Source organism: Jannaschia sp. S6380 (assembly GCF_023015695.1).
In the GTDB taxonomy this organism is placed as follows: domain Bacteria; phylum Pseudomonadota; class Alphaproteobacteria; order Rhodobacterales; family Rhodobacteraceae; genus Jannaschia.
This window is the reverse complement of sequence record NZ_JALKAS010000002.1, coordinates 1-56579: the sequence shown is the minus strand read 5'-3', so window position 1 is coordinate 56579 and position 56579 is coordinate 1. Positions and strand designations below refer to the sequence as shown.

General features: G+C 69.1%; 51 protein-coding genes (1 of these 51 running past the window's edge). 19 read left to right on the top strand and 32 right to left on the bottom strand.

Annotated features, from left to right (window positions below):
• From MWU52_RS13285 to cysQ, 5 genes are all read right to left on the bottom strand, one after another.
• Nucleotides 1-394, bottom strand: the 5' end (the start) of a protein-coding gene (locus MWU52_RS13285) for a beta-1,6-N-acetylglucosaminyltransferase (RefSeq protein WP_348645521.1). It extends 1301 nt beyond the left edge of the window; the window shows 394 of its 1695 coding nt (coding positions 1-394); the start codon lies at nt 392-394; its stop codon lies beyond the left edge, outside the window.
• A complete protein-coding gene (locus tag MWU52_RS13280; RefSeq protein WP_246953032.1) occupies nt 391-1401 on the bottom strand; it encodes a glycosyltransferase family 2 protein in 1011 nt (336 codons plus the stop codon). The genes MWU52_RS13285 and MWU52_RS13280 overlap by 4 nt, the downstream gene beginning before the upstream one ends.
• Nucleotides 1402-1535: 134 nt before the next feature.
• Nucleotides 1536-2540 (bottom strand): glycosyltransferase family 2 protein, encoded by a 1005-nt coding sequence (locus tag MWU52_RS13275; protein ID WP_246953030.1) that lies wholly within the window; start codon nt 2538-2540, stop codon nt 1536-1538.
• Nucleotides 2541-2563: 23 nt separating this feature from the next.
• Nucleotides 2564-3454, bottom strand: a complete 891-nt coding sequence (gene galU / locus MWU52_RS13270; RefSeq protein ID WP_246953028.1) for a UTP--glucose-1-phosphate uridylyltransferase GalU — start codon at nt 3452-3454, stop codon at nt 2564-2566.
• A gap of 33 nt (nt 3455-3487) precedes the next feature.
• Entirely contained in the window at nt 3488-4285 is a 798-nt protein-coding gene (gene cysQ / locus MWU52_RS13265) for a 3'(2'),5'-bisphosphate nucleotidase CysQ (protein WP_246953026.1), read from the bottom strand.
• An 84-nt stretch (nt 4286-4369) separates the two neighbouring features.
• Between cysQ and MWU52_RS13260 the strand changes: the two genes are divergently transcribed.
• Together MWU52_RS13260 and MWU52_RS13255 are read left to right on the top strand one after the other, a co-directional pair.
• Nucleotides 4370-5191 (top strand): ABC transporter permease, encoded by an 822-nt coding sequence (locus MWU52_RS13260; protein ID WP_246953024.1) that lies wholly within the window; start codon nt 4370-4372, stop codon nt 5189-5191.
• Nucleotides 5173-5784, top strand: coding sequence for an SH3 domain-containing protein (locus tag MWU52_RS13255; protein WP_246953022.1), 612 nt, complete (start codon nt 5173-5175; stop codon nt 5782-5784). Before MWU52_RS13260 ends, MWU52_RS13255 begins: the two co-directional genes overlap by 19 nt.
• 11 nt (nt 5785-5795) lie before the next feature.
• Here MWU52_RS13255 and MWU52_RS13250 read toward each other — a convergent pair whose 3' ends face one another.
• The 14 genes from MWU52_RS13250 to MWU52_RS13185 all read right to left on the bottom strand — a co-directional run bounded on the left by MWU52_RS13250 (nt 5796) and on the right by MWU52_RS13185 (nt 20789).
• Entirely contained in the window at nt 5796-7013 is a 1218-nt protein-coding gene (locus MWU52_RS13250) for an acyl-CoA dehydrogenase (protein WP_246953020.1), read from the bottom strand.
• 2 nt (nt 7014-7015) lie between these two features.
• Nucleotides 7016-8527 carry an AMP-binding protein gene (locus MWU52_RS13245; protein WP_246953019.1) on the bottom strand — a complete coding sequence of 504 codons (1512 nt, stop codon included), beginning with the start codon at nt 8525-8527 and terminating at the stop codon, nt 7016-7018.
• A complete protein-coding gene (locus MWU52_RS13240) occupies nt 8524-9534 on the bottom strand; it encodes a nitronate monooxygenase (protein WP_246953017.1) in 1011 nt (336 codons plus the stop codon). Before MWU52_RS13240 ends, MWU52_RS13245 begins: the two co-directional genes overlap by 4 nt.
• Nucleotides 9531-10307 (bottom strand): enoyl-CoA hydratase family protein, encoded by a 777-nt coding sequence (locus MWU52_RS13235; protein WP_246953015.1) that lies wholly within the window; start codon nt 10305-10307, stop codon nt 9531-9533. The genes MWU52_RS13240 and MWU52_RS13235 overlap by 4 nt, the downstream gene beginning before the upstream one ends.
• Nucleotides 10304-10720, bottom strand: a complete 417-nt coding sequence (locus MWU52_RS13230; RefSeq protein ID WP_246953013.1) for a PaaI family thioesterase — start codon at nt 10718-10720, stop codon at nt 10304-10306. Before MWU52_RS13230 ends, MWU52_RS13235 begins: the two co-directional genes overlap by 4 nt.
• Nucleotide 10721: 1 nt before the next feature.
• Complete coding sequence (locus MWU52_RS13225) at nt 10722-11807, bottom strand: acyl-CoA dehydrogenase (RefSeq protein ID WP_246953011.1); 1086 nt, start codon at nt 11805-11807, stop codon at nt 10722-10724.
• 1 nt (nt 11808) lies between these two features.
• Nucleotides 11809-13002 (bottom strand): acyl-CoA dehydrogenase family protein, encoded by a 1194-nt coding sequence (locus MWU52_RS13220; RefSeq protein ID WP_246953009.1) that lies wholly within the window; start codon nt 13000-13002, stop codon nt 11809-11811.
• 12 nt (nt 13003-13014) lie between these two features.
• Entirely contained in the window at nt 13015-14190 is a 1176-nt protein-coding gene (locus MWU52_RS13215) for an acetyl-CoA C-acyltransferase (protein ID WP_246953007.1), read from the bottom strand.
• A complete protein-coding gene (locus MWU52_RS13210; RefSeq protein WP_246953005.1) occupies nt 14187-16253 on the bottom strand; it encodes a 3-hydroxyacyl-CoA dehydrogenase NAD-binding domain-containing protein in 2067 nt (688 codons plus the stop codon). The genes MWU52_RS13215 and MWU52_RS13210 overlap by 4 nt, the downstream gene beginning before the upstream one ends.
• A gap of 11 nt (nt 16254-16264) precedes the next feature.
• A complete protein-coding gene (locus tag MWU52_RS13205; RefSeq protein WP_246954577.1) occupies nt 16265-17074 on the bottom strand; it encodes an IclR family transcriptional regulator in 810 nt (269 codons plus the stop codon).
• Entirely contained in the window at nt 17074-18411 is a 1338-nt protein-coding gene (locus MWU52_RS13200) for a TRAP transporter large permease (RefSeq protein WP_246953003.1), read from the bottom strand. Before MWU52_RS13200 ends, MWU52_RS13205 begins: the two co-directional genes overlap by 1 nt.
• The gene (locus MWU52_RS13195; protein ID WP_246953001.1) at nt 18411-18938 is read right to left on the bottom strand and encodes a TRAP transporter small permease; all 528 of its coding nucleotides are present in this window, start codon (nt 18936-18938) and stop codon (nt 18411-18413) included. The genes MWU52_RS13200 and MWU52_RS13195 overlap by 1 nt, the downstream gene beginning before the upstream one ends.
• 54 nt (nt 18939-18992) lie before the next feature.
• Nucleotides 18993-20030 (bottom strand): C4-dicarboxylate TRAP transporter substrate-binding protein, encoded by a 1038-nt coding sequence (locus tag MWU52_RS13190; RefSeq protein ID WP_246953000.1) that lies wholly within the window; start codon nt 20028-20030, stop codon nt 18993-18995.
• A gap of 108 nt (nt 20031-20138) precedes the next feature.
• Nucleotides 20139-20789, bottom strand: coding sequence for a GntR family transcriptional regulator (locus MWU52_RS13185; protein ID WP_348645520.1), 651 nt, complete (start codon nt 20787-20789; stop codon nt 20139-20141).
• 117 nt (nt 20790-20906) lie between these two features.
• On the opposite strand from MWU52_RS13185, the gene dctP reads away from it, so the two are divergent.
• The 5 genes from dctP to MWU52_RS13160 are packed head-to-tail and all read left to right on the top strand — an operon-like array spanning nt 20907 to nt 26557.
• Entirely contained in the window at nt 20907-21890 is a 984-nt protein-coding gene (gene dctP, locus MWU52_RS13180; protein WP_246952996.1) for a TRAP transporter substrate-binding protein DctP, read from the top strand.
• A gap of 55 nt (nt 21891-21945) precedes the next feature.
• Complete coding sequence (locus MWU52_RS13175) at nt 21946-22506, top strand: TRAP transporter small permease (protein WP_246952995.1); 561 nt, start codon at nt 21946-21948, stop codon at nt 22504-22506.
• Entirely contained in the window at nt 22507-23823 is a 1317-nt protein-coding gene (locus MWU52_RS13170; protein WP_246952993.1) for a TRAP transporter large permease, read from the top strand.
• On the top strand, nt 23787-25052 hold the full coding sequence (locus MWU52_RS13165) for a malonyl-CoA decarboxylase (RefSeq protein WP_281494131.1): 1266 nt from the start codon (nt 23787-23789) through the stop codon (nt 25050-25052). The genes MWU52_RS13170 and MWU52_RS13165 overlap by 37 nt, the downstream gene beginning before the upstream one ends.
• Nucleotides 25049-26557 carry a malonyl-CoA synthase gene (locus MWU52_RS13160; protein WP_246952991.1) on the top strand — a complete coding sequence of 503 codons (1509 nt, stop codon included), beginning with the start codon at nt 25049-25051 and terminating at the stop codon, nt 26555-26557. The genes MWU52_RS13165 and MWU52_RS13160 overlap by 4 nt, the downstream gene beginning before the upstream one ends.
• Here the strand turns inward: MWU52_RS13160 and MWU52_RS13155 are convergent.
• From MWU52_RS13155 to MWU52_RS13140, 4 genes are read right to left on the bottom strand one after another with little or no spacing between them, the layout of a single operon-like run.
• Complete coding sequence (locus MWU52_RS13155; RefSeq protein ID WP_246952988.1) at nt 26554-27732, bottom strand: glycosyltransferase; 1179 nt, start codon at nt 27730-27732, stop codon at nt 26554-26556. The genes MWU52_RS13160 and MWU52_RS13155 overlap by 4 nt on opposite strands.
• Nucleotides 27729-28760, bottom strand: coding sequence for a galactosyltransferase-related protein (locus MWU52_RS13150; RefSeq protein WP_246952986.1), 1032 nt, complete (start codon nt 28758-28760; stop codon nt 27729-27731). Before MWU52_RS13150 ends, MWU52_RS13155 begins: the two co-directional genes overlap by 4 nt.
• Nucleotides 28757-29929: a glycosyltransferase gene (locus MWU52_RS13145; protein WP_246952985.1), complete on the bottom strand. Its 1173-nt coding sequence runs from the start codon at nt 29927-29929 to the stop codon at nt 28757-28759. Before MWU52_RS13145 ends, MWU52_RS13150 begins: the two co-directional genes overlap by 4 nt.
• Nucleotides 29926-32013, bottom strand: coding sequence for an HAD-IIB family hydrolase (locus MWU52_RS13140; protein ID WP_246952983.1), 2088 nt, complete (start codon nt 32011-32013; stop codon nt 29926-29928). The genes MWU52_RS13145 and MWU52_RS13140 overlap by 4 nt, the downstream gene beginning before the upstream one ends.
• Nucleotides 32014-32166: 153 nt before the next feature.
• Between MWU52_RS13140 and MWU52_RS13135 the strand changes: the two genes are divergently transcribed.
• The 3 genes from MWU52_RS13135 (at nt 32167) to MWU52_RS13125 (ending at nt 34691) form a co-directional block, all read left to right on the top strand.
• Complete coding sequence (locus tag MWU52_RS13135; protein ID WP_246952981.1) at nt 32167-32961, top strand: sulfotransferase; 795 nt, start codon at nt 32167-32169, stop codon at nt 32959-32961.
• A gap of 93 nt (nt 32962-33054) precedes the next feature.
• A complete protein-coding gene (locus MWU52_RS13130; RefSeq protein ID WP_246952980.1) occupies nt 33055-33894 on the top strand; it encodes a PIG-L family deacetylase in 840 nt (279 codons plus the stop codon).
• A complete protein-coding gene (locus MWU52_RS13125; RefSeq protein ID WP_246952977.1) occupies nt 33891-34691 on the top strand; it encodes a formyltransferase family protein in 801 nt (266 codons plus the stop codon). The genes MWU52_RS13130 and MWU52_RS13125 overlap by 4 nt, the downstream gene beginning before the upstream one ends.
• On the opposite strand, the gene MWU52_RS13120 is transcribed toward MWU52_RS13125, so the two are convergent.
• On the bottom strand, nt 34681-35646 hold the full coding sequence (locus MWU52_RS13120; RefSeq protein WP_246952976.1) for a sulfotransferase: 966 nt from the start codon (nt 35644-35646) through the stop codon (nt 34681-34683). The genes MWU52_RS13125 and MWU52_RS13120 overlap by 11 nt on opposite strands.
• 244 nt (nt 35647-35890) lie before the next feature.
• Here MWU52_RS13120 and MWU52_RS13115 point away from each other — a divergent pair, with 244 nt between their 5' ends.
• Complete coding sequence (locus MWU52_RS13115; RefSeq protein WP_246952974.1) at nt 35891-36793, top strand: sulfotransferase domain-containing protein; 903 nt, start codon at nt 35891-35893, stop codon at nt 36791-36793.
• The gene (locus MWU52_RS13110) at nt 36772-37941 is read left to right on the top strand and encodes a glycosyltransferase (protein WP_246952972.1); all 1170 of its coding nucleotides are present in this window, start codon (nt 36772-36774) and stop codon (nt 37939-37941) included. Before MWU52_RS13115 ends, MWU52_RS13110 begins: the two co-directional genes overlap by 22 nt.
• Here the strand turns inward: MWU52_RS13110 and MWU52_RS13105 are convergent.
• Nucleotides 37934-39490 (bottom strand): hypothetical protein, encoded by a 1557-nt coding sequence (locus tag MWU52_RS13105; RefSeq protein ID WP_246952970.1) that lies wholly within the window; start codon nt 39488-39490, stop codon nt 37934-37936. The two genes, MWU52_RS13110 and MWU52_RS13105, sit on opposite strands and share 8 nt — an antisense overlap.
• 83 nt (nt 39491-39573) lie before the next feature.
• On the opposite strand from MWU52_RS13105, the gene MWU52_RS13100 reads away from it, so the two are divergent.
• Nucleotides 39574-40515 carry a hypothetical protein gene (locus tag MWU52_RS13100; protein WP_246952969.1) on the top strand — a complete coding sequence of 314 codons (942 nt, stop codon included), beginning with the start codon at nt 39574-39576 and terminating at the stop codon, nt 40513-40515.
• Here MWU52_RS13100 and MWU52_RS13095 read toward each other — a convergent pair.
• The 5 genes from MWU52_RS13095 to MWU52_RS13075 form a co-directional block, all read right to left on the bottom strand.
• Nucleotides 40472-41215, bottom strand: coding sequence for an acyltransferase (locus MWU52_RS13095; RefSeq protein WP_246952967.1), 744 nt, complete (start codon nt 41213-41215; stop codon nt 40472-40474). The genes MWU52_RS13100 and MWU52_RS13095 overlap by 44 nt on opposite strands.
• A gap of 20 nt (nt 41216-41235) precedes the next feature.
• Nucleotides 41236-43233, bottom strand: a complete 1998-nt coding sequence (locus MWU52_RS13090) for an acyltransferase family protein (RefSeq protein WP_246952965.1) — start codon at nt 43231-43233, stop codon at nt 41236-41238.
• 57 nt (nt 43234-43290) lie between these two features.
• On the bottom strand, nt 43291-44220 hold the full coding sequence (locus tag MWU52_RS13085) for a lysylphosphatidylglycerol synthase transmembrane domain-containing protein (RefSeq protein ID WP_246952963.1): 930 nt from the start codon (nt 44218-44220) through the stop codon (nt 43291-43293).
• Nucleotides 44221-44661: 441 nt separating this feature from the next.
• The gene (locus tag MWU52_RS13080; protein WP_246952960.1) at nt 44662-45411 is read right to left on the bottom strand and encodes a sugar transferase; all 750 of its coding nucleotides are present in this window, start codon (nt 45409-45411) and stop codon (nt 44662-44664) included.
• A 194-nt stretch (nt 45412-45605) separates the two neighbouring features.
• Complete coding sequence (locus tag MWU52_RS13075; RefSeq protein ID WP_246952959.1) at nt 45606-46553, bottom strand: glycosyltransferase family 2 protein; 948 nt, start codon at nt 46551-46553, stop codon at nt 45606-45608.
• A 35-nt stretch (nt 46554-46588) separates the two neighbouring features.
• Between MWU52_RS13075 and MWU52_RS13070 the strand changes: the two genes are divergently transcribed.
• The 4 genes from MWU52_RS13070 to MWU52_RS13055 are packed head-to-tail and all read left to right on the top strand — an operon-like array spanning nt 46589 to nt 50429.
• Nucleotides 46589-47416 carry a family 16 glycosylhydrolase gene (locus MWU52_RS13070; RefSeq protein WP_246952956.1) on the top strand — a complete coding sequence of 276 codons (828 nt, stop codon included), beginning with the start codon at nt 46589-46591 and terminating at the stop codon, nt 47414-47416.
• A complete protein-coding gene (locus MWU52_RS13065; RefSeq protein ID WP_246952954.1) occupies nt 47413-48369 on the top strand; it encodes a glycosyltransferase family 2 protein in 957 nt (318 codons plus the stop codon). Before MWU52_RS13070 ends, MWU52_RS13065 begins: the two co-directional genes overlap by 4 nt.
• Complete coding sequence (locus MWU52_RS13060; protein ID WP_246952952.1) at nt 48366-49514, top strand: glycosyltransferase family 1 protein; 1149 nt, start codon at nt 48366-48368, stop codon at nt 49512-49514. The genes MWU52_RS13065 and MWU52_RS13060 overlap by 4 nt, the downstream gene beginning before the upstream one ends.
• 18 nt (nt 49515-49532) lie before the next feature.
• Nucleotides 49533-50429, top strand: coding sequence for a sulfotransferase (locus MWU52_RS13055; RefSeq protein ID WP_246952949.1), 897 nt, complete (start codon nt 49533-49535; stop codon nt 50427-50429).
• Here the strand turns inward: MWU52_RS13055 and MWU52_RS13050 are convergent.
• A complete protein-coding gene (locus tag MWU52_RS13050; RefSeq protein ID WP_246952948.1) occupies nt 50420-51580 on the bottom strand; it encodes a glycosyltransferase family 4 protein in 1161 nt (386 codons plus the stop codon). The two genes, MWU52_RS13055 and MWU52_RS13050, sit on opposite strands and share 10 nt — an antisense overlap.
• Nucleotides 51577-52365 carry a class I SAM-dependent methyltransferase gene (locus MWU52_RS13045; RefSeq protein WP_246952946.1) on the bottom strand — a complete coding sequence of 263 codons (789 nt, stop codon included), beginning with the start codon at nt 52363-52365 and terminating at the stop codon, nt 51577-51579. Before MWU52_RS13045 ends, MWU52_RS13050 begins: the two co-directional genes overlap by 4 nt.
• Before the next feature lie 251 nt (nt 52366-52616).
• Here MWU52_RS13045 and MWU52_RS13040 point away from each other — a divergent pair, with 251 nt between their 5' ends.
• Nucleotides 52617-54029: an oligosaccharide flippase family protein gene (locus MWU52_RS13040; protein ID WP_246952944.1), complete on the top strand. Its 1413-nt coding sequence runs from the start codon at nt 52617-52619 to the stop codon at nt 54027-54029.
• A gap of 178 nt (nt 54030-54207) precedes the next feature.
• Nucleotides 54208-56579: family 16 glycosylhydrolase (locus MWU52_RS13035; protein WP_246952941.1), on the top strand; the 2372-nt coding region annotated here is incomplete at its 3' end.

Here is a 56579-nt window from a genome sequence, read left to right as displayed (position 1 = left end):
TCCAGGTCACGTGATCCGTCGTCACGCTTTCGATGAAATCCGTCTCGGGGTGGGCATCCAGGTAGGCGCGCAGCTCTGCCACCGGCCGCAGCGGCAGGCAGGACCCGGAGGCGAGGAACACGTGCCGTACCTGCGGAAACTGCTTGAGAAGCCGCGTGGCGGCCTTCTGCGTCGCCCGCACCAGCGACCAGGTGCCCCATTCGACGCGGATCCGCCCGCAAAACCGGATCATCGGCTCGCCCTCGAACCGCTGGCGGAAGGCGCGGAACTTCCGCGTGCGCACCTTGCCGTCGACATGGATCACCACCGGGCAACCGTTCGCCGCGAAGTAGCGGGCGACCTGTTCGGCGCGGTCGAAGCCCGTATGGACCAGCATGACGAAGCCGAGCGTCACGCCCAGTTCCCCTTGGAGATCAGTCCCAGGATCTCGAGCTGGCGCCAGTTGATGTAGCGTTCGGACCACTTGCACCAGAGGTTGGCGTCTCGTTCCAATCCCTCGGCATAGACCTTGTATTCGTCGCCCGCGCGGAAATGCTCGGCCCTTTTCGACTCCTCCACGGCGCGGTCCACGAAGAGGCTCAGGAACTTGGCATGCATCAGGACGCCGGTCGTCTTCTCGCCCCCCGACGCGTCATAGGTCAGGTTCAGCCCACGCGGCAGGAGCGCATGGGTGGAGCTGACATAGACGAAATCGCGATGCCACTTGACCAGCGGCACCTTGTTCAGGGCCGGTGCCCGCCACGGGTCGTCGGCGAAGAAGGTGCGCGCGCGGACGCCGCCCTGGATCCAGAGGTTGCCGTAGAGCGAGTTCCTTTCATGGACGTAGTTGCCGCTGTCGAACCAGGTCGCGATCTCGAACGGGTCCTGCCCCTCGGTATAGGGTTGGGCGCCGATCGGTCCCTTTGGATACATGTCGAGGAGCATCGCCCCGAAGCTGCGGATCGAGGATGCGTCGAGCCAGTCGGTCAGCGCGCGCAGGGGGCGCGTGTCGCAGAACGGATAGACCAGGAACTCGTCGACATCGACGGTCAGGCACCAGTGCCGGTGAGCATGCTGGCGCTGCAACCAGTTCAGCCAGTCGACGCCGTAGGACGCGGCGGAATAGCTGGCCCGCGTGGTCCAGACCGATACGTCCTCCTGGGCCATGAGGTATTCGAGCGATCCGTCCTCGCTGCCGTTGTCGACAACAAAGAAATGGTCGACGCCGAGGCGGCGGTAGTAGTCGAGAAAGTAGGGGATCCGCGGCCGCTCGTTGCGCATCGTGGTGAAGGACAGGATGGCGTCGCGTCGGATCCGGCCCGTCCGGTCGCGAACGACGGTCAGTTGCCGCCGCCGCCGCAGGGCCCGGATACGCCAGTACCGGCGGCGCAGGCGCATCCTGTAGGACGAGATCAGGCCCATGTCGTCGTTCCGTCCCTTCCTGCGCCGGCGCCGATAGACCGTGCCTGCGCGACTTCACCAGCATTTGTCCCATCGAAGCAACGGACGGGCGTCGCCAGAGTTTCACCTGATTCCATTTCGCAACTGTTGAAGGCTCAGTCCCATCCACCTCGCGACAGCAGGCCCAGGCCCTCCAACTGCCGCCAGCCCTGATAGCGTGTCGACGCCTCGCACCACAGGACAGGCGCCTCGGTCAGAGCCTCGTAATACGCCTCATAGAGGTCGGAATTCTCGAAATGTTCCCGTCTGCGCTTCTCCTCGGCGGACTTCTGCACGATCTGCGGCAGGAACTTCGTGTGCAGCAGGACGCCGGTCGGCGCCTCGCCCCCCTCGTCGGCATAGACGTGGTTCAGCCGCCGCGGCAGCAGCGCATGCGTCGATGTGACATAGGCATATCGACGGTTCCACCGCACCAGCGGCACCTTCGACAGGGTCGGCGCCCGGCGCGGGTCGGCCGCGAAGAAGCATCGCGCGCGCACCCCGCCCTGCAGCCAGAGGTTCTGGAGCCTGGGCTGCCGGACCATGACGTAGTTGCCGGCATCGAACCAGGGCAGGACCGTCCGCGGGTCGGCGTCCGGCGCGGCATCCGGTCGGTCCAGCGCACCGCGCGGATACATGTCCAGCATCATGGCGCCCATCGACGCCCGACCCGTAAGGTCCAGCCAGTCGGTCAGCGCGCGCAGGTCGCGCCGGTCGTGATGGGCATAGACCAGCAACTCGTCCGCATCGACCGTCAGGCACCAGTGCCCGTGCCCGTGCCGCGCCAGCAGACGCGTGATCCAGTCCATGCCGAACCGCGCGGCCTTGTAGCTGCGACGCGTCGTCCAGACCGACACGTCGCGCTGTTCGGACAGGCAGGTGTCGGTCCCATCGTCGCTACCGTTGTCCACGATCAGAAAGTGATCGACGCCCAGCCGGCGGTAGTGGTCCAGAAAGCCGGGCAGCCGCCCCATCTCGTTGCGCATGGTGGCAAAGGCGAGGATGTCGCCCGTCTCGATCGCCCCGGTCCGGTCGGTCCGGGCCATCAGCTGGCGGCGCTTGACGAAGGCGCGCGCCAGCAGACGGCGCCGTCGCCAACGCAGCGCGTAGGCCGTCCGCACGGCCACCGCCCCGGTCATCGCCGTCAGGACTGACCCTGGCTGAGGTTCAGCTCGGCGATGAAGGCGGCCAGTTCGTCCCGCAGATCCGGGCGCGCCAGGCCGAAGGCCACCGTGGCTTGCAGGAACCCGGCCTTGGACCCGCAATCGTAGCGCTGCCCCTCGAAACGATATCCGTGTACGCCCTCGCCGCCGTCGATCTCGCCGGCGATGGCGTCCGTCAGCTGGATCTCGCCGCCCGCACCGGCATCCAGCCCGTTGAGGTTCTGCATCACCCGTGGGCTGAGGATGTAGCGCCCGATCACGGCCAGGTTCGACGGCGCGTCCTCGGCGGCGGGCTTCTCGACCATGGCCCGGACCTTCATCGTCTGCTTGCCGGCATCCTCGACGTCCAGGATCCCGTAGGAGGAGGTCTTCTCGGGCGCTACCTCCATCGCGGCGACCATGCTGCCTCCGGTTTCGGCATAGGCTTCGACCATCTGCTGCAAGCAGGGCGTGTCGGCGGCGATGACGTCGTCGGGCAGGATCACGGCGAAGGGTTCGTCATGGACGAGCCGCCGCGCGCAGGCGACCGCATGGCCCAGGCCCCGGGCGCGGGCCTGGCGGACATAGGCGATCTGCCCGCTCTCCATGTTGGTCCGGCGCAACGCCTCGAGCAGTTCGGGCTTATTCTTGCGCTCCAGCTCGGCCTCGAGGATCGGGCTGTCGTCGAAATAATCGCTCAGCGCCGATTTCCCGCGCGAGGTGATGAAGACGAACTCCTCGATCCCGGCGGCGCGGGCCTCGTCGATCGCGTATTGGATCAACGGCCGGTCCACCAGGGTCATGATCTCCTTGGGGACGGACTTGGTCGCCGGCAGGAATCGGGTGCCCAGCCCGGCGACGGGGAAGATGGCCTTGGTAACCTTGCGTGTCATCGTGAAAAAATCCTCTCGGGGCCGGTGCGCGGATCAGCCCGCCTTGAGCGTCACGCCCGGCGCATGGGCGATGAAAAAGGGGTTCTCGAAGCCGGGCTTGCCATAGGCCAGCGGCGTGTGATCGTCGAAGCGGACGACGCGCCCGCCCGCTCCGGACAGGACGGCGTGACCCGCCGCGGTGTCCCATTCCATCGTGCGCCCGAGCCGCGGATACAAGTCCGCCTCCCCGGTCGCGACGAGGCAGAACTTGAGCGACGAACCGGCCGATTTCATGTCCCGAACCGCGTATCGGCCGATATATTCGTCCGTCGCCGCGTCGCGATGCGACTTCGATGCAACAACCATCAGCGCGGAATCGTCCGGTTTCGTGACATGGATGGGTGTGCAGCGCCCCGGGGCGTCCATGTCGAAGGGTCCCGTCTCCTCGACCGAAGCGCCGTCGGCCCGGGTCCAGAACAGCCGCGCCTTGGCGGGCGCATAGACGACGCCGCGGATCGGCACGCCCCCTTCGATCCAGGCGATATTGACGGTGAAGTCGCCGCGGCGCTGCACGAACTCCTTGGTGCCGTCCAGCGGATCGACGATGAAGAAATCTGACACGGTCTGACCATGCGTCTGCGCCTGCTCCTCCGTCACGAGGGCCGCGTCGGGATAGGCCGCGCGCAACCCGGCCGAGATCACCGCATCCGCGGCCTCGTCCGCCAGGGTGACCGGGCTTTCGTCGGATTTCGACCGGACCCCCATGTCGTCCGAGCCGTAGATCTCCATGATCCGGTCCCCGGCCTCCAGCGCCAGGCGGCGCAGGGTCATCATCATTTCGTCGAAATCCATCGCTACGTCCGCTCCTCCGGGCCCTTCGTACCGGGGCACGCTTATGATATCGTCCCGTCCCGGGGCAAGCTGCGAAGGAACGCCATGTTCAGGATCGAACGCCGCGACACGGCCATGACCCGGGCCTTCACGCTGGGCGAGCTGATATTCCACGCGACGGTGCGCAACACGCGCAAGGGATACGGCAGCGGCCTGATGGCCCTGATGATGAACGTGCTGCAATCGGTGATCTTCATCGCCGCCTTCGTCATCATGTTCACCGTGCTCGGCCTGCGCGGCAACGCGATCCGCGGGGATTTCGTCCTCTACATCATGACCGGCATCTTCCTGTTCATGACCCACATCAAGGCCATGGGCGCGGTGGTGGGCTCCGAGGGGCCGACCTCGCCGATGATGAAGCACGCGCCGATGAACACCGCCATCGCGATCACGGCGGCGGCGCTGTCGTCGCTCTACCTGCAGACGCTGTCGATGTTCCTGATCCTGTTCGGCGTGCATGTCGCCTGGCACCCGATCGAGATCTTCGATCCGGCCGGGGCCGCGATGATGTTCCTGCTGGCCTGGTTCGTGGGTGTGGCGATCGGCATGGTCCTGCTGGCGGTCAAGCCGTGGTTCCCGAACCTCGTGACCGTCGTGAACTCCGTCTATGCGCGGGTCAACATGATCGCCTCGGGCAAGATGTTCGTCGCCAACACGCTGCCCTCGACGCTCCTTCCGTTCTTCGACTGGAACCCGCTCTTCCATGCGATCGACCAGGCGCGCGGCTATACCTTCATCAACTACAACCCGCATTACACCGACTGGCACTATCCGCTGATCGTCGGGACCGTGCTGCTGGTGATCGGATTGATGGGCGAGTTCTACACCCGCCGCCGGACGTCGCTGTCGTGGTTCGCCGCGCGCTGAGCCTGATCCTGCTGTCGCTCGCGGCGGGTGCGCCCGTGCAGGCGACGCAGGATGCCTGGCCCGCCCTGCATGACGTGGCGGGCGTGGCGGCGGACGACGTCCTCAACATTCGCCGCGCGCCGGATGCCCGCTCGGACATCGTCGGCCGACTGGCCCCCGACCGCAGGGGGGTGGAGGTCCTGCGCACCACGCCCGACGAACGCTGGGGCCTCGTCAACCGGGACGGGGGCATGGGCTGGGTCTCGATGCGCTACCTGGATCGGGGTCCGGGGCAATGGGCGGGCGCCTTCCCCGAGATCCGCGCCTGTTTCGGGACCGAACCGTTCTGGTCGCTGCGCCTCGACGGCGACGTCATCGAATGGTCCACTCCCGAGGGCGCGGCCGACGGAACCGTGATCGCCCGCCTCGGCGCGACGGCGCGGCGCGACCGGCATGGCCTCGTGGCCACGATCGACCGCATGCCCATGACCGGCATCCTGTCGGCCCGCGCCTGCTCCGACGGAATGTCGGATGCGGAATGGGGTCTGGCCCTGGACGCCGTCCTGGGCGCGGAGGTCCTGTCGGGCTGCTGCACGCTCGACCCCGCCCGCTGAACCGGGGCGGCCTAGAAGAACGCCTGCAACCCGGTCTGCGCGCGGCCGAGGATCAGGGCGTGGACGTCATGCGTGCCCTCGTAGGTGTTCACCGTCTCGAGGTTCATCATGTGCCGGATCACGCCGTACTCCTCCGAGATGCCGTTGCCGCCATGCATGTCGCGGGCCAGCCGCGCCACGTCGAGCGCCCGCCCGCAATTGTTGCGCTTGATGAGGCTGATCATCTCGGGCGCCGCGCGCCCCGATTCCATCAGCCGACCCACCTGCAATGCGCCCTGAAGACCCAGCGCGATGTCGGTCTGCATGTCCGCCAGCTTCTTCTGGAACAGCTGCGTCTGCGCCAGGGGCCGCCCGAACTGCTTGCGGTCCAGCCCGTATTGTCGCGCCGCTTGCCAGCACCATTCGGCCGCGCCCATGACGCCCCAGGCGATGCCGTAACGCGCCCGGTTGAGGCAGCCGAACGGTCCCTTCAGGCCGGACACGTTCGGCAGCAGCGCGTCCTCACCGACCTCGACCCCGTCCATCACGATCTCGCCCGTGGTCGAGGCGCGCAGCGACTGCTTGCCCGCGATCTTCGGCGCCGACAAACCTGCCATGCCCTTCTCCAGCACGAAGCCGCGGATCTTGCCCTCATGCGCGTCGGACTTGGCCCAGACCACGAACACGTCCGCGAACGGCGCGTTCGAGATCCACATCTTCGATCCGCTGATCCGGTAGCCGCCATCGGTCCTGACCGCCCGCGTCTTCATCGACCCGGGGTCCGAGCCGGCATCGGGCTCGGTCAGCCCGAAACAGCCGATCAGCTCGCCCGAGGCGAGGCCCGGAAGGTATTTCCGCCGCTGTTCCTCGGACCCGTAGGCGTGGATCGGATAGATCACCAGCGACGACTGCACCGACATCATCGACCGATAGCCCGAATCGACCCGCTCGATCTCGCGCGCGATCAGGCCGTAGGTGACGTAGCCTGCGCCAAGGCCGCCATACTCCTCGGGCAACGTCGCCCCCAGCAGGCCCGCCGCGCCCATCTTCGGGAACAGGCCGGGGTTCACCGTCTCGGCGGCATAGGCCTCGCGCACGATCGGGGCCAGTTCGGCCTCGGCGAAGGCCCGCGCGGCATCCCGCAGCATCCGCTCGTCCTCCGAAAGCGCATCCTCCAGCCGCAGGGGGTCGGACCAGTCGAACGATGCGAGGTCGGGGCCGAAACCCGGGGCCGTGGTGTCCTTGGGCATCTCTATTCCTCCGTATCGGACAGGCGGTCGGCGAAGAACGCCGTCAGCCTGTGTTTCAGTATCTTTCCCGTCGGCGCCGCCGGCAACTCCCGGGCCAGGACGATCCGCGAGGGCCGCTTGTAGGCCGACAGCCGCGCCCCCACGAAGTCGCGCAGCGCATCGGGCGAGAGCGTCGCGGGGTCGGCGCATTGGACGAAGGCCAGAACCTCCTCGTCGCCTTCGACCCGGCGCCCGATCACTGCCGACTGGATCACGTCGGGATGGTCGTTCAGCGCCGCCTCCACCTCGGGCGGATAGACATTGAAGCCGCCGCGGATGATCAACTCCTTGCAGCGCCCGACGACGTGAAGACGGCCGCCATCGTCGATCCGGCCCAGATCGCCGGTCCGCAGCCAGCCATCCCGATCCAGAACGCGCGCCGTCTCCTCGGGGTTGCGATAGTAGCCCGTCATCACGTGCGGGCCACGCGTCAGGATCTCGCCGACATCGGGGGCCTCGCCGCCGACGGAGGGGTCCAACCGGATCTCGATCCCCGGTAGGGGCGGCCCGACGCTGACATCGGGCGTGCCGATCGGATTGCGGGTGCCGCAGATGCCGGCGGTCGATTCGGTCATCCCGTAGCCGTTCTGCAGCGCCAAGCCATAGAATGCCTCGGCCTTACGCTTCCAGGTCGGGTCCAGCGGCGCCGCACCCGAGGAGACGTAGCGCAGTGCGCTCTCCTCTAGCCGGTCGAGGCCCCGCTCCTTCACATGGGCCATCAGCAGGGCATGCATCTGCGGCACCGCCGGAAAGATCGTGACGCCGTCCAGCAGCGCATCGTACAACCGCTCGGGCCGGAACCGCGCCTCGAACCGCAGGCCCGCGCCCGCATGCGCCGCCGCCATAAGCATCGAGGCCAGCCCGAACACATGCGTCATCGGCAGCACGCCGTAGACCAGATCGCCCGCGCGCATGCCGCGCAGCTCGGCCGAGGTGCGGCCGGCGAAACGCAGGTTGTCGTGGCTCAGCATGACGCCTTTCGGGTCGCCGGTCGTGCCGGTGGTATAGAGGATGACCGCCGTGTCGGCGTCGGGGGCAGGCGCGGCGCCGGCCCCGACGCCCGACAGCGCCACGCGCTTGCCGGCGACCTGCCGGATCCCGGCCCCCGCCGCATGGGCATGAGCCTCCGCGTCGGGAGAGGCATCGACCGTATAGGCGATCACGCGCGGCCCCGCATGGGCAACGATCCGGGCGATCTCGGCGCCGCTCATCCGTGCGTTGACAGGCACGGCGACGGCCCCCAACCGGCTGGCCGCGAAGATCATCACGGCAGCCGCCACGCCGTTCTCGGCCACCAGCGCCATCCGGTCACCGGGGCGCAGGCCCGCCCCCTCCAGCATCTCGGCCGCCCGGCCGATCTCCCGGGCATAGTCCGCGAAGGAAAGCCCGGTGCCGCCTGGCTCCTGCACCGCGGTCGCGTCGGGCATATCGCGGGCCCGCGCGTCGACCAGGTCGTGTATCTGCCCGCCGCTCATTCCGCCGCCTTCGCCGCCGCTGCCGGCACGCCCAGCCGCGCCAGCGCGACCTTCGCCTCGGCCTCCAGCTCGGCCACGATCTCCGCCAGGGGCGCCACCCGGTCCGTCAGGCCCAATGACTGTCCCGCCGACAGCATGCCCTTCGACACGTCGCCGGTGGCATAGGCCTGCCGCCCGATCGCGCCGGACACCAGCGGCATCAGTGCGGCAATGCCTATGTCGGGGTCCTCGCGCTCCAACCGTGCGACCTCACGCGCGGTGTCGTTGGCGAGCGTCCGGATCGTGTTGCGGACCGACGACATCGACAGGATCGTGTCGCGCTCGGTCGCCGCCACCATGGCGTCCTTGTAGCCGCGATGCGCGCCAAGCTCCTCGGCCACCAGGAACCGCGTGCCCACGACCACGCCCGATGCCCCGGCGGCCAGCGCACCGACGATCTGGCTGCCCGCCCCGATGCCGCCGCCGATCAGGAACGGGATCGTCAGGCGTCGTTCGGCCAGCGCCTGGTTGACCACGGTCCCGACCAGGTCCAGCCCCGGATGCCCGCCGCATTCGGCCCCGACGATGGAGACCATGTTGACGCCCACGGCCTCGGCCTTCACGGCGAAGCGGACCGACGGGACCTTGTGCAGGACGATGATGCCCGCGTCCCGCAGGATCGGCAGGAACGGCTCGGGGTTGCGGCCCGACGTCTCGACGAAGCGCACGCCCTCGCCCGCGATCAGGCGGAACGTCTCGGCGATGGTCTCGCCCTCGACAAGCTTGGGCAGCATCGAGACGTTGACCCCGAACGGCAGGTCGCCGCAGGCGTCGCGCGCCCGGGCGATCTCGGCCCGCAGGTCGGCGGGGTCCTTGAAGCTGGCCGCCGTGATGAAGCCGATGATCCCGGCCCGGGCGCACGCAGTCACGTAGGCCGCATCCGACAGCCACATCAGCCCGCCCGCGACGATCGGCAGACGGCAGCCGAAGGCACGCGTCAGGGCGGTGTCGAAGACGGCGGCGGTCATGCGCGGACCTTCGCGAAATCGGGGCGCCGCTTGGCCAGAAACGCGCCGATCCCCTCGGCCGCTTCGGGGGCGGCGACGGCCTCGGCCATCGCGTCGCGTTCGGCATCCATCTGCGTCGCGGGGTCGGTGGCGTAGGCGGCGTTCACCAATGCCTTTATCCGCCCCTGCGCCCCCGTCGGCCCTTGGGCCAGCCGGTCGGCCAGTGCCATGGCGGCCGCCAGCGGGTCGTCCGAAACTTCACTGACCGCGCCAAGTGCATGCAGCCGGTCCGCCGTCACCGCCTCGCCCAGCAGGGCCATCCGCATCAGCATCGCGCGCGGCAGGTGCCGCGCCAGGTTCGCGGTCAGGCCGCCATCGGGCACGAGCCCCGCCTCGACATAGGCCGCCGTGAACGTCGCGCCCGGATCCGCCACGATCATGTCGCAGGCAAACGCGATGGAGGCCCCGGCCCCGGCGGCGCCGCCCTCGACCGCGGCGATGACGGGAACCGGGCAGGCCATGATACCCCGGACCAGATCGTGCAGCGCCTCGATCCGCGCCAGCCGTTCGTCGCGCGGCAGATCGCGGCGCGTGGCCAGTTGCGTCAGGTCGCCGCCCGCGCAGAAATAACCGCCATCGCCATGCAGGATGACGGACGCGACGCGCGCCTCCCCGGCCTGTTGCAGCGCGCGGGCCAGCACGTCGTAATATTCGGGCGTCAGCGCGTTCCGCCGCGACGTGTTCGCGTTGACCACCAGCAGGCGGTCGCCTCGATCCTCCAGCCGTGCGGTCACGACAGGCGCTCCGCCGGGACGCGCTTGAAGACGCCGGTGGCGGTCGCGATCAGGGTGCCGTCGGACCGTTCCAGCACGCCCTCGACGAAGAGGGTGGACCGCCCGCCCCCCGTCAGCCGCCCGGTCGCGACCAGTTCGTCGCCGGCATGGGCGGGCGCCAGGAACTGCGTCGTCATCGAGATCGTCAGGAACGGCGCGCGGCCCGTCCCGTCCACCGACAGGCTGGCCGTGGCGCCCAGCGCGTTGTCCAGCATCGCCGCCGCAATCCCGCCATGCAGCGCCCCGTGCCGATTGGTATGCGCCCCGGTCAGGGTCAAGCGACAGCGCGCGCGCCCGTCCCCCGCGCCCACGTCGAGGACATAGCCCAGAAGTCTCTGCGCCCCGGTTTCGTCCCTTATGATCCCGTCCCCCATGTCAGACCGCCGACAGTTCGATGAACCGGTCGAGGTGGTGCAGCGCGTCGCCGAAGCGATGGTCGACCATCGTCAGGCGGCGGGCGAGATGGGCCAGCCCGTATTCCTCGGTCATGCCGATGCCGCCATGCATCTGGATCGACTCCTCGACCACCAGGCGGGCGACGTTTCCGATCAGGTTCTTGGTCGCGGCGACGTGACGGTCGCGGTCTGGCTTGTCGATATGGCCGGCCAGGTTGATGACGGCGGACCGGGCCTGCTCGATCTCGATCAGCATCTCGGCCATGCGGTGCTGCAGGACCTGGAACTTGCCGATGGGCTGCCCGAACTGCTTGCGGGTGCGCAGGTAGTCGACGGTCAGTGCGCGGATCGCCTCCATCAGCCCGAGCGCTTCGGCGCAGATGGCGAGCGTGGCGCGGGCGTGAACATCGGCGATCGCGTCGAACGCATCCTCGGCCAGCAACGTGGCGGGCGTGCCGTCGAGGTCGATTTCCGACGCCATGCCCCCACCGACCAGCGGATAGGGCCTGAGCGACAGCGCATCGGCGGCGACGCGGAACAGGGCGATGCCGGTGCGATCGGCGGTGTCGCCCGACAGGCGCGCCGTCACCAGCACCTCCCTTGCGGCGGGCGCGTTCACGACCACCGACTTGCGCCCCGACAGGGTCCAGCCATCGCCGTCCCGCACGGCCGTCGTCGCCACCCGCGCCAGGACATAGCGGGACCCCGGTTCGCCATGCGCGAGCGCCAGATGGGCACCACCCGCGATCACGTCCTCGATGTCCGCGCCGAAAGCGACCAGCAGACCGCCGCCCAGCACTCCGGTATCGATCAGCGGATCGACCGCCCCGGCGCGGCCCAACTCCTCGAACACCACGGCGAGGTCGAAGCCGCCGCCGCCGAAGCCGCCCTGCTCTTCCGCGAACAGCGCGCCGATCACGCCCATCTCGGCCAAGCCGGACCAGACCTCGGGCGCGAAACCCGCCTCCGCCGCCTCGGCCCGCGTCGCGGGGTCGTAGGCATCCGACAGGTAGCGGCGCAGGCCGTCCTGCAGCATCCGGTTCTCGTCGCTGAGTTCGAAATTCATGTCACAGCTCCAGGATGGCCTTGGCGATGATGGTCTTCTGCACCTCGTTCGAGCCGCCATAGATCGAGAGCTTGCGGTTGTTCAGGTACTGCCCCGTCACGGGACGCAGATGTTCGGGGCCGACGGGGCCCTCGTTCGCGCCCTCGACCGCCTCGGACTGGAACGGCATCGCGTAGGGTCCCGCGGCGATGCGGGCCAGCGCGTTGATCTCCTGCCGGATGACGGTGCCCTTGACCTTCAGCATCGACGATTCCGCGCCCGGCGCCTGCCCCGCCGCGGCGGCCGAGACGACGCGTAGGTTAGTCGTGGCCATCGCCATCAGGTCGATCTCCAACCGGGCTATTCGGGCAGCGAAATGCGGGTTCTCGATCAGCGGGCGGCCGCCATCCTGCTCGGCCCGCGCGATCCGCTTCAGGTTTTCGAGGCCCGCATTGGCGAAGCCCACACCGGCGATGTTCGTCCGCTCATGCGTCAGCAGGTACTTGGCGTAGGTCCAGCCCTTGTTCTCCTCGCCCACCAGGTTCCGGGCGGGCACGCGCACGTCCGAGAACCAGACCTCGTTCACCTCGGCGCCGCCATCCAGAAGGACGATGGGTCGCACCTCGACGCCGGGACTGTCCATGTCGATCAGAAGGAAGCTGATCCCCTCCTGCGGCTTGCCCGCCCTGGACGTGCGCACGAGGCAGAAGATCTTGTTCGCGTACTGGCCCAGCGTCGTCCATGTCTTCTGACCGTTGACGACGTAATGGTCGCCGTCGCGCACGGCCTCGGTCCGCAGGCTGGCCAGGTCGGACCCGGCGCCGGGTTCGGAGTAGCCCTGGCACCACCAGTCGTCGCCGTTCAGGATGCGTGGAAGGTAGTGATCCTGCTGCGCCTTGGACCCGAACTTCTGCAGCACGGGGCCCAGCATGGCGATGCCGAAGGGCACGATGCGGGGCGCGCCGACCTTCGTGGTCTCGTCCTCGAAGATGTGGCGCTGCACCGCGTTCCAACCGGCGCCCCCGAATTGCTTGGGCCAGTTGCCGGCCAGCCAGCCCTTCGCGTTCAGGATGGCGTGCCATTCCTCGTGATCGGCCTTCGCAAGGGCGCGACCGGCCCGCCCCCTTTCGGTCAAACGCTCGGGCAGGTTGTCCTTCAGGAACCGGCGGACCTCGTCGCGGAACGCCTTCTGGTCGTCGGTATAGTCGAGGTTCATCGCGCCATCCCTTCAGAAGATCTCGAACAGGCCCGCGGCCCCCTGGCCGCCGCCGATGCACATCGTCACGACGCCCAGCTTCGCGCCGCGCCGCCGCCCCTCGTGGAGGAGGTGGCCGGTCATGCGCGCGCCGGTCATGCCGAACGGGTGGCCCACGGCGATCGACCCGCCATCGACATTGCATATGGCGTTGTCGATCCCGAGTTCATCGCGACAATAGAGCGCCTGGCTCGCGAAGGCCTCGTTCAGCTCCCACAGGTCGATATCGCCGACCGTCAGCCCATGCCGCTCCAGAAGGCGCGGCACCGCGAAGACCGGCCCGATCCCCATCTCGTCGGGGTGGCATCCGGCGACGGCGAAGCCCTTGAACGCGCCCAACGGCTCCAGCCCCTGCCGCTCGGCTTCGCCCGCCTCCATCATCACGAGCGCGGCCGCCCCGTCGGAAAGCTGCGAGGCGTTGCCGGCGGTGATGAACTGATCCTTGCCGCGCACCGGTTGCAGCTTTCGCAGGCCCTCCAGCGTGGTCGACGGTCGGTTGCACTCGTCACGCGAAACGGTGACCTCGCGCTGGCTGACGGCGCCGATCTCCTTGTCCTTGACGTCCATCGTGACGGTGATCGGCACGATCTCGGCGTCGAAGCGTCCGGCCTCCTGTGCGGCGGCGGTGCGTTGCTGGCTCTGTAGACCCAGCTCGTCTTGCGCCTCGCGCCCGATGCCATAGCGAGCGGCGACGATATCCGCCGTCTCGATCATCGGCAGGTAGAGGTCGGGGCGGTTCGCCTCCAGCCTGTCCTCGCGCGAATGGCGAACGGGTGGCTGGACCAGACTGATGCTCTCGACGCCGCCGACCAGCACCGCCTTCGCGCCCTCGACCGCGATCATGTGCCCGCCCATGGCCACCGCCTGCAGCCCGCTGGCGCAGAAACGGTTCACCGTGGCACCCGCGATGCTGTCGGGCAGGCCCGCGCGGATCACGATCTGGCGCGCGATGTTCCCGCCGGTGACGTATTCCGGGTAGCCGCAGCCCCAGATGCTGTCCTCGATCAGGTCGGGGTCGATACCCGCGCGCGTCACCGCCGCGGCCGCAACATGGCCCCCCATCACGGCGCCATGCGTGGCGTTGAACGATCCGCGTCCGGCCTTGCCGATGGGCGTGCGGGCGGTCGAGACGATGACGGCATTCTTCATGTGTCGGCCTTTCGGTTCAGGCTGGCGAAATCGGCGCCCTCGGCGACCAGACGTTCCAGCAGCGGCGCGGGGCGCCAGAAATGATCGTCGTCCTCGGCGAAGGCGCGGATATCGGCCAGGATCCGGTCGAGGCCCTGCGCATCGGCCCAGTGCATCGGCCCGCCCCGGTGGCGTGGAAAGCCGTAGCCGTGCAGGAACACGACATCGACATCCAGGGGCCGCGCGGCGATGCCGTCCTCGACCACGCGCGCGGCCTCGTTGATCATGGCAGCCATGTAGCGGCGGACGATCTCCGCGTCGGTGAAACTCCGTTCGCCGGTACGGGCCTCGGCGATCAGGCGCGCGGCCTCCGGGTCCTCGCGACCCTTCCGGTCCTCGGAATAGTCGTAGTACCCCGCCCCTGATTTCTGCCCCAGCCGGCCCGCGTGATAGAGCGCGTCTGCAAAGGTCGGCACCCGATCGCGCGGATGCGCGTCGGCCGCCTTGCGCTGTCGCGTGGCGTAGCCGATGTCGAGCCCGGCCAGGTCGGACACCTGGTAGGGGCCCATGGCGAAACCGAAGCCGCGGATCGCGCGGTCGATCTGATACGGGCTGGCGCCGTCCAGGACCATGTGATCGGCGGCGGTGCGATAGTGCGACAGGATGCGGTTGCCGATGAACCCGTCGCAAACACCCGCGCGCACGGCGATCTTGCCCATACGTTTCGCCAGGGCGAAGGCGGTCGCGATGACCTCCGGCGCGGTGGCGTCGGCCACGACCACCTCCAGCAGCTTCATGATATGGGCGGGCGAGAAGAAGTGCAGCCCGATCACGTCCGCGGGCCGCGAGGTGGCGGCGGCGATCGTGTCGACGTCCAGATAGGACGTGTTGGTGGCGAGGATCGCGCCCGGCTTCATCACGGCGTCGAGGCGGCCGAACACCTCGCGCTTGACCTCCATGCTCTCGAACACGGCCTCGATGGCGAGGTCGGCATCCGACAGCGCGGCATAATCCGTCACCGCGTCGAATGACATCGCGGCGCGGGATGCGGCGTCCAGCTTGCCGCGCGTCTCGGCGGTGTCGAGGTTCTTCGCCACCGTCGCGCGGGCCTTTTCGGCCGCATCACCGTCGCGTTCGACCAGCGTCACGCGCAGACCGGCCAGCAGCGCCGAGGTGGCGATGCCGGACCCCATCGTGCCGCCGCCGATCACGGCGACATCGGCGACGTCGCGCGGGGCGACATCCGCGATCCCGGGCAGCTTGGACACGGCGCGTTCGGCGAAAAAGGCATGGATCAGGCCCGCGCGCTGCGGGGTGTCCATCAGGTGGCGGAACAGGCGGCGCTCCTCAGCCAGCCCCTCCTCGAACGGCAGACGGGCCGCCGCCTCGACCGCGTCGAGCGCCGTCAGCGGCGCGACCTGACCGCGCGCCTTGCGCTCCAGATCGGCGCGCAAGTCCGACAGGTCAGCCCCCGCCACGTCGCGCGCGCCGGTGGGTCGCGGCCCGGCCCCCTGCGCCAGCAGGTCCTCCGCATAGGCCCGCCCAGCCGCGCGCACGTCGCCCTCGCCCAACCGGTCGATCAGTCCCATCTCCAGCGCCGTCTCGGCCGAAACAGGTACGCCGCCGGTGATCATCTTCGCCGCCGCCGCAAGCCCGACCAGGCGCGGCGTCCGTTGCGTGCCCCCCGCGCCCGGCAGGATACCCAGCGATACTTCGGGCAGGCCCAGCTTCGTCCCGGGCACCGCCAGACGGTAGTGACAGCCCAGCGCCACCTCCAGCCCGCCACCCAGGGCGGTGCCGTGGATCGCGGCGACGACGGGCTTGGCGCAGGCCTCGATCCGGTTCACGACCTCGGGCAGCCAGGGATCGACCGGCGGCTTGCCGAACTCCGAAATGTCGGCGCCGCCGATAAACAGCCGCCCGTCGCCCAGGATCACCGCGATATCGGCCGCGTCGTCGTCCCCGAACCGGGCCATCGCGTCCCAGAGGCCCGCGCGGACGGCATGCGACAGGGCGTTGACCGGCGGGTTCGCGACCGTGATCACGGCGATGCGGTCCTGAACATCGTATCGAACGGGGTCCATCTCCACTCCTCTCAACCTGTGCCGCGCGCGGTCTGCGCACCCTGGCCCATGATGCGTTCCAACTCGCCCACCGTGTCGCGCAGACGGGGGCCGACCTCCTGTCGCATCCGCGCCACCGACAGGACGTCGGGCATCGCGCCGCAGGTGAAGACCACCGGCTCGCTCAACTCGCGCGGGTGGAAGGGCACCGCGACGGCGTGGATGTCACGCGCGAAATACTCCGCCGGGTCGGCGATGACATGGCCCTGCGTCATCAGCTGCGCGCCCGCATCGCGGCGGATCTCGGCGGCGCTCGCGTCGGTCAGATCCCGATCGCCGCGCGCGGCCTCGACCGCGGGCGCGACCTGACCGGGCGGCAATGCGGCCAACAGCGTGTGTCCCGAGGACGTTCCCTTGATCGGCAGCCTGTGCCCCACCTCGAGCCAGAGCGATGCGACCGTGCGCGGCCGCCAGGTCTTGACGATCAGCATCTTGCCGCCATCCCGCACCAGCAGGAGCGCGAGCGTCCGCGTCTCGTCGGCCAGCCGCTGCATCAGCGGACCCGACAGATCGACGAAGGAGATGGATGCCGCCGCGAGGTTGCCCAGGACCAGAAGCGCCGGACCGGGCCGATAGCGGTCATGCCGCCCCGCATGGGTCAGGTAGCCCAGGCTCGACAGCGTGAAGGTCAGCCGCGAAACGGTCGATTTCGGCAGGCCCGTGCGTTCGGAGATCTCGGCATTGCCCAGCCCGTCGTCGGAGGCCCGGAACGCGCGCAGCACGGATAGCCCGCGGGCCAGCGTGGTGGCGAAGCGGCGGTCGGTCTCGCCCGCGCCGTCCATCACATCGACCCCGGAATGAGGAGCGAGATGATCGGGAAGGCCATGATCAGGATCAGGACCAGCACATCCACCGTCAGGAAGCGCAGGATGCCCGCGAAGATGCGGTCGATCGGCACGTCGCGCCCGACCACGTTGGCGATGACGAAGACGTTCAGGCCGACGGGCGGCGTGATCAGCCCGATCTCCAGCAGTTTGATGACGACGACGCCGAACCAGATCAGGTCGAAGCCGTAGGTCTCGACCAGCGGTATCATCAGGGGCAGCGTCAGGACCATGATCCCGATCGGGTCGAGGAACATGCCCAGCAGCAGGTAGATCGCCGCGATGGCGATCAGCAGGACCACCGGCGAGAGCTGCGCGTCGGTGACCGCGCCCACGATGTCGGGCGCCACGCCGGTCAGCGCGATGAACGCCACGAAGATCTTGGCCGCGGCCGCGATCAGGAAGATGCTGGCGGTCTGCACGGCGGTCTCCCGCAGCGCCTCCCACAGCGACCGGAAGGTCAGCTTGCGCTGCGCGAAGCCGATCAGGATCGCGGCCGACACGCAGACCGCCGCCGCCTCGGTCGCGGTGAAATAGCCGCCGTAGATGCCGCCAACGATGACGACGAACAGCGCGACCGCCGGCCAGGCGTCGAGCGCGGCGCGGCCCTTGTCGCCCAGCGTGATCGTGCCGGTGAAGGCCGGCGCGGCGGACGGGTCGCGCCAGACCCAGACCCCGATGACGAGGATGAAGCCTAGAAGCGATAGCAGCCCCGGCAGGATGCCGGCGAGGAACAGCGCCGAGATCGAGGTCTCGGTGAAGATGCCGTAGATGATGAACAGGACCGATGGCGGAATGAGCGAGCCCAGCGTGCCGCCGGCCGCGACGCTCGCCGTGGCGAGGCGCTTGTCATAGCCCATGCGCAGCATCTCGGGCGAGCAGATGCGCCCCATGGTCGACGCGCAGGCGATGGACGATCCGGTGATCGCCGAGAACCCGCCGCAGCCCACGACGCTGGCCATCGCCACCCCGCCGGGGACGCGCGCCAGCCAGACGCGGGCGGCGTGGTAGATCTTGGTGGTGATGTCCGCGCGATAGGCGATGTGGCCCAGAGCCACGAAGAGCGGGATCATCGACAGGTCGTAGGAATGGATCAGGTCGAACGAGTTCGAGAATACCATCGACGTCGTCGGCCGGATCGCGCGGGCGGGGGCGAAGTCGCCGGTGCGGAAGGCGAACATGACGAAACTGCCGACGCTGGCCACCCCGGCCAGCGCGAAGGCGATGGGCACGCGGATCGCCAGCAGGCCGATGACGGCCGCGAAGGCCACGATGCCGACGAGGGTGCCGTCCATCAGTCGCGCTCCGCCAGGAGGTCGTCGGTGCCGGAACCTTCGGGGTCGATATGGCCGCACGCGCGGATCGTGCGGATGTCGCCGATCGCCATCAGCAGAAGGCGCAGCCAGCAGAAGGCTATCCCGATCAGGAATACCACCCGGCCCGGCCATTTCGGCAGGCCCAGCTCGCCGAAGAAGAACGTCCCCGACGCCAGCGTGCTCGTCGCTTCGTGGAAGCCCGCATAGATCAGCGGCGACAGGGCCGCGACGCCGAACAGGGTGCCGCCGACGATCAGCCAGTCCTGCACGCGGCGCGCCATCATCTTGGACAGGAACTCCACCACGATGTGCGCGCGCGCGGTCGTCGCGGCGGCCAGCGGCAGGACGATGGCCGCGACCATCAGTTCGGCCACCATGACGGTCGTGTCGGGGATGCCGCCATTGACCGTCGCGCGCAGGACCACCGTCGCGGTGATCAGCACGCACAGGCCGATGATCGCGATCACCGCCAGGTCGAGCAGAAGCCGTTCGATCCGATGCAGCATGCACAGGCTCCGATCAGGGGGTATCGGGGCGCCCGACCGGGCACCCCACGGCGGTCAACGCGTCCAGGGATAGCCCTGGTCGTCCCGTTCCTGGGCATATTTGTCCAGCAGCCCGCGATACTCCTCAAGCAGCGCCGCACCGTCGAGACCGGCCATCCCGGCCTGCTCGACCCAGGCGTCGACATATTGCGCGCCCTGCTCGACCATCTTGTCGCGCTCGGCGGCGTCCAGTTCGATCACCTCGACGCCGGCGTCCTTCATGGTCTGGATCGCGGCCTCGTTGTCGGCGGTGATCAGCTCGCCCAGCTTGTCGGCCATCGCCACGCCGGCCTCGCCCAGCGCGGTCTGAACGTCGGGCGACAGGGCGTCGTAGCTGTCCTTGTTCATGAAGATGCCGAGCGCGCCGACCTGACCCCAATCGAGGAGCGTGTAGGAAGTGATCACCTCCTGCTGCTTGAGCGCGGCCACGGCGTAGGAATAGCCCTGGCTGCAATCCAGAAGACCGGTGTCGAGACCCTGATAGGCGTCGTAGATCGACATCGGCACCATGTTGGCGCCGAAATCCTTGAACGTGTCGCCATAGGCGCCGACGCCCCGGACCTTCAGCCCCTCGATGTCGTCGGTGCTGCGGATGGCGGCGTCCTTGCAGCCGATATTGACGGCCGACGTGGTGAAGGTGCCCAGATAGACGAGGTTCTGATCGGCGAGGCTGGCCTGGATCGCGTCCGAATTGCGCATCAGGTCGTCGGTCGCACGCATGCCGACCCAAGCATCGGCGTTGCGCAGCGGCAGATCGGCGATGCCGTAGCCCACCATCTCCTGCGGGAAATAGACACCGACGATGGTGCCCAGATCGGCGACGCCGTCGGCAATGGAACCGGCGGCGGCGTTGGCCTTGAACAGCGCGCCGCCCCATTGGACGTCGATCGCGACCTCGCCATCCGTGCGGGCCTCGACATCGTCGACGAAGCTTTGCAGCGCCTCGGCGCGGGCGCCGCGATTCGGCCCCGCCTCGCCCAGGATCAGCGTCGTCTGTGCCGATGCGGCAGCGGCGGCCACGCAGAATGCGGCCGTGGTCAACAGGCGTTTCATGAAATCTCCTCCCAGAGTTCCGCTATGCGGAATTGTATTCCGTAATGCGAAACGCTAGCGTAGGAGCGTTCTGATTGCAACCGTGACGGGGGCGCTCGGGGGATCGGTTCAGGACGCGCGATCCCGCAGCGGGCGCAGCATCCCCTGGATCCGCACGCCCTGGACGGCGACGTGGTCGCGCAAGGCATCCGCGGCCCCGTCGGCATCGCCCTCGCGCAGACATCGGGTGATCGCCCGATGCTCGGCCAGCGATTGCGCCATGCGGCCCCGCTGGCGCAGCTGCGCGCGACGATACGGGCGCAACCGGTCGTGCAGGCGGCGCAGCTCCTGCTCCAAGAAGACGTTGCCCGTCCCCGCATAGATGATGGCATGGAAGACGGCGTTCTCGTCGTAGTAGCGGTCGGTGTCGCCCGCCTCGACCGCCGCGGCGCAGCGCGCGTTCGCCTCCTGCAGGCGGGCGATGTCGGCGGCGTCCATGCGGGTCGCCGCCAGCCGTCCGGCGACGGCTTCCCACTCCGCCATCGTCTCGAACATGTCGAGGAGGTCCGCCACATCGGGCTGGCGCACGAAGACGCCGCGCCGGGGCAGATGTTCGACCATCCCGCCCGCCACCAGGATCCGCAGCGCCTCGCGCACCGGGGTCCGTGAGACGTCGAAACGCGCGGCGATACGGCCCTCGTCGAGCCGCTCTCCCTCGGGAATGTCGCCGGCGATGATGCGACGCTCGATATCCTGTGCGATTTCGGCGGCTCTCGACATCTTCAACCTCGCATACCCTGTCACAGTTCTTGTATACGAGATTGTTGACATAGTGTGCAAGAAATGCTTCCCCTGTCATTCAGGCGGCCCGAGAGAGCCGACCCAAGGGAGGACGACATGAAACAGAGAACCGCCATTCTGGGCGCAGCAGTTCTGCTCGGCACCGCGGGCGCCGCATCGGCCGAGACGCTGCGCCTGTCGCATCAGTGGTCCACGCAGGATATCCGCCACCAGGTCGCGCAGATGATCGCCGACGACGTGGCCGCCGCCGATGTCGACCTCGATATCCGCATCTTCCCCTCGGCCTCGCTCTTCAAGGCGCGCGAGCAGTACACGCCGCTCAGCCGTGGACAGCTCGACATGACGGTCCTGCCGCTCAGCTATGCGGGTGGGCAGCGGCCGGCCTACAACCTGACGCTGATGCCGGGGCTGGTGAAGAACCACGACCACGCCGCGCGCCTGAACGACAGCCCGTTCATGGAGGACATCAAGGCCACCTTGGCCGAGGACGATGTCGTCGTGCTGGTCGACGGCTACCTGGCGGGGGGCTTCGCCGGCAAGGACGGCTGCATCACCGGACCGGACGACATGCAGGGCAAGCAGACCCGTGCTGCCGGCAAGGCGTTCGAGCAGATGCTGGCGGGCGCCGGCGCCTCGATCGCGTCAATGGCCTCGTCGGAGATCTACAACGCGATGCAGACCGGCGTGCTGGACGCGGCCAACACCTCGTCCTCGTCCTTCGTCAGCTACCGCATCTACGAACAGGTCGCCTGCTACACCCCGCCGGGCGAATACGCGCTGTGGTTCATGTACCAGCCGCTGTTGATGAACAAATCCGCCTATGACGCGCTCTCCGACGAACAGCGCGCCGCCCTCGACGCCGCCGCCGAGAAGGCCGAGGCGTTCTATCTGGAGGAGGCCAAGAAGGAGGACGCCGAGAGCCGCCGCGTCTTCCAGGAGAACGGCGTCGAGATCGCCGACATGTCCGCCGAGGAGTTCGAGGCCTGGCGCGCCTTGGCGGCCGAGACCTCCTACAAGGCTTTCGTCGAGGAACTGCCTGAGGGCCAGGCCCTGCTCGACAAGGCGCTCGCCGTCGAATGATGCCGCACCCCCGGCGTGTCCGCGCCGGGGGCGACCATGCCGGGGGGAATCCTAGATGACCGACAGTGACGGCGACGCCTTCACCCGAACCGTCGGCTGGATGTCGACCATCGCGGGCTGGATCTCGGCTGCGATGATCGTCGCCGCCGTGGGCATCACCTGCCAGATGATCTTCGTGCGCTTCGTCCTGAATGCCTCGACCGTCTGGCAGACCGAGATGGTGATCTACCTCGTCATCGCCGCGACCCTGGTCGGCCTGCCCTACGTCCAGAAGCTGCGCGGCCACGTCAATGTCGACCTGATCCCCATCGCGCTCGCCCCGCGACCCCGCCGGATCATGTTCTTTGCCACGATCAGCGCCTCGACCCTGATCATCCTCGTCATGGCCTTCTACGGGTTCGAGTTCTGGCACTTCGCCTGGGACCGGGGCTGGAAATCCGACACCGTCTGGGGCGTCCGCCTCTGGATCCCCTACATGTCCATTCCCGCCGGGTTCGGCCTGCTGGCCTTGCAGATGATCGCCGACCTCTGGGCCGTCGCGCGTGGCTACGACAAGCCCTTCGGCCTGCCCGACCGCGACCCGCTCGCCGCACGCGCGGCCTCCGGGGGGCACTGAATGGACCCGCTCGTCCTCGGCGCGCTGGTCGCGCTTGTCACCATCCTCGTCCTCTTCTCGGGCATGTCCGTCGCGGTCGGCCTGCTGGTCGTGTCGGCCGGGTTCCTGATCGTCTTCGACGGCATGCGCAGCCTGGAACTCATGCCCGAGATCCTGTTCGGCAAGCTCGACAATTTCGCGCTCCTGGCGATCCCGATGTTCATCATCATGGGCGCCTCCATCGCCTCGACCCGCGCCGGCGCCGACCTCTACGAGGCGCTTGAGCGCTGGTTGACCCGGGTGCCCGGCGGCCTCGTCATCTCCAACCTGGGCGCCTGCGCGCTCTTCTCGGCCATGTCCGGCTCCTCGCCCGCGACCTGCGCGGCCATCGGCAAGATGGGTATCCCCGAGATGCGCAAGCGCGGCTATCCCGACGGCGTCGCGGCGGGCTCCATCGCGGCGGGCGGGACGCTGGGCATCCTGATCCCACCTTCGGTCACGATGATCGTCTACGGCATCGCGACCGAAACCTCGATCGGGCGGCTGTTCCTGGCGGGCGTGATCCCCGGCATGCTGCTCGTGGGGCTGTTCATGGCCTGGTCGATCTGGTCGACCTGGCGGTCCGGCAACCTCGCCGTGCTGACGGCCACGACCTATTCCTGGCGCCAGCGGGTCGAGGTGCTGCCCCGTGTCCTGCCGTTCCTCGTGATTATCCTGGGTGTGCTTTACGCCATGTATGGCGGCATCGCGACACCGTCGGAAACCGCCGCCGTCGGCGCGCTCCTGTGCCTGCTGATCGCGATGGTGATCTACCGCCTGTGGTCTCCCGCCGCACTCTGGACGGTGCTGCGCGACAGCACCAAGGAATCGGTGATGATCCTGTTCATCATCGCCGCCGCCGGCGTCTTTTCCTACATGCTGTCCTCGCTCTTCATCACGCAATCCATCGCCGAATGGATCGGGACGCTCGACGTGAACCGCTGGGTGCTGATGGGGGCGGTCAACGTGTTCCTGCTGGTCGCGGGGTTCTTCCTGCCGCCGGTCGCGGTGATCCTGATGGCGGCACCGATCCTTCTGCCGATCATCCTGGCCGCCGGGTTCGACCCGATCTGGTTCGCCGTGGTTCTGACCATCAACATGGAGATCGGGCTGATCTCGCCGCCCGTGGGCCTCAACCTCTACGTCATCAACGGCATCGCGCCCGACATCCCGCTCAAGACGATCCTGACCGGCTCGCTCCCGTTCGTGGCCTGCATGGTGGTGGCGATCGTGCTGCTGTGCCTGTTCCCGGGCCTGGCCACATGGCTGCCGGACGCGGTGATGGGGCCGGCGCTGTGAACGGGCTGGCCGGACTGCTCGCGACGGTCTTCGACCGCCGCTACATGGGCGCGGCCGGCAGCGACGGGCGCAGCATCGAGACCCTGTGCAAGGCCCTGATGGCCGCGCGCGACGAAATCTCGGGCATGGAGCTGGCCCGGCGCGTGCTCGACCGCTACGGCACGCTGACCGCCGGGGCGCGGGCCGCGTTCTTCGCCTTCCTGGCCCGCGACATGGAGATCGAAGCGGACGCCGCAGCCTCCGCCCTCGCGGCCTACAGGGCCGATCCCGGCCCCGAGACCCATGCCCGCCTGATGGCCGCGTCCGAGCCGCCGCGACAGGAACTCGCCCGCCGCCTGAACCGCGTGCCCGGCGCGACCGCGCGGATCGTGTCGATGCAGGCCGACCTCCGCCGGGCCGCGCAGGACGATCCGTCGCTGCGCGTGGTGCAGGCCGATCTGGTCCATCTCCTGCGGTCCTGGTTCAACCGCGGCTTTCTTGTGCTGCGGCCGATCAACTGGGACAGCCCGGCCAGCATCCTGCAGAAGATCATCGAATACGAGGCCGTGCACACCATCGACGACTGGGACGATCTGCGCCGCCGTTTGCAGCCGCCTGACCGGCGCTGCTTCGCGTTCTTCCACCCGGCCATGCCCGACGAGCCGCTGATCTTCGTCGAGGTGGCACTGACCCGCGGCATTCCCGGCGCGATCGGAGATGTCCTTGCCGAGGACCGCAAGGCGCTTCCGGTCGAAGACGCGGACACGGCCGTGTTCTATTCCATCTCCAACTGCCAGCCGGGTCTGGGCGGCGTCTCGTTCGGCAATTTGCTGATCAAGCAGGTTGTGGCCGATCTGACGGCGGAACTGCCGCGGCTTCGCACGTTCGTCACGCTTTCGCCCGTTCCGGGCCTGGCCGTATGGATGGACGTCGCCGGCCTGTCGCCCGGCGACGCCGACCTGCGCGCGCTCGCGGCCCACTTTCTGCTGCGGGTGCGGCGTGGCGACCTGCCCCGGGATCCGGTCGCGCGGTTCCATCTGGGCAACGGCGCCACGATCCACGACATCCACGCGGACGCCGACCCGTCCGAGGCGGGGCAGGCGCAGTCCCATGGCGTGATGGTCAATTACCTCTACGATCCCGCGCGGATCGGGCGAAACCTCGAAGACCTGCCCAAGGGTCGGATCGCGGCCTCCCGCACCGTTCAGGCCCTCGCCCGCCAGGCCCCCATATCCGAGACCACGCAATGACCAATCCGCTCTACGACACGCTCTTCGCCCGCCACAGGGACAGCGACGCGCCCTTCATGTACCTGAACGGCCGGGCGATGCCCTATGGCGCCTTCGTCGACCGGGCCGCACGGATGGCGGGCGCCATGGGCGCGCTGGGCCTCGAACCCGGCGACAGGCTGGCCGCGCAGGTCGGAAAATCCCCCGATGCGGTCGCGCTCTATGCCGCCTGCGCCGCGGCAGGCGTCGTGCTGCTGCCGCTCAACACTGCCTACACGCCGGCGGAGATCGCCTATTTCGTCTCGGACGCCGAGGCCGCGCTGTTGGTGGCCGATCCCGGCGCCGAGGCCGCGCTGACCGAGGTCGCCCACCAGGCCGGTGCGCGCATCGCGACGCTGGGGCAGGACGGCGGCGGGTCGCTGGCCGAGGCGACGGACGCGGCCGACCCCGCCGAGCCCGTCGCGCGGGACGAAAGCGATCTCGCGGCGTTCCTCTATACGTCGGGGACGACAGGGCGGTCCAAGGGCGCGATGCTGAGCCAGGGCAACCTGCTCTCGAACGCGCGGACGCTGACGGACCACTGGCGTTTCGACGCAGGTGACAACCTGATCCATGCGCTGCCCATCTTCCACACGCATGGCCTGTTCGTGGCGATCAACGTCACGCTGACGGCCGGCGGCGCGATGACGTTCCTGCCGCGCTTCGACATCGATGCCATCCTGGATGCGATGCCCGGGGCCACGGCGATGATGGGCGTGCCCACCTTCTATACCCGCCTGCTGGCCGATCCGCGCCTCGACCGGGAGCGGACGGCGAACATGCGGCTCTTCGTGTCCGGTTCGGCCCCGATGCTGCCGGAGACGCACCGGCAATGGACCGAACGCACGGGCCACCGCATCCTGGAACGCTACGGCATGACCGAGACGAACATGAACACCTCGAACCCCTACGAGGGCGAGCGGCGGCCTGGCACGGTCGGCCTGCCGCTGCCCGGCGTCGATCTGCGCATCTGCACGCCTGGCACGACCGATCCCGTCCCGCAGGGCGAAACCGGGATGATCGAGGTCCGGGGGCCAAACGTCTTCCAGGGCTACTGGCGCATGCCCGAGAAGACGGCCGCCGAGCTGCGCCCCGACGGCTGGTTCATCACGGGCGACTTGGGCCGGCAAGACGCCGAAGGCTACGTCACCATCGTCGGGCGCGACAAGGATCTGGTGATTTCGGGCGGGTTCAACATCTACCCGCGCGAGGTGGAGGAGGTGCTGGACGCGCAGCCGGGCGTGCTGGAATCGGCGGTAATCGGCATCCCGCATCCCGACCTGGGCGAGGGCCTGCTGGCCGTCGTCGTGCCCGACGGCGACACACCGCCCGAAGAGACCCTGCGCCGCGCGTTAGAGACGGAACTGGCACGGTTCAAACAACCCCGCCTCTACGTGTTCGCGCCCGAACTGCCGCGCAACACGATGGGCAAGGTCCAGAAGGCGGCGCTGCGCCGAACGCATGCCGGGGCCTTCGACGCGACCTAACCTGTGGCGGCCGTGGCCTGCGACACCGGGTCGGACAGGGCGCCGGCGCGGACGGTACGGCGCAGCTCATGGGCGGCGAAGCGGATGTCCGGGGCGTCTTGATCCAACCCACGGCGTGCCAGGTCATACAGGCGTTCATAGCTGTCGATCATCCGGTCGAGCGTGAACAGGCGGGCGACCCGATCCCGCGCCCGCAGACGCGGGATCGCCATCGCCGCGCACAGCGCCCGGGCCAGGCCCGCCGGGTCGTCGCGGGGCGCGAAACTGCCCGCGTCGCCGATCACCTCGCGCACGGCGCCCATGTCGATGGCCGCGACGGGCAGGCCGGTGGCCATCGCCTCGATCGCGGCCAGGCCGAACGGCTCATCCCAGAGCGGCGTGAACAGCATGGCCGAGGCGCGACCGATGGCATCGGCCAGTTCGAACCCCTGCAGATGCCCGCCATAGCGCAGGCCGGGGCCCAGATGGGGCGCAACGGCCTGGTTGAAATAGTCCTCGTGCTCCACCGCGCCCAACACCGTCAGGGGCACGCCCGCGATCCGGGCTGCCTCGATCGCCAGATGGGTGCCCTTGTTCGGCGTGATCCGCCCCGCCCAGACCGCGCTGCCATCGCCCGTGGGTCGAAACGGCCAGAGATCGGTCAGGATGCCGTTATGGACGACCGCCGCCGCGTCGGACGCCCCGTCCGGCCACCAGCGCCGCGCCTGGGCCTCGGATGTGACGGTGAAGCGGCTCCAGGGGGCGGCACTCTGGTGCACGGCGCGCTGCAGGACCTTGAAGGGCGGCACATGCAACGAGGTCACCATGGGCAGACGTTCGGCGCGGGCCAGACGCGGGGGAAACCGGTGCAGGCTGTTGTTGTGGATGACGTCGAACCCACCCGCCGCCAGTTCGTCCATGATCGCGGCGAACCCGGCATCGACATGGTCGTTCAGGATGTCGGTGCCGTGAAAGTCGTGCCAGGGGAAGCGCGCGTCGTAATGTACGGGCAGGATCGGGCGCAGCGCGACGCCCGCCGGCAGGGCCGCCGCGCTGTCGCCGCTGGCGAACAGCGTCACCTCGTGGTCGCGGCCCGCCAGCGCGGCGGCCAGATGCCAGGAGTGCGCCTCCATCCCACCCATGAAGGGCGGCGCGATCGGGTGGCGGACATGGGCGACAACGGCGATGCGCATCATTCGGCCGCGAAGGGCGCGCGTCCCGCCGGGGTCAGCATCTCGCGCTGCCCACGGTCCAGGCGGGCCTGCCGGACCTTGGGCGACGCGTCGTCCGGCGGCAGGCCTGCCTGCGCCCGCGCCCGATCCTGCAGCAGGCGCATGACGCGACCGCTGGCGGCATAGGGCATGTCTTCCTGCTGACGGCAGAGCGCGAAATCCTCCGCGTCGGGCGCGCGAAGGATGCGCAGACCCGCATCGGTCGGCTCGATCAGGCCCATCATCCGGAAGGCGTGGAGCCAATGCTCCATCGTCCGGTGGCCCCATTTCTGGGCGAAGAGCTCGGCGTTGCGGATGATCGACGGGATGTGGTGGATCGGCGGCATGCAATGCGGGTGGTACTGGTGATAGACGCGCGCGCCCCGCACCCACCAGATCGGGATACCCCGTTCGGACAGGCTGCGGCCGAAATCGGTGTCCTCGCCGCCATACCCCACGAACCGGGTGTCGAACCCGCCCGACGCGTCCCAGTCCCGGCGGTGCAGCGCGAAGTTTAGCGACCAGAAACAGCGGTAGTCTTCGCAGCGCCGCCGATCCCCTTCGGGCGGACCCTGACGGTCGCAATGCCGCACGCCCAACTCGGCGAAACGGTCGTATGTCCAGCCTTCCGCCGCCGCGCCGGCGGGCAAATACAGCACCTCGCCCATCGACAAGCCCTGGCTTGGCCCGACCATGCGGGCGTAGTCGGCGATCAGTTTGGGCGCGGGGATGCAATCCACGTCGAGGAAGGCCAGCACCTCGCCATGCGCCGCCTCGGCCACGCGGTTGCGCGCACGTGCCAGCGGAAGCTCCCGGCCCCTCACCCGAACCTGGCGCACCGGAAAGGACGTCGCGGGCAGGTCGTCATAGAGATCCTCCTGCATCACACCGATGACCAGTTCGGACGGCGGCCGCGTCTGCCGCGTCAGGCCGATCACGAGGTTTCGCAGATGGGTCGCACGCCCCCGCGCAAGCGTCAGCGCCGAGACGGGGGGCATGGCGGATCGGGTCATTCGATGGCTCCTGCAGAGTCGGGGGATACGGGGGTCACGGACGTTCCGGCACGCAGCTTTCGCGCAAGCCGGTCCAGCCAGCGCGCGGCCTTGCGATCGGCTTCGGGATCGACAAGCGCGATCTGGCGCGCGGGGTCGTGCGACGCGCGGACCTGACGGATCGCGGCATCCCAAGCCGCGGCCGAGGACGGCAGATGCGGCAGGTGCAGCGCCACGCCGGCGCGGGCGAGCGCGCGGGCCTTCTCGACCTGCTCGTCGAAATACCGCCATTCCGGCACGGCCAGCCAGGGGCGTCCGGCTCCCAGGATCTGATGGCAGGTCGTGTTTCCGGTCGAGGCGATGACCAAATCCGCCGCAGCCAGATAGTCGCCGACGTTCTCGACCCAACCGTCATGCCGCAGGTTCGCAGGCTCGGTGCCGTGCCAGTCGCGAACGACCTGACCGATCGACAGCCACTGGACGTCGGGCATCGCGCGCGCGCCCACGGCCAGCGGTGCGGAGGCGAAGCCCGACCCGCCACTGCCCGATATCGTCACGAACACGGGGGTATCGGGCCGCAGACCCAGTCGCGCGCGCGCCGCCCGGCGATCGGGCAGATCGGTCGCCGTGCCCAGGCCCCCGGCGAAGCACGCCTTCCGTCGCATCTGATCCGTCCAGTCCGGCTGCGACAGCCTATCGTCGCAGGGCACCAGAAATCCCGCCGCCCCGTCATAGGCGGCCCGGTGGCCCGGGTCGGACCGGTCGCCATGCTGCAGGACGGCCACATGCGGCACCGAACAGAGGCGCGCCAACTGCGCGACCTCGGCCGAGACGTCGCAGACGATCAGGGCCGGATCGGCACGGGCGAACCAGCCGGCGATCTGCGCCATCGCCTCGCGGATGGCGGGCCAGCCCAGCGGCGCGCAGTGAACCGTGCGCGGCGCCGGCACCCAGTCGGCCGGCACCTCGTCGCCCCGTGGCTCGAAAAGGGAAGGGATGCGCACGATTTCGACGTTGGGGCGAAGCCGGGGAAAGATGTCGTCGCGTGCGCAGAACACGGTGACTGGGCGGCTTTCCGGCAAGGCGTTGACCACGGCCGCACAGCGTTCGGCGTGACCCCGGCCCTGATGATGCACGAAATAGCCGATGGGTGGCTGCGCCGCACGGTCCGGGTCGAAACGCGCGGTCATTCGCCGGCCTGTTCCGCGCCGACCCGGGCGACGTCGAAACACGGCGGACTTGCCAGGCCGAGGGCGGCCAGCCCCTCCAGCACGCCGTCGGCATGGCACGTCCGGGTCCGATGCACGTGGCGCCCCAGATCGCGCATCGCCATTTCGGGTAGGGCATTCGCGACCAGGATGCCGCGGCCGCAGCCCGCCAGCATGTCCGCGTCGTTGCCGCTGTCGCCGGCGGCGATGCAGTCGCGCAGGGTCAGGCCGAGTTGCGCGGCCACGAACGCCACCGCACTCGCCTTGCCGCCATTGGGTGCCAGCACGTCGATCAGCCGTCCATGGGAGGGCACGACCCGGGCCGCGACCCCCGCCGTGTCCAGACGCGCCCGCAGGTCGTCCGCCTCTGCAGCCGTGCCGAAGGCGGCCAGCTTCCAGCGGCGTTGTTCGACGGCAGGCTGCATCACCACCCCACTCGCCTCGAGGATTTCGAGGGCGCCGGTCCGGTTCCAACCCTCGTCCAGCCGAGCGGCGTAATCTTTCGACAGAGACAAACGGCCCTGTTCGTCACGCATGTGGATCTCCGTCCCGACGGCGGTGACGAAGATCTCCGGCTCCATCAGGTCCCAGTCGGCCAGAACGGCGCGGGCCTCGGTGATGGCCCGACCGGTCGCGACGGCCAGCGCGATCCCTTGCGCTTCTCCGCCTCCGACCCAGGCCGAGAACCGCGTTGCGGCCGACCGGTCGCCGGTCAGCGTGTGATCGATGTCGCAGGCCAGCAGATGATGCGGCGCCCCCCTGGGCGTCCGCACCCCGGATCCGAGCGCGCCATAGATGCGCGCCACGCGGTCGGCCCAGCCGTCCCACTGGAAGGCGCCGATACCGGCCCGACCGGCCCGCGCCGCGGCATCCCATGCGACCGGATCGAAGACGAGGCCGCGAATGGCCGCGGCGATGGCCCCGGTATCCCGCGGATCGACGAGGGTTCCGTGACCGATGGTGCCGACGATATCCACCGGACCCCCTTCGCGGGTGGCCACCACGGGCAGCCCAGCCTGCGCGGCCTCAAGCAGCGTCAGGCCGAAGGGTTCGTGGAAGGACGGGTTGGCGAAGACCCCGCGACGGGCGGCCGCCAGGCGGTAGAGCTGCGCGACCTCGCGCGGGCCGTGACGAGGTGGCAGGGCCACGCGGCCCGTCAGCCCTTCGGCCAAGACGGTTTGGCGAAGGCCGTCGATGACCTGTCGCGTCTCGCCCGTCTCCTCGGCACCGTTGCCGTCCTGACCGGCCAGGATCACCAGGTTCGTAGCGGCGCGCAGCGCGGGATCGTCGGCATAGGCCCTGACCAAAGCGATAAGGTTCTTGCGCATCACGGGCCGCGCGATCGCCAGGATCAACGGGCGCGCCGGACTATCCAGAAGCGGATCGACCAGCGCGCGTGCGGCGGCGAGATCGCCGGGGGCGGCGTCCAGCGGCGGCACGCCGGGCGGGACACGGTGCACCCATCCGTCGACATCGGCGCCGTAGGCCTGAACCTGTCGCTCGGCCTCGTCCCGGGAGGACACGATCACGGCGTCGGATCGCAGGAGGGCCCGGCGTTCATCGTCGATCCGACGGTCCAGCACCGGGTTCCGGTCGGCATCCATGCAACGCCGCTTGTCGATGCCGAGCGAATGGGGCGTGTAGGCGGTGACGACGCCGAAATGTTGGGATGCCGCCCATGCCAGGCGGGCCGCGTCGGCGAAATGGGCATGGATCACGTCCGGGCGACGGTCGGCCCGCAACAGGAGATCCAGATAGGCATCCGTCAGCGCCGGGATTTCCTCGGCCAGCGCCTCCTTCGACAGATAGGCGCGGTTCGCCGTCTCGAGCCGAAGGATACGGAGCTTGGGCCCGACATCCTGCACGACCTGTGCATGCACGCGCCCCAGCGTCGGGTCGTCGAACGCGCGGGTCACGATGTCGACGCCGGAGATGTCGGGCCGCCGCGCCTGCGCTGCTGCCGCGCCCAGAATATAGGCGATATGGCCGCCCGTATCCTCGGTCAGGCCATACTGGACGGAAGGCGCAGTGAGACAGCCGCCGAGAGCGATGTGCTGGATATACATAGGAAAATTCCATTGCTTGTCCGTAAACGCCGGATCAGCATTCGGGTTCCTGAACGAATCGGGCATCCGGGTGCGACGATTGGCCCTTGTCCGATTCGACCTAGAAACCGGGTTGGGGTGCGGCTCATCCCCGTATGCGAAGGACGAGGAAGAATGCCCCTGCGACACCGCTATCTCTTCGTCGGCGGCCTGCATCGTTCGGGCACCAGCCTCGTCGCACGGATGGCGGCTTCGCTGCCCGGCGCCGGCGGGATTCAGGGTGCCCCCGTCCCCGAAAACGAGGGCGTCTATCTGCAAGGGGCGATCCCGCATGACGCGCTCAAGGGTCGGCCGATGCGGTTCGCCACCGACCCGGCGGAGCACCTGACCGAGGCGAGCCCGCTGAACCGGCTGGAGACCCGCCAGCGGATGGAGGCGGACTGGACCCCCTGGTTTCGGCCGGACCTGGCCTGGCGGGTCGAGAAATCACCGGTCAACCTGACGCGCATGCGCCTGCTGCAACAGCTGTTCCCCCTCTCGCAGTTCCTTGTGGTGCTGCGCCACCCCGAGGCGGTGGCCGCGGCCATGTCGAAATGGACCGACCGTCACCCCGGCGCGCTGATGGATCATTGGCTTGAGGCGCATGAACGACTGGTTCGGGACCTGCGGCATCTGCATGCCGTCCTAATCTTGCGCTACGAGGACGTGGTCCGCGACCCCGGCGCGACGATCCGCGGCCTGTCGGCCTTCCTGGACGTCGTCGCACCGACAGACGCCGTGGGCGAGCCGATCCGCGACGGCAATACCGACTATCCGGACGCCATGCCCATGACCGGGGCGCAGACTGCACGGGCCGCGAGATGGGGATACGGTCCGAACCTTGGCGTCGATCCGAACTGGTCGCTTGCGCCCGCGCATCCGCTCCGCGATGTACGCGACGCCACTTCGACCGCGCTCGGCATGAAATAGCCATCGATGCGCCACGTTCTGGCCGGTATATTTCGATGACGCTCCGGCCGATGGTCCGGGCGTTGGACCGCGGGGATTGCTGGACCGATGGGAATGGAAAGAACCTGGCGGCGCCTGGAAGGGCAGGCGATGCGCACGCTGTGGCGCTTCATCGCGGCGCGGTCCGTGGACCGGACCGAAATGCTCTCCTCCGGGTCCTGCCTGATCCTGGCGCCCCATCCCGATGACGAAACGCTGGGCTGCGGCGGGTTGGCGATGCTCAAGCGCCGGGCCGGCGCGCGGGTCGATGTCGTGGTGGCCACCGATGGCGGGGCCACGGGCGCCGCGGACGGGCCGGCGGCATCGACCGACGTGACCCGCCTGCGCGAACGCGAGACGATCGCGGCCTGCGCGCTTCTGGATATCGACGCGGATCGCATCACCTTTCTCGGCCTGCCCGATGGCGAACTGGCCCGGCACGAGGGCGCGTTGCGCCGTCGCCTGTCGGACATCGTCGCGGAACTCCGCCCCGACCAGATCTACGTCTGCGCCGCCGCCGACGGACATCGTGATCACAAGGCGCTGGCGCGCGCGACGCAGGCGCTGGTTGATGACGGGATGGTCGCGGCCGGGGCCGTTCGCGAATACCCGGTCTGGTTCTGGGATTTCCGATCCTGGCGCCCGGAGGGTCAGTCCAACAAACGCGGTTTCCTGACGGGTCTGCGCGCGGCCTGGGTCGCGGCCAGACGGCTGCGCGTCGTGCACGTCTCCCTGGCCGGGCTGGTGGATCGCAAGCGCGCCGCGCTGGAATGCCACGGCTCGCAACTGGGGCCGACGCACGACACGCCGGAATGGGACGGCCTCCCGCAGCATTTCGTCGATTTCTTCCTGCGCGACCGGGAATTGTTCTTCGAAGCACACCCCCCGTCCGGCGAAAGCGGAGCATCGCGATGAGCGCGGGCGTCGCCCTAGTTACCACGGACACGCCGTTCGGGCGTCAGATGGCCGCGCGGCTGGACCGGGCGCTCTCGGACGGGCCGGACCCGCTCCGCGCCGTGCTGGTCAACCGCAAGCCGGCGAACGGGAACGGGCGGCGGCGGCTGCCGGGACTGAACCGGCTACAGCGGGCCGTGTTGCCCGACAAGCGCGTGGCGCACGCGGCCTGGCTCCTGCAGCAGCAGGCCGATGCCGCCTTCGAGATCGAGACCGGGCCGCTGCCCGACTGGCCCGAAACCTGCGTCGTCCGCGAAGCCTGCCCGAGCAGGATCAACGATGCCGACACCGTGGGCTGGCTGGCCGGGGTCGCCCCCCGCCTGCTGATCTCGGCTGGGGCGCCGATCCTGCGCGCGCCGATCCTGGCGGTGCCGCCGCTAGGCGTGCTGAACCTGCACAGCTCCCTCCTGCCGCGCTATCGCGGCACCCGGGCCGAGTTCTGGCAGGTCCATAACGACGACCTGTCGCATGCCGGCCTGACCGTCCACTTCGTCGATGCGGGCGTGGATTCAGGCGATATCGTCCTGCAGGTGCCCCTGCAGACCTCGCCGAGCGAAGGGCCCTGGATGATGCGCGCGCGCAACCAGATCGCGGCGCTGGAGGCCCTGCCCGAGGCCGCGCTGCAGGTGCTGGCCGGTACGGCGGTGCGGCGGCCGCAGGAACGATCCGACGAACGGCCCTACCGGTTCGCGGACATCACGCCGGCGGCGATCCGACGCGTCCTAATGCGGATGAAACGCGCATCCGTCAGCCGGTGAACCCGTCCCAGACGCGGGACATGTCGCGCCCCAGCAGATCGGACAACCCGGCATTCCGCGCCGAGAAATGCTGCGCCAGATAGGCGGCCGTATCGGCCCGCATCCGCGGTGGCCGTTCGGCGCGCAGCAGCCGCGGATTGACCTTGTGGAACCAGAGATGGTGCAGCTTGTGGTGGACCCGGTGCCGCAAGCCCGTCCGCCCACCCATGTGATTGCGATAGCGCCCGGAGATCAGGCCGCGCCCGATCCGGTTGGCGGCGCGATGAAGGCGCGGCATCTGCGGATAGGTGCTGCGGTTGAACCAGGTCTTCGCCTCGGCCAGGGACATCCGGGGCAGGTCCAGATAGTCGGTTGTCTCGTCGATGAAGGCCTGCTGGTCGGTCCTGAAATCCTCGAAGATCTGCACCTTGACCTGATCGGGGCCGAACGCATCCAAATAGCGGCGCAGATGCGGCGCATAGGTCGAGCCGAGCACGATCGAGCTGTGCTGCGTCAGCGCCTTCTCGAAGCTGCAGGCCAGCCGCGCCGTCCGCATCAGGTGCCAGTACTGCGAATACGCCCGGCGCACCGGATCGCGCAGAAGGAAGATCATTTTCACGTCGGGCAGGGCCGCCTGGATCCGCTCGGGCGCGGCGGCGGAGAACAGATAGGTGGTGGTGTCCTCGCCGATCCGGGGCTTGTCGCGGAACGGAGCGAACCGCGCCTCGTACCAGTCCAAACTCTTGCCCTCCGGGTCCTCGACGTCGAACCATTCCAGCCGTCCGTCCTCGACGAACAGGAAGTCGGGATGCACGATCGGATCGTCGGCGTCGAAGAAATTGATCTCGTTGTCGGGGATTCCGATGTCGGGATGCTGCCCCAGGATGAAATGCAGCGACGTCGTCCCGCATTTCGGGGCCCCGCCGATAATGAAATCCGGCAGGCGGGTCGCGGTGGGCTTGCTTGCATCGTTCATCGCGGGCATCCGGTTTCGTAAGACGACACGGCATCCGAACGTCGGGATTTCAGGCCTCTCCGGCCTATACGCAAAAGTGCCGGCGTCCAACCTGTCATTGCCATGGCCGCAAGCGCAGCGGGAGGCGCAGCGAATTCGCCACGGCCCGCCATCCGATGCGCGCATCCGGCATCCCGGCGGTGGCACGCGCCCCACCGCTGCGGATAGGGTGCCGGCGAACCGACCTCTATGCCCGGAGACCGCAATGGCTGGATCGAAGACACAGGAGGCGCCGGGCCATTCCCCGTCCGCCGACCGGGCGCCGCGCGTGAACGTCATCGGGATCGGCGCGCAGAAATGCGCGTCGTCCTGGCTGCACGCCGTCGCGGCCTCCCACCCCGACATCGCCGTGGCCGACCCCAAGGAGGTCGATTTCTTCAGCTACCACTTCGATCACGGCTATCGCTGGTACGAAGGGCATTTCGACCACGCGCGGCAGACGCCGGTCCGGTTCGAAAGCTCGCCCTCCTACTTCCATGACCCGCGCAGCCCGGCGCGGGCGCGGGCCTACAATCCCGACATACGGGTGGTGGTGCTGCTGCGCGATCCGATCCGGCGCGCGTTCTCGAACCACGCGCATGAGATCATAAAGGGCCACATCCCGCCGATCCCGTTCGAGGACGGGCTGCGCAACAACCCCGCCTATGTCGAGCAGGGCCTTTACGCGACGCACCTGTCACGCTGGCGCGACGCCTTCCCCGAGGAGCAGGTGCTGGTTCTGTTCGCCGAGGAGGTCTCGGCCGGGCCGGAGGACGCCGCGCGCCGCCTTTTCACGTTCCTCGGCGTGGATGCGGGCTTCGAGAGCGCGATCCTGCGCGAGCGCCGCAACGACAGCGACCGCGCGCGGATCCCGGCGCTGCGGACGGGCCTGCGCGCCGGCGGCGATTGGCTGCGCAGGCAAGGGATGGAGCCGCTGCTGTCGCGGATCAAGCAGGTCGGACCGGTCGCGCAACTGCTACAGGCCAACCGCATCGAGATCCGCGAGGAGATCCCGCCCATGCGCCCCGAGACACGCGAAAGGCTGTCCCGGACCTTCGCGGCCGAGATGGAGGCCCTGCGCGCGATGCTCGGCCGCGACGTCCTGCCATGGGACGCGCCCGGGCGATGAAGGCCCCAGGCGAGGTGATCGTGCAAGGCACCGGGCGGGGCAAGCTTCTGGTCTTCGGGTTCGATGCCAACGAGGCCGCGCAGCGCCGCCGGATCCGGGCCTATCTCGATTGCGGATTCGACGTCCTGGGCTTCACCATGCGGCGCAGCAACATGATCCACGATACGGTCCCGTTCTGGGACAATGTCGATTTGGGCCGGACGCGGAACGCGGCCATGGGGCAGCGACTGGGCGCGCTGGCCCGGGCCATCCCGATACTGCGCCGCCACCGGGACCGCATGCAGGGCGCGCACGCCATCGTGGCGCGGAACCTGGACATGCTGATCCTGGCGGCCGCGGCGCAGCGCATGATCCGGCCCCGGCCGCGGCTGATCTACGAATGCCTGGACATCCATGGCCTGATGACCGGCGACGGTCCGGCCTCGCGCGCCGCACGGGCGCTGGAGCGTCGGCTGCTGGCACGGTGCGATGCGATCGTCATCTCCTCGCCCGCGTTCCAGCGGGTCTATTTCGGTCCGGTCCAGGGCTGGACCGGCGAGACGCGCCTGGTCGAGAACAAGCTGTGGACCGGCCCAGATGGTCCCCACAGACCGAAGCCCGAGGCCCGGCCTCGCCCCAGGCCGACCGTGCTGGGCTGGGTCGGAACGCTTCGCTGTCCCGAAAGCCTCGATATCCTCGCCCGGACCGCGCGAGCGATGGGACCGGAGGTCGAGATCCGCCTGCATGGGATCGTCCATCGCCACGGCCTGCCCGATTTCGATGCCGTGCTGGCGGCCACGCCCAACATGACGTTCCACGGTCCCTATGCCTATCCGGACGGGTTGGCCGCGATCTATGCGGCGTGCGACGTGGTCTGGGCGCAGGACCTCTGGCAATGGGGCACCAACTCCACCTGGCTGCTGCCCAATCGGATCTACGAGGCCGGCTATTTCGGCTGCCCCTCCATCGCCGTCGCCGGAACGGAGACCGGCCGCCGCGTGGCCGACGCGTTCGGCTGGACGGTGTTTGAGCCTTCGGCCGAGGCGCTTGTCGCGCTGCTGACGGATCTTACGCCCGAAGCCCTGGGAGATCGCCGGCGCGCGCTACTGGAAATGCCCGAAGACACGTTCCGGCAGTCCATCGCCGAGGTCGGCGCTTCCGTCAGCTAGGCGGGGCGACCAGGTCGTCGCATTCGGCACCCCGTGGCGCCGTGCTCCGCCAACGCAGGGCGAGGACCGCCCCCGCCTCGCGGATTTCGACCGCGTAGCCCCGCGCGGCGAGGGGAGGGACCAGCCGTTCGGCCCATCCCCGCGTGCGCCAGAAATGCGGCGAGGTCACGAGCAACCCGTCCGGTTCGCAGCCGAGAACGGCGGACCAGGCCGCCGCCGTGCCGATCACCGGACGTCCCGTGCGGGTGTCGCGCCCAAAGTCGCGGGGCGGCGACAGCTCGCTGACCCGGCTGGGGCTGAATAGCAGGTCATAGGCCCCCAGATGGGCGAGGTGATGCAGCTCCCGCGTGGTGACGACGAAGGGGGCGTCCGCCCAGTCGCGCACGACTTCCGCCGCGCCGCGCCAGTCGCCACGCGCGGGCAGGCCGCGCCCCGCCGCCAGTTCCAGGCTTCGCGACCCGAACGGCGTCGCGAGCAGGATCACGATCATCGCCACGGCAAGCGTCGCCGCACGGCCTCGGCCACCGAACCGGCGCGCGACGCCGGCAGCCATGGCCGACAGGCCCAGACCCCAGATCACGAACAGGAACGGCATCGCATAGGACAGGTATCGCAGCGCCTTCATCCCGCCGAAGGAATGGACGACGAAACATACCGCGAAGGCCAGGCCGCAATAGACCGTCAACCCGGGGCGCACCCGGAAGGCGGCCAAGGCCAGCAGCGGCGTCACGTACCACAAGAGACCCCAGCCGCGTTCCATCTGGTCGAAGTAGAAGCCCTGGTAGTTGCGAAGCGCGGCCGCATGTTCCGGCGTCCAGCGATAGAAGGCCACCGCCTTGGCCCCCAGATCGGTGAGGATCGCGACGGCGAGCGCGCCCGCCGCGGCGGCGATCACCAGCACGGCAAGGGCAAGCGCCCGGCTGCGCGTCGTCGCGACCCGTGGCACCGATAGGGCGGCCGCGCCCGACAGCACCGCCGCGATGCCAATGATCGTGACGACCTGAAGCCGCAGCGCGACACCCCAGCAAAGCACCCCGAGGAGCGCGAACGCCAGACCGCGTGCGCGTTTGCCCGCCAGGATCGACACGGTCGCGGCGTACATGGCAATTGCGCCCGCCAGGAAGAACAGCACATGGAAGGCGTAGAACCGAGCCAGCTGCGCCTCGATAATCGCCTGCGGCCACAGGACCGCGAAAAGGCCCGCCAGGGCCGCCGGCCAAGGCCCCGCCGCCCGCGCGACCCAGAGGACCAGAAGCGCCGGGATCGCCGCCCCGGCCAGCACCGAGATCAGACGCGCGGTGCCCAGACCGTTACGGCCCGTCAGTTCGAACAGACCGGCGATCATCCGGGTGAACAGCAAGCCGCGCCGGTACTCCCCCTCGAGGATGGCGGGATGCCCCGTTTCGACCAGGCCGCGCGCGGCGAGGAGGTGATAGAACTCGTCGAACTCCCCCGGTGCGCCCAGAAGGCCCACGCGAAACGCCATGGCGAAGGCGGCCGCCACCAGCACCGCCGCGATGATCCAACGGCCTGTTCGATCCATCGCCATCGTCACGTCCGGCCCGACCCTTCGTTGCCGCCACGCGCCACAGGCCCTAGCGTTGCCATGGACGGATCGAGGTGCCCGGGGCGATGCCGAACACGTTGGCCCATATCGGAATACAGGCCGTGATCACGCGCGGCACGATCGCGGCGGCCCCGCCGGGATGGATCTGGCTGGGTTGCATTCTGCCTGATCTGCCCTGGATCGGCCTGCGGTTGCTGCGCGCGCTGCCGGTCGCGCCCCCGGTCCATGACGCGCGTCTCTGGGCCGTGGTCGCCAGCAGCCTGCCCTTCTGCCTGCTGGCGGCGGGCGCCCTGGCCTGCCTCTCCCGTCGACCGGCCCGGATCTTCGCGATTCTGGGCCTCGGGGCGGCGCTGCACCTGATCCTGGACGCCACGCAGGCGAAATGGGGAAACGGCGCGATCCTGTGGGCGCCGTTCGACTGGCGCCCGGTCAGCCTCGCATTCTACTGGCCCGAGGATCCGACGACTTTGGTCCTGTCGCTCCTCGGTCTGGCGGTGTTCGCCTGGGCCGTCGCGTTCTGGCGCAAACCCGCGCGCCTGGCGGGCGGCCGGCGGCGTCCACTCCTTGCCGGGGTGCTCGCGCTCCTCTGCGGTGTGGGGATTGTCGTCGCCATGCCGCTGGCCGAACGCGCGGACCCGCACGGGATCGCCACGCTGCGGGGTACGGACACGCGGGCGGGACGCTGCATCGCCTTCGACCGCGCCCGCGTGGGGCCCGATGCCGACGGCCGCACCGTCCTTCACGTCTGGACGGGGGAGGCATTGCGCATCGCGGATGGCGCCCTGCCCGACCCACCGGCGACGATCTCCGTGCAGGCATGTTTCACCACGGCCGACACCGTCCGCATCCGCGCGGCGCATGTCCACGTCGGGGGGTGGCGCGACCGGATGTCCTATGTCGGCCTCGCGCTGATCGGGCTGTGGTGGGCCGCGGTGGGATACGGAAGGCTTCGACACCGGCGGTTCACGACCGCGCGCCGATCGGGCGGGCCGGGACGCCGCCCATGATCGCGTTCGGGGCGACATCGCCCGTGACGACGCAACCCGCGCCGAGGATGGCACCGTCGCCCACCCGGACCCCGTCGAGGATCTTGACCCCGGCGCCGACCCAGACGTCGCGCCCCAGCACGACCGGTCCCTTGGTCTCCAGCCCCTGATCGACCATCGGCCCGGCGCCCAGGGCATGGCGATACCGCCCCCCGCCCAGATAGCATTGTCCGGCGATGATGGCGTGATCCCCGATCTCGATCCCCGAAACGGCGGCCAGCGTGCATTGCGTGCCGATGGAACAATCGCGCCCGATCCGCAGATAGCCCTGCTTGACCACCAGGATCGTATCGCGCGCGATCAGCGTGCGGTCCCCGATGACGAAATCGGCCCGCCCGGCCGTGCCCCGCGCATCCAGCGCGCAGCCGTCATCGATCGTGACGTGGTCGCCCAGCCGCATCCAGCCCGGACAGCGCAGCGAGATGTTGCGGCCGAAATTGGTGCCCCGCCCGGCCGATCCGAACAGACCCGGAAACAACACCTTCCGCAGCGCGAAGCCGAGCGCCCCGCCGACGCCCGCCGCGAAGGTCATCGCCAGTTCGTAGCGCAGGAAATGCCCCGCCCCGCCGCGCCCGACGAAGAACGCGCGATACTTCGCCAGCGGCGAGCCCGGTGCCGAGAGGGAGGCGACGACGCGGTCCTTTTCCGGGGCCTCGGGCATCGCCCCTTGATCCGGTGGCGTCATCGCGCGACCTGCGCATCCCGCAGGACCTGCACGAAGCGCGGCGCCAGCAGACGGGCCGCCGTTTCGGTCAAGTGGTTGGTGTCGCGAAACAACGGAACATCCTCCAGCAACAGGTCGCAGACCGTTTCGTCGCACAGAATTCCGTCGATTCGTAGGGCGAGAAGGTCGTGGCGCTGCACGATCTCGTCATATCCTGCGATGATCGTTGCCGTCCGGTCGTCAAAGCGGGTGCGGGCGATGGATAGGTCACCCGGATCACCGCCGCGCACGAGAGCCCGGGCGGCGGCCTCGGGCACGTGCTGTTCGGCCTCGGGCAGGGGATAGACGAGCAGGACCTGCTTGCCCGACGCGCGCAGGCGCCCGACCGCCGCGTCCAGCCGGTCGAGGTAGAAGGCCGTACGGTCGGCGCCGTCGGGCAGCGGCCCGGCGCGCGGCCCGATCAGGAGCGGGCTGCGGTTTCGCTCGGTCAGGCTGTAGTCGGGCCACCCCTGGGCGTAGAGCTGCGCGCGAAGGGTGTAGATCACCAGCTCGACATCGGGGTCCGCCAGCACCCGCTCGAACGTGGTGTCGACATAGGGGCCGCAATCATGCTCCTCGCCGATCCAGTAGACCTGGAAGTCGGGGAAGTTCGGGCAGCCCCGATGCGCCAGCATCTCGACCGTCAGCCCCAGTTCCTGCCCGGCGAGATCGAGCGCGGGGACATAGGCCGGCCCGTGGCTGTCGCCCAGCAGCACCACCGGGGCCGGGCCGCCGGCGGGGGCACCGAACAGGCACGGCTCGCTCCAGTCCTTGCCGTTCTGGCGCCGCTCGCAGGCGCGGGCGGCGGCGTGGCGATCCTCGGCGAAGGCGGCCAGCAACTTGGCCTCGGGCGGCAGGCGGAAGGGCAGGCCGGTACCGACGACGGGCACCAGGCCGATGGCGATGACCGCCACCATGGCCGCGCCCGCACCCGCGAACACCGTACGCCGGCTGCCGAAGGTCGGACGCCGAAATGGACGCTCCACGAAGCGGAAGCTGAGATCCGCCAGAAGCAGCGACAGCGCGAAGAGGCCCAGCGCCTCCAGCGGGTCGGGCATGTCGAGGAAGACGTAGAGGAAGAACACGACCGCCGGCCAGTGCCAGAGGTAGAGGGAATAGGAACGTCGGCCGATCCAGACGGGCAGGGTCGATCCGAGGAGACCGCCGATGCGCGTCCCGCCCGATGCACCCGCATGCAGGACCAGCGCCGTGCCCAGCACCGGCAGGGCGGCGGCGACGCCCGGAAAGGCTGTCCCCTTGTCGAGTATCACCGCCGCCAGAAGGATCATGACCAGCCCGAGCAGCGCCGCACCTTCGCGCAATGCGCGCCCGCCGAAGGCCGGAACGAGGCCCAGTGCCAGCAACGCACCCACGCCCAGTTCCCATGCGCGCCAGGGCAGCAGGTAATAGGCCGCGGTCGGGACGGTGGCCGTGGTCAGCGCGCTGAGCACAAAGGACGCCAGCGTCAGCCCGCCGATCCAGAAGACCGGGCGTCGCCCGAGGCGGGCCAGTGCCATCAGAACGAGGGGCACGAACAGATAGAACTGCTCCTCGATGGCCAGCGACCAGGTATGCAGTAGCGGCTTGGTATAGGCGGCGGCGTCGAAATACCCCGCCTCGAGCCAGAAGAGTATGTTCGATGCGAACACGGTCGCGGCCACCGCGCTCTGCCCCGCGTCGCGCAGGTGATGCGGCAGGAAGACCACGGTCGCCGCCGCGAGGCTGCCGGCGATGACGACGAACAACGCGGGCAGGATGCGGCGGATCCGACGCTCATAGAAATGCAGGAGCGAGAAGGTGCCCGCCGACAGCTCGCGCTGGATGATCGAGGTGATGAGGAAGCCCGAGATCACGAAGAACACGTCGACACCGACGAACCCCCCCGGCATCCAGGGCTGGCCGAAATGGAAGGCCAGGACCGGCAGGACGGCGACCGCGCGCAGGCCGTCGATATCGGCGCGATAGCTAAGCGACATGCGCGCCTCCCGCGCTGCGGGCCGGCCACGCCCGTCCGCGCCACCCATGGCCGGCCGTCATGCCGTGTCCGCCACGCGCGGCGGCCGCGCGGTGCCGCGCCGCAGGGCATAGACGATGCCGCCGAACAGACCGGCGGTCAGGATGGCGCCGAACTCCGCCCAGGCGAAGGCCAGCGCGTGGTCGCGGTCGACACCCCAGAGGCCCAGCAGCAGGATGAAGATCGCTTCGCGGATGCCGATGGCGTTGATCGACAGCGGCGCCATCATCGCGAAGATCGCGACCGGCACGATCGCGAAGAAGGCACCATAGGACACGCCCAGATCCAGCGCCTGGGACAGAACGAAGTAGAAGGTCACCACGTTGATCTGCAGCAGGATCGACAGGCCGAGGCAGGGCAGCACCACGCCCCGGGCGCCGTCGAAGGCGCGCAGCCCGTCGGCGATGCGCCGCAGTTTGGCGGGCATGCGCGCGGGCCAGGGGATGCGCCCCGGCATCAGAAGGGCCCCCAGGCCGCCCCCCACGACGGCGAGGCCGATCCCGACATAGAGCCAGAACCCGGGCAGATCCTCGACCACCTGCCGGATCGACAGCGCGGCGATCGCCACGAAGCCGATCAGCGTCAGCAGACCGAACAGGCGGTCGACCACCAGCGAGAGCGCCGAGAACCCCGGCGTGGCCCCCGCCCGCCAGGCATCGTAGCTGCGGATCGCGTCGCCGCCCACGACCGAAGGCAGGAACTGCCGGAAGAAGAACGCGCTGACGGTGGAACCCCAGAGATAGCGGAATCCCGGCCGGACGTCGCGCACGGCCAGCAGTCGCTGCCACCGCATCGCGACGATCGCGGCGCCCAGCAGTTGCATCGACACCGCCAGCGCCAGCAGGGCCGGATCGGCGCCTGCCAGGGCGGCGAAGACCGCGGACAGATCGGCTGACCGGATGATCCAGACCAGAAGCGCCGCGCAGAGCGCGAGCTTGACGCCACGCATCAGAAGACGGCGCGACCGCCCGGACGCCGTCGCCGTGCCGGACCCGCCGGTCGGCATCATCGCGCCGGTTTGCGGCGAATCGCCTGTGCCGACTGGTTCAGGATTGGTCCGATCGGCCATGGTGACTCGACTTTCTTCGTCGGAACGCCATATCACAAGTAGGTTTGCGGAATCGCCCCGCCTTTGCGGAAAGGCTCGAATGCTAAGGATCATTGCGCTCGGATACGGAACGGCCCTCGCGTCGGCGGTTGTCCTATGGGCGGCCTTCGGCAGTCCGGCATGGCTCGCCGTCCTGATATTCTGGATCGGCGGCGCGGTCCTGACACTCTCGATTGCCTGGGTCGCGACACGTCGTCCGCCGGTTCGGTCGGCCCGGATCGCCCCGCGCCGACCAGATAGATGGGACGTCGCGGGTCTGGCCCACGACTCCCGCGGCGACCTCTAGTACGCGCCCGGCGCCCGACCCCGCAGAACCATCATCGCCGTGCGGAAGATGATCGCGACATCCTGCGACAGCGTCCAGTTCTGGATGTAGGCGCTGTCCTCGGACACTCGCGAGTCGTAGGACCCGTTGGACCGCTCGCCGATCTGCCATGGGCCCGTCAGACCCGGACGCACCGAGAGATACAGGCTGCACGCCGTGCCGTAACGCTGCAGTTCCGCCTCGACCACGGGGCGCGGACCGACAAGGCTCATATGCCCCATCAGCACGTTCCAGAGCTGCGGCAGCTCGTCGAGGCTGGTCGCGCGAAGCACGTGTCCAATGCCCTTCAGGATGCGCGGATCGTCCTTCAGCTTCTGATTCGCGTCCCATTCGGCACGCACGGACGGGTCGTCACGCAACAGTCGGGCAAGCTGGACATCCGCATCCTTGACCATGGTACGGAATTTGAGGCAGCCGAATCGGTCGCCTCCCCGGCCCACGCGTTCATGTGCGAAGATCGCCCCGCCCCCGTCGCGCCACATGATCAGCAGAGCGATGATCGCCATCAACGGCGCCAGCAGGAAAAGAAGGACGAGTGAAAAAACGATGTCCAGAGAACGCTTTACCGCGTGCTTGGTCGGCGAGATGCGCGGCCCTCGGCGCGCGAAGTCACCCTCGCTGCGAATATATTCCATGATCCAACCCCCCCGGGTCGATTGAAAACTGCTCAAAACAAGAAAGCCACCGACCTGCCCCTGCCGCCGCATGACCCCACTCACGCCGAAATTGCGGCGTTAAGACTTTATTTACCCATTTGGCGGACCTCACAACTGAGGATTTCGTGACCGCTCTATATGTTGTGTGAAACAAATCGTTCTATTCAATATGTTGTAAGCTTCCGGTCATTTTTTTGCCTCGAAGTCGCTGCAATCACGTCGGCGGACATCCGCGCAAGCCCGAATCATCGTGCCAGTCGGCGGGAGATTGCCTCCGCCAGCTGTCGCATCAGGCGCGGGGCTGCCGATGGCCGCGACGCGAGCGCGCGGATCGCCGCAGCCGGTCGGCGCGTCTTCAACGCCACCATGATATCCTCGGCCGTCGACAGCGATGCCAATCGATGCCGCCGCCGCCGCATCAGCCGCTTGACCCCCGCATGCGCACCATGGCGATCCATAAATGCCGCATCCGCGCGGTCCAGGGCGCGTGCGTGGTCCGGGTTCAGGCGCGCCGAGATCGAACCCGTCTGACGCGTGTAGCGATACCGCGCCTCGGGCAGCGCCCAGAGCCGACCGCCCTGTGCCAGCAGGGCCGCGATCAGGTGGAAATCCTCGCCGTTTCGCAGGGCGGTGTCGTATCGGATGCCGTGCCTGTCGAGAAAGGCACGCCGCAGCACCGGCTTGAGATAGCCCAGCGACGGCTCCCCCGGCCGGGCCTGGCACCCGGCGAGGAACCGCTCCAGCGACCAGGCCTCCGGCCCCTGCATGTCAAGCGGCGCGAGATGTGTGGGGCCGAGCGGGTGCCCCGCCGCGTCCACCGGCTGCAGGTCGTCGAACACGGCATCGGCCCCGCGCGCTTCGCCCAGCGCGATCATCGCGGCCAGGCGATCGGGCGCCATGGTGTCGTCGGCATCCAGGACGGCCACCCATTCTCCCCGCGCCACCTCCAACGCGGCGTTGCGGGCGGCCGAGGGGCCGCCGTTGCGTGTCAGCCGCAGCACGCGGATGCGTGGGTCGTCCCGTGCCAGTTCCTCCGCCCGCGCGAAGGTGTCGTCGGGCGAGGCGTCGTCGACGATCACCACCTCGACCGTCACGCCGGTCTGGGCGAGCGCGCTCCCGACGCTCCGGGGCAACTGGTCCGCCGCCTTCCATGCGGCGACGATCACCGTTGCCTTGATCTCACTGCTTGTCATACGGTTTGGCCGACTTTCCTGGTAGATGCGTCCCCATGATCACGAGTGTCCCCGCGCGCGTCCAGCGCGCAAGTTCCCGCCTCTGCGGCGTCCTGCGGTCGGGGGCGTTCTGCGCCCTTCTGGCGGCGGCGTTCGTCTCGCCGGTCGATGCCGCGCCCGAAGGGGCGTTCCTGTCCCGCTTCGTGGCGGGCGAACGGCTGGATGACGGATGGCAGGTCAGTCATTTCACGATCCGGTCCAATGGTTTCCGGACCGCATGGGTTCGCGATGCCGTCGGCTGGTTCGACGACGCGCTGAGCCTGTCGCTGGTTCCGTCGCCCGACGAGGCGGAGACCGAATTCCACGGCGCCGAGGTCCAGCGCAGGCTTCGCACCCATTACGGGCGCTACGAGGTGGAGATGACCGCAGCCCGCGGCGAGGGCGTCATTTCCAGCTTCTTCACCTATACCGGCCCGTTCTACGGCGATCCGCAGGACGAGATCGACCTGGAGTTCCTGGGCCGTGACACCACCCGGGTCTGGGTGACCCGCTTCGCCAAGGGCGCGCCCCTGCCCGGGCAATGGGTCGATCTGGGCTTCGACGCGGCCGAGGGCTCGCATGTCTATGCGTTCGACTGGTCGCCGGAGGAGATCGTCTGGTACGCGGACGGGCGCGAGCTCTTCCGCGTCCATGCCGACGACACCGCGATCCCGGACATCCCGGGACGGATCATGTTCAACATCTGGGCAGGCGGCGAAGCGCAGGCCGACTGGTCCGGCGTGGCCCCCGGCGACGTGAAGGCGCGCGCGCTCTACCGCTGCGTGTCGTATCGGCCGCCGGGCTCCGACGCGCCGATGTGCTCCGACGGGGATGTCGGCGGATGAACCGCGAGGCGCCGCACGTCACCGTCGTCATCGCCGCCTGGAATGCCGCGGCGACGCTGGACCGCGCCATCGACGCGGCCCTGTCGCAGACCGTTCCGGTGGAAATCGTCGTGGTCGACGACGCCTCGACCGACGGCACTGGCGACCTGGCCGCGCGGCGCGCGGCCGGCGATGCGCGCCTGCGCGTGCTGCGCCAGCCGCGCAACCTCGGCCCATCGGCCGCGCGCAACCGCGCCATCGCCGAAAGCGGCGCGCCCTGGATCGCGGTTCTCGATTCGGATGACTGGATGGAACCCGACCGCCTGGCCCGTCTGTCTTCGATCGCGGCAGAGACGGGCGCCGACATGGTGGCCGACGATCTGTGGAAGCAGGTCGACGGGGCGCCTGACGCCGAACGGACGCGCATGCTGTCGGACACCGAATTGGGCCGGATGGAGGTCGACGCGGCCGCTTTCGTGCGCGCCAACCTGTCGTCCCGGCATGGCGGGCGGCGCGAGATGGGGTTCCTCAAGCCGTTGATGTCGCGCGCCTTCCTGGAACGCCAAAACCTGACCTACGTCCCCGAGATCCGGCTGGGCGAGGATTTCGTCCTCTACACCCGGGCCCTGATCGCCGGTGCGCGGTTCATCGTCACCGATCCGCATGGATATGTGGCGACCGTTCGCGCGAACTCCCTCTCGGGCGCCCATCCGACCGCCGCCCACGCGCAACTGATCGCCGCAGACCGCGCGATGCTGCGGACGCCCGACCTGCCCGGGGACGTTCGCGCGGCCCTGCACGCGCACATGCTGGAGCAGCAGAAGAAATGGGCGTGGCGGCGGATGATCGACGCCGTGCGCCGCTCGGACCCGCGCGCCGCCGCGGCCTGTTTCTGGGCGCCGCCGCGAGTGGGCGCCGATCTTCTGGCGCGCTTGGGGCGCGAGGCGATCGGCCGGATCGGTCCGTCGCGTTGAAGACGTTCGATATCCTCGTGGTCGCCGACCCCCGTTTCGCGGGCGGCAGCACCGCCGCGCTGGTGGCGGACGTCTCGGCGATGGCCGCGTCCGGCCTGAAGGTGGGCCTTCTCTTCGTGCGGTCCGGCTATCTCGACGACGCGCGCGATCCGGCCAATCCCAAGGCGCTGGCCCTGCGCGACCTGAACGGGGTTATCGCCCTGTCGCCCGGGATCTCGGCGACGGCGCCGCTGGCCTTCCTGCACCACCCCCTGGTCTTCGCACGCGGGATCGAGGAACGGGCCGACCTGCGGGCCGACCGTGCCGTTCTGGTCGCGCATCACACGCCGTTCCGGGCCGACGGGTCGCTGGAATACAACCCGCTGGGCGCGCTGCGTCGGGCCCGCGCGGCGCTGGGGCTGAACGCCTGGATCGCGCCCGTCTCGGCCGTTGTCCGCGCGCAGATCGCCGGGTTCGCGCCCTTGCTGCGGCAGACATCCGAGGACTGGCCCAACATGTTCGACCCGGCCGACTGGCCGGTCCTGCGGGCGCCGTTCGACGGCGGCGACGTGGTGATCGGCCGGCACGGGCGGTCGGACCCGCTCAAGTTTCCAGCCACGGGGCCGGAGATCGATGCCGCACTGCCGGCCGGTCCCGGCCTGCGCGTCCGGGTCCTCGGCTGCCCGGCCGCGGCGTTGGCCGCGCGCGGCGCCCATCCCGACCGGTGGGAGGTGCTGTCCTTCGGGGCCGAGCCGGTGGTCGATTTCCTGAACTCGCTCGACATCTTCACCTACCACTACCACCCCGCCCTTCTGGAGGCGTTCGGACGCACCGTGGTCGAGGCGGCGCTCTGCGGCAGGCCGTGTCTGCTGGACCCGCGCCTGCAAGCGACCTTCGGCGACCTGGCCCAGTACTGTACCCCGGCCGAGGTGCGGAACGCCGTCGCCCGGATCGCGTCCGACCCCACCGCCGCGCGGGATCGGGCCGAGGAGGTGCGCCGACGCATGGCCACGCGGTTCGGCGCCGCCGGCCTGACAGACCGGCTGGCGCGTCTGCGCGACGACCCGGGCGACGCCTCCCGCGCGGGGGTGGTCACGCCGCCGCTCGTGCTGGCACGCAAGCTGGTGGGGCACTATCGTCGGCGCCTCGCCGGAGCCGATGGATGAACGAGACCTGAACGAACCATGCCCGACCTCTCCTCCCTGAACCGCCTTGGTTTGCGGCTTGCCCTTCCGCGCCTGCGACGGATGCCGGCCCGGCCCGGCGCGCCCCTTTTCGTAATCGGATCGGGGCGCAGCGGCAACACGCTGGTCCGGCGTGTGCTGATGGCCTCGGGGCAGATCTACATTCCGCCCGAGACCTATGTGCTGGGCGACATCATCGAGGGCTGGCCCCGCACGGCGCTCCTGCCTTGGCGCGAGCGCGTCTGGCTGTTCTGCGCCCAATTCGAGAAGCACCGCCATTTCGTCACCTTCGGCCTGCCCGACCTGAACGACTTCGCGGCCCAGGCGATCGAGATGGAGGACCGCCGCCTGCGCCCGCTGATCTCGGCACTGTTCGCCTATCTGGCCCGCGCCGCAGGATCGGACGCACCGCGCTGGGGCGACAAGACGCCGTGGAACGCGTTCCATCTGCCGGCCATCGCCCAGACTTTTCCGCGGGCACAGTTCCTGTGGCTGATCCGCGACGGGCGCGACGTGGCGCTGTCCTACGCCAAGGCCGGGCTGTTACCGGATTTCGCGGCCGGCGCGCGGCGATGGGCAAAGACGAACCGCGCCTGCGGGCAGTTCGCGCGCTGGTCGCCGAACCTGCGGCAATTGCGGTACGAGGCGCTGGTGCAGGATCCCGAACGCGAAATGCGCGCGGTCTTCGACTGGGCCGGGCTGGATTTCGCGCCCGAGATGCTGAACGCCGATGTGGGCGCGATGGGCGATGTGGAGCATCACGCGCATCACGCCGCCGTCGCGGCCCCGATCTCGCCCCGGTCGGTGGGACGCTGGCGCAGCGACCTTTCCCCCGCCGACCTGGAGACGGCACCCGCCGAATTTCGCAGGATGCTCGCCCGGCTCGGCTACGACTGAGAGGCCAGGCGGGGCACGATACGTTCGGACAGGAAGCCCAGCAGCTTGCGGCGATAGGCCTCCGGGCTGAACTCGGCCGCGACACGCGCGCCGGCGGCGCGGGACAGGCGTTCGCGGAGTGCCGGGTCCTCCAGCAACGCGACCAGGCCACGGGCCAAGTCGTCGGGCTCGGGCGCGACCAGCATCGCGATGTCGTCGTCCAGGACCTGCGTATGCGTCGGCAGGCGCGTGGCCAGCAGCGGGCGCCCGCTGTCGAGATAGGAATAGACCTTCATCGGCGTGTTCCGGCCCTTCGTGCGCGGCGAGACGACGATGGTCGCCTGGCGCAGGTAATCGCCGATCCGTTCCACCGGGCGGGGGCCGAGCAGGCTCACCCGGTCGTCGACGCCGAGTTCCGCAGCCAGGCGGGCGTGGTCGGCGACATGGCCTTGCGTGCCGCCGATGATGACAAGCCGCCCCGATGCGCCCTGCGCGCAGGATCGCGCGAAACCGCGGATCAGCAGGTCGACGCCCTGATACGATTCCAGGTTGCCGACATACATGACGACCGGTTCCGGGAACTGGCAGTCCTCGGGCGCGACGCCCGGGGGGGCGATCAGGGTCACATCCTCCAGCGTCTGGACCGGAAGGCCCGGAGCGTATCCCTCGACCGTCTCCTGCAGGGCGCGGCAGCAGGTGATGGCGCCGATGCTGGCGCGAGCTGCGCGCCCCTCGACCGCGGCGATGGCGCGACGCAGCCAGTCGGGCAGGCCGAACTTGTCGTCCATCTGCTCGGGGATGGAGCTGTCCATATCGTAGATGTAGGGCACCCCGAAGATCGGACGCAGCGCCATGGCGATGAACGCCGCCTCCTCGACCGCGATGACGAGGTCGTACCGCGTCCGCCGCATTCGCCGGACGGCGACGGCCGTCATGCCCATATCGGCGATGATCTTCTTGCCCGAGAACCCCGGCGGCATGTTCCGCGTGCCTGGCAGCGCGGGCACGCGGAACAGCCGGCAGCCGGGGATCTCGGGATCCGACCCTTCGGCATAGACGACCGCGTCGCAGGCGTGCCCGGCGCCGGTCAGCACCTGCAGCAGGGCCCGCACGGCGATGGGGGTCCCGCGCGACACGAAGAAAGGCTGCGGCGCCAGAACGAGGATCTTCATGCGCGCGCCCTTCGCACCGCGCGCAGGACGCGGGGATTCTTGATCGGCCCCGCGATGGGCGACAGGATCCGTTCCGCCCAGGCCGACAAGCGGGGCCTGCGCAGAACGCGGTGCAGAACCATGGGCAGCACGAACTGACCGACCTCCTCCTCGACCTCGAACCCGTGCCGGGCCAAGACCTCCGCGATCCGGTCCCGGTCGATCACGCGGAACCGGCGGGTGTCCCCCTCGATCATGCGCTTGGCGCCGAAGAAGCGCTGACCCAGCCAGCCGCGCAGCCCGCCGGCGGAATAGTCGACGACGACCGTGTCGCGCGACACGCGGCAGAGCTCGGCCAGGAATCCGGGCCAGTCGCGGACATGCGGCAGCGTCCGGATCGAGATGGCGGCGTCGAAACTGCGGTCGGGCAGCGGCAGCGCCATCAGCGGCCCGACCCAGACCTCGAACCCGTCGAGGGCGGGATCGCTGTCCGCCAGCCGGCCGCGGGCGGCCTCGCTGCTGACCAGCGCGGTGACGCGGTAGCCGGCGGCCGACAGCGCCGGCGTGACCTGGCCGTGCCCGCCGCCCACGTCCAGCACCGTCGAGATGCCGTGCCCGTCCAGAAGTTGCCGGATCGCGCGGCGCTGGACCGACAACAGCCATTCGCCCGTCGGGCCGGCGAAGCGGCGCGCGTAGCGTTCGGTGGAGGAGGCCAGATCCGCCGTCTCGGGCGGTTGGATCCGGGTGCCGGCGGCATCGAACGGATCGGCCGTGCCCAGCAGGTCGTCGCGGCTTTGATGGATCATTTTGTGGCAACCCGGTGGCCGTGGCACGGAGCATACCCGCGGGCAGCGAAGCGACGGAAACGGCAGGTGGATTCGGACATGGTCGGAACTCGTAAATCTCGGCAATCCCCCCCTTAGCACGGTTCCGCGGCGGCAAAATGGCCTTCGTCGACTTATTCGAGGCGGCAACGGGGTTGACGGGTGCAACCCCCGGCGGGGTAATGCGCCACCGACGAAGCCCATGCGCGCCCCGCGCGCCCCGCCGGGGACCGATGAGCCAGAAATTCCTCTACAATGTCGGCGCGCTGAGCGCTGCGCGGCTGTTCCTCGCGTTCTCGCAGATTCTGGTCCTGCCATTCGTCGCGCGCTTTCTGACGCCGCTCGATTTCGGCGACATGGCGCTGGCGATGGGCGTCGTGGTCTTCGCCCAGCTGCTCAGCGATGCGGGGCTTGGCCGGTCATTGATCCGGCAGCCGAAGATGGATCCGGCGGAGTGGAGCAGCGTGTTCTGGATGCTGGCCGCCGTGGGCGCGGGGCTGATGCTGGTGCTTCTCGCCGTGGCGCCGGTCTGGGGCGCGACCTTCGACCGGCCGCGGCTGGTGCCGCTGGTCGCGGTACTGGCCACGCTACCTTTCCTGAACGCGCTGGCCGCGATTCCGATCGCGCGCATGGAACGCGACGAGCGCTTCCCCGCAATCTCGGCCATCCGCGTGTCGGCCGGCCTGGCCGGCATCGTGGTGGTCCTGCTGGCCGCGGCCGCCGGCGCGGGGGTCTGGGCCCTTGTCGCCCAGCAGGTGACGCTGGCGTTGTGGCAGATGGCGGCGGCGGCGCTGACCTCCCGCTTCCGGCCGATGGCGCCGCGGAATTTCACGCCGCTGGGGCATCACATCCGCTTCGCCTCCGACAATATCGGCACCTCGCTTCTGTTCACCGGGCAGACGCAGGCGCCGATCCTGTTGCTGGGCTACGTACTGGGCGCGGCACCGCTGGGCGTCTTCTCGATGGCGCAGCGGTTCCTGACGCTGCCGCGCACGGGGGTGGCCGGCCCGGTGGCGCAGGTCGTCTATGTCCGCATGGCCGCGCGGCAGGACGAATCCGGGGCGGTCGCGCGATTGTATCTGGCCAGCTGCCAATTGCTGGCTATCGCGATCATTCCCCCGATCGCGGCACTGGCCGGCGCGGGAAACAGTCTTTTTCCCCTTCTTCTGTCGGCGCAATGGGCCGAGGTGGCACCGGTCTTCGCCCTCGCCGCGCCGGGCATCGCGATCGAACTTGCCACCTCGGGCGCGGGTGTGATGTTCCAGGCGCTGGACCGGACGCGCCTGCGTCTGCGCATGGCGGCCGAACGGACGGTGCTGCGCACGCTGGCCATCGCCGTGGCCGTCCCGTTCGGGCTGCAGGCGACGGCGCTGGCCATCAGCCTGTTCGCGCTGGCCTACACGCCACGCTACCTGGCCTGGGCAAATCGCGCGACGCCGATCCCCCGGACGGCCATCGCGCGCGTCATCGCCGGGCCGGCGGCCATCGGCATCGCGATCTGGGTCGGCCTGCGGATGGCGCAGGGGGAGGCGGACGCGCTGCAGATGCTGGCCCTCGCCATCGCCGCCACGGGGGTCGGCTGGGGCTTGGCCGCGCTGGTCGGGTTGCCGGATCTGCGCCGCAGCCTGCGCACCCTGCGGGGGTGATTCCCACGGTTTCGTGTCCGTCCCAGCGAAAAGTTGGGATTGCATGAAAATGGCGGAGTTGTGCTAAAGTCGTGGCGGGAATTCATGCGTCTGCACGCGGTGCCGGCGAACTATCATTTGTTATCAGTATTCTGGTCCGTCGATTTTGCGTGGCGGCCCGGGTCTTGGGGGATTTTTCATGGCGCAACAGGTCACTGATTCTTTCGACACGTTCGACTCCGACTTCTGGAACCGGTCCGATTTCGCCATCGCCGCCGATTTCAACCAGGCCGCCTGGGAGGCCGATCATGTCGAGATTTCGCCAGGTTTCCTGACGCTGCGGCTCAACGGTGACGACAAGGACGGCAAGCCCTTCACCGGCGCCGAGATCCAGTCCGAAGAGACATTCGGCTATGGCAGCTACGAGATGCGGATGCAGGCCTCGGGCGAATCGGGCGTGGTCTCGGCCTTCTTCCTGTTCACCTCGTCCTTCTTCGGGGCGACGCGTCAGAACGAGATCGATTTCGAGTTCCTGGGCAACGACACCACCAAGGTGAACCTCAACTACTACTACGGGAATCAGAAGCTGGCCGATTTCGGCGAGGTCCAGGTGGATCTGGGCTTCGACGCGGCCAGCGGGCTGCATGACTACCGCATCGAGTGGATGCCCGACGCGATCCGCTGGTTCGCCGACGACCGCCTGATCCACGAGATCCGCGCCGAGAACGCGCCGATCCCGCTGCCGGACGAGGACATGCTGGTATATGGCGACATCTGGACCGGCGCCGAAGGGCTCGAGGCCTGGCACGGCCCGGTCGATCCGAATGTCGACACGACGGCGATCTACGACGCCTTCTCCTTCAACGGCGCCGATATCGACCTGCCCGTCGACGCGACCGGCGCGGTGACCTTCGCGGGCAGCTCCGACGCGGTCGTCATCGACATGGGCGCCGGAACCTGGTCGGAGGCCGCGAAGGTCCTGTCCATCGGCGACTCGCTCACCGTGGGTTTCGTCGACGTGAACGACCCGACCGAGATCCCCGAGGAACGCGACGGCTATCGCAAGGACCTGTTCGACGACATCGTCGGCCAGGGCGGCTGGTTCGACTATGTCGGCATGAACCAGAACGGCCCCGACGACATGATCGACAGCGACCACAGCGCGGTGGGCGGCATCGCGCTGCGCGAGATCGTGGCCAATAACGGCTCGGCCGGCACGGCGGACCTGTCCGACAATCTCGATGCCTTCGCCCCCGACGTCGTCCTGCTGATGGCGGGGACGAACGATTTCAACAACGACGCCTCGCAGTTCTTCTCGAACCGGCATCCCGCGATCATGTCCAACATGGACAAGGCGATCGACCAGTTCCTCGCCATGGAAGGCAGCGAGGATTCCTGGCTCGTGATCTCCACGCTCGCGCCGAAGATTCGCCAGAACATCCCCGAGGAATTCGCCGCCTTCATCAACGAGGGCTATTCCACCGTCGGTGGTGACGAGGTCGTGGGCGATGCGGGCAACGGCACCTTCGTTCCCGGCCTGCGCGACCTGGTCGAGGGCCGCAACCTTCCGAACGTCCTTCTGTTCGACAACCCGCTCGACGTGAACGACCTGTCGACGGACGAAGTGCATTTCAAGGACTCCGGATACGTGGAATACGCCGCCGCGCTGTCCAGCTTCCTGCAGTCCGAGATCGGGCTGGAGGGCGGCACGTTCGACGGCGAATCGTCGTTCATGCAACTGACCACGCGCGTCGTCGGTAGCGACGCGGGCGACCGGATCACCGGCGGCACCGGCGACGACACGATCGACGGCGGCGGCGGCGCCGACCTCATCGACGGCGGCGGGGGCGCCGACACGATCGTCTTCGACGCAAGCGCGCTCGGCGGATCGCCGGACGTCGTGGCCGGGTTCTCGGTCGCGCAGGGCGACACCATCAACGTCTCCGGTATCGGCGCAAGCTTCGGCTGGACCCCGGCGCAGACCCTGGCCAACTTGATCCTGGCGGATCTGTCCGGCGGCGCGCAGATCACGGTCGCCACCCCATCGGGCGACGTGGTCATCGCGCGGGTGCAGGGCGTGACCGCATCCGAACTGTTGCCGGCCATCTCGGCCGATCCGCTGCCCTCGGGCGATGACGACGGCAACCTGGCCCTGACCGCGCCCGACCTGATCATCGACGCGGGCGAGGCATCGGCCGTCACGCTGACACTCTCGGGCCTCGACGCGGATGCGACGGCGGTGATTTCGGTCACGGACGGCACGACGACGCTGACCCAGGCGGCGAATGCCGACGGCGATTTCATCTTCGACATCTCCGCGCTCGACGAAGGCGCGATCCGTACCTCGGTCACCGCCACCGATGCTGGCGGCGCGAGCCTGACCCTGCCCGGCGCGACGCTCTCGCTCTTCGGCGACGGCCCCGACACCGGCGACGACGACGGCAACCTTTCGCTGTCGGCGCCGGATCTGGAGATCGACGCGGGCGAGGTCGGCGCGGTCGGCTTCACGCTTTCGGGGCTGGACGCGGACGCGACCGCCGTGATCACCGTCAGCGACGGCAGCGCCAGCGT

Bases quoted from the DNA above. Each gene is read 5' to 3' on its own strand.
- MWU52_RS13110 (WP_246952972.1), top strand. From the start codon at position 36,772: ATGGGACGCGCCCGGGCGATGAAGGCCCCAGGCGAGGTGATCGTGCAA.
- MWU52_RS13130 (WP_246952980.1), top strand. From the start codon at position 33,055: ATGGAAAGAACCTGGCGGCGCCTGGAAGGGCAGGCGATGCGCACGCTG.
- MWU52_RS13125 (WP_246952977.1), top strand. From the start codon at position 33,891: ATGAGCGCGGGCGTCGCCCTAGTTACCACGGACACGCCGTTCGGGCGT.
- MWU52_RS13190 (WP_246953000.1), bottom strand. From the start codon at position 20,030: ATGAAACGCCTGTTGACCACGGCCGCATTCTGCGTGGCCGCCGCTGCC.
- MWU52_RS13085 (WP_246952963.1), bottom strand. From the start codon at position 44,220: ATGCGTGGCGTCAAGCTCGCGCTCTGCGCGGCGCTTCTGGTCTGGATC.
- MWU52_RS13185 (WP_348645520.1), bottom strand. From the start codon at position 20,789: ATGTCGAGAGCCGCCGAAATCGCACAGGATATCGAGCGTCGCATCATC.
- MWU52_RS13215 (WP_246953007.1), bottom strand. From the start codon at position 14,190: ATGAAGAATGCCGTCATCGTCTCGACCGCCCGCACGCCCATCGGCAAG.
- MWU52_RS13070 (WP_246952956.1), top strand. From the start codon at position 46,589: ATGATCACGAGTGTCCCCGCGCGCGTCCAGCGCGCAAGTTCCCGCCTC.
- MWU52_RS13050 (WP_246952948.1), bottom strand. From the start codon at position 51,580: ATGAAGATCCTCGTTCTGGCGCCGCAGCCTTTCTTCGTGTCGCGCGGG.
- MWU52_RS13260 (WP_246953024.1), top strand. From the start codon at position 4,370: ATGTTCAGGATCGAACGCCGCGACACGGCCATGACCCGGGCCTTCACG.
- MWU52_RS13245 (WP_246953019.1), bottom strand. From the start codon at position 8,527: ATGAGCGGCGGGCAGATACACGACCTGGTCGACGCGCGGGCCCGCGAT.
- MWU52_RS13150 (WP_246952986.1), bottom strand. From the start codon at position 28,760: ATGACCCGATCCGCCATGCCCCCCGTCTCGGCGCTGACGCTTGCGCGG.
- MWU52_RS13105 (WP_246952970.1), bottom strand. From the start codon at position 39,490: ATGGCGATGGATCGAACAGGCCGTTGGATCATCGCGGCGGTGCTGGTG.
- MWU52_RS13100 (WP_246952969.1), top strand. From the start codon at position 39,574: ATGCCGAACACGTTGGCCCATATCGGAATACAGGCCGTGATCACGCGC.
- MWU52_RS13195 (WP_246953001.1), bottom strand. From the start codon at position 18,938: ATGCTGCATCGGATCGAACGGCTTCTGCTCGACCTGGCGGTGATCGCG.
- MWU52_RS13220 (WP_246953009.1), bottom strand. From the start codon at position 13,002: ATGAACCTCGACTATACCGACGACCAGAAGGCGTTCCGCGACGAGGTC.
- MWU52_RS13080 (WP_246952960.1), bottom strand. From the start codon at position 45,411: ATGCGGCGGCAGGGGCAGGTCGGTGGCTTTCTTGTTTTGAGCAGTTTT.
- MWU52_RS13225 (WP_246953011.1), bottom strand. From the start codon at position 11,807: ATGAATTTCGAACTCAGCGACGAGAACCGGATGCTGCAGGACGGCCTG.
- MWU52_RS13170 (WP_246952993.1), top strand. From the start codon at position 22,507: ATGGACCCGCTCGTCCTCGGCGCGCTGGTCGCGCTTGTCACCATCCTC.
- MWU52_RS13040 (WP_246952944.1), top strand. From the start codon at position 52,617: ATGAGCCAGAAATTCCTCTACAATGTCGGCGCGCTGAGCGCTGCGCGG.
- MWU52_RS13140 (WP_246952983.1), bottom strand. From the start codon at position 32,013: ATGTATATCCAGCACATCGCTCTCGGCGGCTGTCTCACTGCGCCTTCC.
- MWU52_RS13250 (WP_246953020.1), bottom strand. From the start codon at position 7,013: ATGCCCAAGGACACCACGGCCCCGGGTTTCGGCCCCGACCTCGCATCG.
- MWU52_RS13205 (WP_246954577.1), bottom strand. From the start codon at position 17,074: ATGGACGGCGCGGGCGAGACCGACCGCCGCTTCGCCACCACGCTGGCC.
- MWU52_RS13210 (WP_246953005.1), bottom strand. From the start codon at position 16,253: ATGGACCCCGTTCGATACGATGTTCAGGACCGCATCGCCGTGATCACG.
- MWU52_RS13090 (WP_246952965.1), bottom strand. From the start codon at position 43,233: ATGTCGCTTAGCTATCGCGCCGATATCGACGGCCTGCGCGCGGTCGCC.
- MWU52_RS13055 (WP_246952949.1), top strand. From the start codon at position 49,533: ATGCCCGACCTCTCCTCCCTGAACCGCCTTGGTTTGCGGCTTGCCCTT.
- MWU52_RS13095 (WP_246952967.1), bottom strand. From the start codon at position 41,215: ATGCCCGAGGCCCCGGAAAAGGACCGCGTCGTCGCCTCCCTCTCGGCA.
- MWU52_RS13075 (WP_246952959.1), bottom strand. From the start codon at position 46,553: ATGACAAGCAGTGAGATCAAGGCAACGGTGATCGTCGCCGCATGGAAG.
- MWU52_RS13065 (WP_246952954.1), top strand. From the start codon at position 47,413: ATGAACCGCGAGGCGCCGCACGTCACCGTCGTCATCGCCGCCTGGAAT.
- MWU52_RS13045 (WP_246952946.1), bottom strand. From the start codon at position 52,365: ATGATCCATCAAAGCCGCGACGACCTGCTGGGCACGGCCGATCCGTTC.
- MWU52_RS13120 (WP_246952976.1), bottom strand. From the start codon at position 35,646: ATGAACGATGCAAGCAAGCCCACCGCGACCCGCCTGCCGGATTTCATT.
- MWU52_RS13175 (WP_246952995.1), top strand. From the start codon at position 21,946: ATGACCGACAGTGACGGCGACGCCTTCACCCGAACCGTCGGCTGGATG.
- MWU52_RS13145 (WP_246952985.1), bottom strand. From the start codon at position 29,929: ATGACCGCGCGTTTCGACCCGGACCGTGCGGCGCAGCCACCCATCGGC.
- MWU52_RS13115 (WP_246952974.1), top strand. From the start codon at position 35,891: ATGGCTGGATCGAAGACACAGGAGGCGCCGGGCCATTCCCCGTCCGCC.
- cysQ (WP_246953026.1), bottom strand. From the start codon at position 4,285: ATGGATTTCGACGAAATGATGATGACCCTGCGCCGCCTGGCGCTGGAG.
- galU (WP_246953028.1), bottom strand. From the start codon at position 3,454: ATGACACGCAAGGTTACCAAGGCCATCTTCCCCGTCGCCGGGCTGGGC.
- MWU52_RS13280 (WP_246953032.1), bottom strand. From the start codon at position 1,401: ATGGGCCTGATCTCGTCCTACAGGATGCGCCTGCGCCGCCGGTACTGG.
- MWU52_RS13160 (WP_246952991.1), top strand. From the start codon at position 25,049: ATGACCAATCCGCTCTACGACACGCTCTTCGCCCGCCACAGGGACAGC.
- MWU52_RS13240 (WP_246953017.1), bottom strand. From the start codon at position 9,534: ATGACCGCCGCCGTCTTCGACACCGCCCTGACGCGTGCCTTCGGCTGC.
- MWU52_RS13135 (WP_246952981.1), top strand. From the start codon at position 32,167: ATGCCCCTGCGACACCGCTATCTCTTCGTCGGCGGCCTGCATCGTTCG.
- MWU52_RS13230 (WP_246953013.1), bottom strand. From the start codon at position 10,720: ATGGGGGACGGGATCATAAGGGACGAAACCGGGGCGCAGAGACTTCTG.
- MWU52_RS13155 (WP_246952988.1), bottom strand. From the start codon at position 27,732: ATGATGCGCATCGCCGTTGTCGCCCATGTCCGCCACCCGATCGCGCCG.
- dctP (WP_246952996.1), top strand. From the start codon at position 20,907: ATGAAACAGAGAACCGCCATTCTGGGCGCAGCAGTTCTGCTCGGCACC.
- MWU52_RS13200 (WP_246953003.1), bottom strand. From the start codon at position 18,411: ATGGACGGCACCCTCGTCGGCATCGTGGCCTTCGCGGCCGTCATCGGC.
- MWU52_RS13165 (WP_281494131.1), top strand. From the start codon at position 23,787: ATGGCTGCCGGACGCGGTGATGGGGCCGGCGCTGTGAACGGGCTGGCC.